The organism is Microbacterium sp. CnD16-F (genome assembly GCF_024124465.1).
Lineage (GTDB): Bacteria > Actinomycetota > Actinomycetes > Actinomycetales > Microbacteriaceae > Microbacterium > Microbacterium gawkjiense.
In genome coordinates, this window is record NZ_JAMXSA010000005.1 from 1 (window position 1) to 57,671 (window position 57,671).

Consider the following 57,671-nt stretch of genomic DNA (forward strand, 5'->3'; position numbering starts at 1 on the left):
CCCAACGCGCGTGGGAGGCGGCGCACCGCGCAGGCCGCTGGGCGGGCGACGCGGCGGGCTTCGGCACGTCGGCGGCCATCCTCCTGGGCGACCTCCTGGTGGCGTGGAGCGACGACCTCCTCGAAGAGGGCCTGCTGGCCGCCGAACCGAGCGCCGCCGCCCGCGCGCGCGCCGAGTTCGCCCGCATGCGCCGGGAGGTCACCGTCGGTCAGTTCCTCGACATCGCCGAGGAGTCGGTTCACGTCGTCGCGCCCGTCGACACGCACCCCGACCGCGCCCTGCGCGTGGCGTCGCTGAAGTCCGCGCGCTACAGCGTGCAGCATCCTCTCCAGCTCGGCGCGGTGCTCGCAGGCGCGGACGACGACCAGTACGCCGCCCTCGCCGCGTTCGGTCACCCCGTCGGCCTCGCCTTCCAGTTGCGGGACGACGTTCTCGGCGTCTTCGGCGACACGACCGTCACGGGCAAGCCCGTGGGAGACGACCTGCGCGAAGGCAAACGGACGCTCCTCGTCGCCTACACCCGGGCCGCGCTGGCACCAGGGGCCCTCGCCGTCTTCGACGAGCTGATCGGCGACCGGGACCTGACGCCCGAACAGGTGTCGCACCTGCAGCAGACGATCGTCGACACCGGTGCGCTCGCGCGCGTCGAGGATCGGATCGCGGAATGGGCGGCCGAGGCCGACCGCGCCCTCCGCGGCGCACGCCTGGGTCACGCAGCCGTCAGCGAACTCCGCGACCTGGCGCGCGCGGCGACCGTTCGCACCGCCTGAGCGACGACCGCCCCGGCGTCGGACCCCGCGGGGTCAGGCCAAGGACTGCGCGACGCGACGGACTTCGCTCTTGCGGCCCTGTCGGAGGGCATCGATCGGAGCGACGCCGATCGAGTCCTCGGGCGCCAGCAGCCAGTCGATCGCCTCGTCGTCCGAGAACCCCGCATCCTGCAGGACGATGATCGTCCCCCGGAGTGCGGAGATCGGAGATCCGTCCACGAGGAAGACGGAGGGGACCCGGGGCGCCCCGAATCGCCGCGACGCGATCAGCTGGTGCTCGTCGAGCATCCGGCGCACGCGTCCGAGGGGTTCGCCGGTCAGCTCGACCAGCTCGGGAAGACTCAGCCAATCAGTGGACACGGTCGCGTCAGAACTCACCCCTCCACTATCGCATCCGCGCCGACGCGGCGTTCATCACACCAGTCACACGCACCTCATCCATTGACACCAGCAACACGGCCGTGACACGGTTCTGCGGGGGGATCGACGAGCTGGGACCGAACGAAGGAACACCTGTGCGCCGTAACGACCTCCTGTCCACCGCCCTGCGCGACAAGCGCAGCCCTGCCGTCATCGGCTCGATAGCACTCTCGATGTCGCTCCTGCCGATGGACGCGGCACAGGCCGAGGAGCACCGGCGGAACACCCCGGAACCCGTCGCGGCCAGATCCGCGACCGAGTCCGCCACCGCGGCCACCGTCGTCGGCAGCCCGGCGGCGCGGAAGGCCGTGAAGACCCACGTCGTCGCCCGGGGCGACACGGTCAGCGCCATCGCCGCGGCGAACGGCGTGCGCACCGCCGACGTCCTGGCCTGGAACGGCCTGGGCTGGCGGTCGATCATCCGACCCGGTGACGTCCTCCGTCTCGGTCCGAAGAGCTCGGGGCGGGATGCCGGGCGCACACCGGCAGCGGCGGCTCCGGCATCCACCTACACGGTGAAGCGGGGCGACACCCTCTGGTCCATCGCCACCCGCCACGGCATGGGCGTCGCCGCCCTCGCTCGGGCCAACGGACTGGGATCGTCGACGATGATCCACCCGGGGCAGAAGCTGACGATCAGGTCGGTGGCCGCCACTCCTGCCGCCGCCTCCCGCCCCAGCGCACCCCGACCCGAGAAGGCCGGCCCCGTGCACGAGGTGTCCGCGGGCGAGACGCTCTGGGCGATCGCGCAGCGCAGCGGTGTCAGCCTCGGGCGCCTGCTCGCCGCCAACGGCCTGGACGAGGGCTCGATCATCTATCCGGGACAGAAGCTCCGCATCCCGACCGCCGCGGCGCCCTCCCCCGCCTCGAGTGGCGCGGCTTCCGTCGCCCTGGACGCCGAGCAGATCGCCAACGTCAAGACGATCATCGCGGTCGGACGCGAGCGCGGCGTCTCGCGCGACGGCATCGCGATCGCCCTGGCCACGGCGATGGTGGAGTCCTGGATCCGCAACCTCGACGGCGGCGACCGCGACTCGGTCGGCCTCTTCCAGCAGCGCCCGAGCGCGGGCTGGGGCTCGGTGGCCGAGATCCGCGACCCGCGACGGTCCGCGGCGGCGTTCTACGGCGGCTCCGCGGACCCCAACGGCGACCGGACCCGCGGCCTGCTCGACATCGAGGGGTGGGAGGACATGGCCTTCGGCGACGCGGCCCAGGCCGTGCAGATCTCCGCCTACCCCGAACGGTACGGACCCTGGGAGGCGCAGGCGTACCGCTGGCTCGAGACGTACGGGTGATTTCGTCGGCCGACCGGCTCCGGGGGTGAGGCGTTACCCGGGCTCGCAGGGTCCGCTCCGTAGACTTCTGACGTGAACGCCACCCCGCAGACCGACCCGCTGATCGGCCGCCTGGTCGACAGCCGGTACCGGGTCCGCGGGCGCATCGCCCGAGGCGGCATGGCCACCGTGTACGTCGCGACGGACCTGAGGCTCGAGCGGCGCGTCGCGCTCAAGGTGATGCACGGCCACCTCTCCGACGACACCGTCTTCCAGAACCGCTTCATCCAGGAAGCACGGTCGGCCGCGCGGCTCGCCGACCCCCACGTCGTCAACGTCTTCGATCAGGGCCAGGACGGCGAGATGGCCTATCTCGTCATGGAGTACCTCCCCGGGATCACGCTGCGCGAGCTGCTGCGCGAGCAGAGGCGCCTCACGCTTCCTCAGACGATCACGATCATGGATGCGATCCTGTCGGGTCTCTCGGCGGCGCACCGCGCGGGGATCGTGCACCGCGACGTGAAACCCGAGAACGTCCTGCTCGCCGAGGACGGCCGGATCAAGATCGGCGATTTCGGCCTTGCCCGCGCGTCGAGTGCGAACACCGCCACCGGACAGATGCTGCTCGGGACGATCGCCTACTTGGCGCCCGAGCTGGTGACGCGGGGGACGGCGGACGCCCGCAGCGACATCTACGCGCTCGGCATCATGCTTTACGAGATGCTCGCGGGCGAACAGCCCTACAAGGGCGAGCAGCCGATGCAGATCGCCTACCAGCACGCGACCCACTCGGTTCCGCGCCCGAGCGTGAAGAACCCCGCCGTGCCGGAGCAGCTCGATGAGCTCGTGCTGTGGGCCACCGAGCGCTCGCCCGAGGACCGTCCGAACGACGCGCGCGAGATGCTCGACCGCCTGCGCGAGATCGAGAAGCAGCTGGGCGTGTTCCCGCAGGTGGTGCGCTCCACCCCCACCGGGACGAAGGTCGTCGTCGACGACTCGCTCGACTCCGACGAGGTGACCCGCGTCATGCCCGGCACGTTCACGGCACCGAGCGTCACGACGGAGGTCGACAACGCCACCCGCCTGCGGCGACGCACGCACCGCAACGCGGTCAAGGGCGGTTGGCTGCTCGCCGTGGTCCTCGTGCTGGCCGCCGGTGCCGGCCTGGCCGGATGGTGGTTCGGCAGCGGTCCCGGTTCACTCGTCGCCGTCCCGACGGTGGTCGGGATGAGTTTCGACGACGCCGAGGACCTGCTGGCCGAGAACACCCTCGTCGCCCGCCGCAGTGACGTCCACAGCCTGGAGGTCCCCGCCGGGGAGGCGATCGGGACGGACCCCGGCACCGGCGAGTTCGTCGACCGCGACTCCCCGGTGACGGTGCAGATCTCCGCCGGTCCCGCCACCGCCGAGTTGCCGGCCCTGCAGGATCGGGCGCGCGCCGAGGCCGAGTCGCTCCTGGCGGAGAACAACATCACGGTCGCCGAGACCAAGAACTACTTCACGAGCTTCGCCGCGGACCGGGTCGTTCGCGTCTACGTCACTCAGGCGGGAACGCCGGATCCGGTCGAATGCACCGAGGGCTGCTCGGTCCTTCAGGGCTCGACGGCGGAACTCCGCGTCTCGCTCGGCCCGCTCCCCGACGTCGCCGGAACGCCGGCGGACGAGGCCGCGAAGACCCTCCGAGACGTGGGGATGGAGGTCGAGGAGACCCGCGAGTACAGCAACGACGTCGCCGACGACCTCGTCATCCGCGTCGCCGATCGACCCGGCGGCGGCTCCTGGCAGCAGGGCGAGAAGCTGACGCTGGTCGTCTCCGACGGCCCGCGCCCCGTCGAGGTGCCCAACGTCGTCGGCGAGACGGTGCGCACCGCCGTCGACCGGTTGCAGTCGGCCGGATTCGAGGTCAACCCGAACATCGAGGACCTCGAGCTCCCGCTCGGCGGACGCTACTGGGACGTCTACCGGGTGCAGGCCATGACGCCGGACGGCGGGACGCTGCAGCGCCCCGGGACGACCGTCAGCCTCACACCGCAATTCCAGCCCTTCGGCTGATCCCCGGCATCCGTTCTTCGCCAACGACGAGGGCCCGGCGGTCGATCACCGCCGGCCCCTCGTGTCGCCTCGTCAGCGGTTGCCGAGCTCCTCGGCGACGAGGAAGGCGAGCTCGAGCGACTGCATGTGGTTCAGGCGCGGGTCGCACAGCGACTCGTAACGCGTCGCGAGGGTCGCCTCGTCGATCATCTCGGAACCGCCCAGGCACTCGGTCACGTCGTCGCCCGTGAGCTCGACGTGGATGCCGCCCGGGAACGTACCGACCGCGCGATGCGCCTCGAAGAAGCCGCGGACCTCGTCGACGACGTCGTCGAAGCGACGCGTCTTGTAGCCGGTCGGCGTCGTGATCCCGTTGCCGTGCATCGGGTCGGTCACCCAGAGCGGCGTGGCACCGGCATCCTTCACCGCCTCCAGCAGCGGCGGGAGGGCGTCGCGGATCTTGCCGGCGCCCATCCGCGTGATGAAGGTGAGCCGCCCCGGCTCGCGCTCGGGGTCGAGCTTGTCGATGAGGGCCAAGGCGGTCTCGGGCGACGTGCTCGGTCCGAGCTTGACGCCGATGGGGTTGCGGATCTTCGAGAAGTAGTCGACGTGGGCGCCGTCGAGGTCGCGGGTGCGCTCCCCGATCCACAGGAAGTGCGCCGACGTGTTGTACGGCGTGTCCGTGCGCGAGTCGATGCGCGTCATCGGGTGCTCGTAGTCCATCAGCAGACCCTCGTGACCGGTGTAGAACTCCACGCCGCGCAGCTCGTCGAAGTTCGCCCCCGCGGCCTCCATGAACTTGATGGCCCGGTCGATCTCGCCCGCGAGACGCTCGTAACGCTGGTTCGCGGGGTTCTTCGCGAAGCCCTGATTCCAGCTGTGCACCTCGCGGAGGTCCGCGAACCCGCCCTGCGTGAAGGCGCGGATGAGATTCAGCGTCGACGCCGCGGTGTGGTACCCCTTCAGGAGCCGCTGCGGGTCGGCGGTGCGCGAGGCCTCGGTGAAGTCGTAGCCGTTGACGATGTCGCCGCGGTATGCGGGCAGGGTGACGTCGCCGCGCGTCTCGGTGTCGCTCGAGCGCGGCTTGGCGAACTGACCCGCCATGCGCCCCATCTTCACGACCGGCATCGATGCGCCGTAGGTGAGGACGACCGCCATCTGCAGGACCGTCTTGATGCGGTTGCGGATCTGCTGTGCCGTGGCACCCGCGAAGGTCTCGGCGCAGTCGCCGCCCTGCAGCAGGAAAGCCTGGCCCGCGGCGGCGTTCGCCAGGCGGGCGCGGAGGTTGTCGACCTCGCCGGCGAAGACGAGGGGCGGAAGGGTCGCGATCTCGGCGGAGACGGCGGCGACCGCATCCGCGTCGGGCCACAACGGCTGCTGCTTGATCGGGAGCGAGCGCCAGTGGTCGAGAGGAGTGGGCATCCGCCAATTCTAGCGGCGGCGGACGGCGCCCCCGGCCGTGTGACGGGGGGCCGCGACGGCGCAGCGAGAGCTCAGGAAGCGGATGCCGGGCGCCGGTGCTTCACCGTGGAGGCGTAGACGTCCTCGTACTCCTGCTCCCCCATGCGCTGGAGGGCCACCATGATCTCGTCAGTCACCGAGCGCAGGACGAAGCGGTCGGACTCCATGCCGTGGAAGCGGCTGAAGTCGAGGGGCTCGCCGATGACCATGCCCACCCGGCCGACCCGCGGGATCGACCGGCCGATCGGCATGACGTCGTCGGTGCCGATCATGACGACCGGGATCACCGGGACGCGCGCCGTCAGCGCCATCCGCGCGAGGCCCGTGCGACCGCGGTACAGCTTGCCGTCGGGGCTGCGGGTGCCCTCGGGGTAGATCCCGAGCAGGTCGCCGCGACCGAGCACCTGAAGTCCGGTGTTCAGGGATGCCTCGGAGGCCTTGCCGCCCGTGCGGTCAATCGGGATCTGGCCGGTCCCCTGCATGAACACTCGCGTGGCCCAGCCCTTCAGCCCCTTGCCCGTGAAGTAGTCGCTCTTGGCGAGGAAGGACATCGGCCTGTCGATCATCAGCGGCAGGAAGATCGAGTCGCTGACCGACAGGTGGTTGCTGGCGATGATGGCGGCCCCGGTCGCCGGGATGTTGCTCCGACCCACGATCCACGGACGGAAGATCGCCTTCACGATCGGTCCGATGATGAGGTACTTCAGGACCCAGTAGACCATCTCAGACCCGGCCTCCCGCGAGGTCGGCGACGCCGATCAGGCCGGCGTCGTTGCCGAGGGTGGCGATGGCGAAGGATGCGACCGGCCGCTCGCCGTAGCCCGGCAGCGCCGTCGCGTAAGCCTCGCGCACCGGGTGGAGGAGCCGCTCCCCCAGGTCGGCGACACCGCCGCCGATGACGAACAGGGCCGGGTCGAGGACGGCCTGGAAGCCGCCGCACGCCTCACCGAGGGCCGTCGCGACGCGGTGAACCGCCTCGAGGGCGCCGGCGTCGCCGTCCGCGATGAGGCGCTCCATGGCCGCTGCCGGCACGATCCCGTCGGCGGTCCGCGCGGCGGCGAGGCCCGCGCCGAGGGCGCCGGATGCCGCGATGTCCGCCGCTTCGCGCTGCAGGGCGCGCCCCGAGGCGTACTGCTCGAGGCATCCGCTCTGACCGCAGCCGCAGGGGCGGCCGCCGCGCTCGAAGCGGATGTGGCCGAGCTCGCCGCCGATGCCGTTGCCACCGACGAGCAGCTCGCCGTCGATGATCGCGGCGCCGCCCACTCCCGTGCCCAGGGTGATCATCACCATGTCGCGGACGTCCCGACCGGCACCGAAGCGGAACTCGCCCCACCCGGCCGCGTTGGCGTCGTTCTCGAGGGTGACGGGACGTCCGATGCGTCGCTCCAGCTCGTCGCGGAGCGGCTCGTCGGTCCAGTCGATGTTGGGGGCGTGCAGGATGACGGACCGGCTCGCATCGATGAAGCCGGCCGCGGCCACGCCCACGGCGTGCACCACCCGGTCGGTGACGAGGTCGTCCACCATGGCGGCGACGGCGTCCGCCAGCGCGTGGGGATCGGCCGGGGTGGGGACACGGCGCCGGTCGACGATCGTGCCCTCCGGGTCGACGATGCCTCCGGCGATCTTGGTCCCACCGATGTCGATGCCGACGTTGAGCACACCACTCCCCTCCGCGCGTGCGGGCGCACGGCATCCGTGAGTCTAACGGGGCGCGACGGGCCGCCGCGGCCGTGGGATCGAGGATCACGATGGCCTAGACTCGGTCGCACCTGCCGCCACCCGGTACCGAAGGAGTTGCCGCCCATGAGCGCCGTACAATTCGACGTCCCCGCCGTTGTGCCCGCCGACCCGACCTCGAACACCTCGGACATCCTCGTCGAGCGGGTGAAGGCGACGCCGTCGCTGGCCCTGTTCGCGGTCCCGGACGGGGACGGATGGCGAGACGTCACCGCAGCGGAGTTCCACCGCGAAGTGATCGCGCTCGCGAAGGGATTCGCGGCCAGCGGCATCCAGCCCGGCGACAAGGTCGCCTTCCTCGCACGGACGACCTACGACTGGACCCTCGTCGACTTCGCGCTCTTCTTCGCAGGAGCCGTCATGGTGCCGGTCTACGAGACCAGCTCCGCGTCGCAGATCAACTGGATCCTCACCGACTCGGGCGCCGTCGCGATGGTGGTCGAGAACGCGACCCACGCCGAGCGTGTCGCCGAGATCCGCTCGGAGGTCCCGCTCGTGCGCGAGGTGTGGACGATGGGCACCGGGGACCTCGACAGCCTGCGCGCACGGGGCACCGAGATCACCGACGACGAGATCGAGCGCCGCCGCTCACTGGCCAACGCCGACGACATCGCGACCCTCATCTACACGTCGGGGTCGACCGGCCGACCCAAGGGCTGCGTCCTCACCCACAAGAACTTCGTCGAGCTCTCCCGCAACTCCGCCAAGGCGCTCCACGAGGTCGTCGAGCAGCCCGGGGCCGCGACCCTCCTCTTCCTCCCCCTCGCGCACGTGTTCGCACGGTTCATCTCGATCCTCAACATCCACGCCGGGGTGAAGACGGGCCACGAGCCCGACACGACGAAGCTGCTCGCCGGACTCGGCTCGTTCAAGCCGACGTATCTGCTCGCGGTGCCACGCGTGTTCGAGAAGGTCTACAACTCGGCCGAGCAGAAGGCGGAGGCCGGCGGCAAGGGCAAGATCTTCCGGGCCGCGGCCGCCGTCGCCGTCGAGCACTCCCGCCGCCTGCAGGACGGCGAGAAGATCCCGCTCGGGATGAAGATCAAGTTCGCGCTCTTCGACCGCCTCGTCTACAGCAAGCTGCGCACCGCGATGGGCGGGCGTGTGACGCACGCCGTCTCGGGATCGGCGCCGCTCGGGCCGCGTCTCGGTCACTTCTTCCACAGCCTCGGCGTGCAGATCCTCGAAGGCTACGGGCTCACCGAGACCACCGCGCCGGCGACCGTGAACCTCGCCACGAAGTCCAAGATCGGCACGGTGGGCCCCGCGCTACCCGGCGTCGGCGTCCGGCTGGGCGAGGACGGCGAGATCGAGGTCCGCGGCATCAACGTCTTCAAGGAGTACTGGCGCAACCCCGAGGCGACCGCGGAGGCCTTCCACGACGGCTGGTTCCGCACGGGCGACATCGGGACCTTCGACTCCGAGGGCTACCTCACCATCACGGGACGCAAGAAGGAGATCATCGTGACGGCCGGCGGTAAGAACGTCGCCCCCGCCGTCCTCGAGGACCCCATCCGCGCGAACCCCATCGTCGGGCAGGTGGTCGTCGTGGGCGACCAGAAGCCGTTCATCGGCGCCCTCGTCACGCTCGACCGCGAGATGCTGCCGACCTGGATGTCCAACAACGGACTCGCCGCCGACATGCCCATGTCGCAGGTGATCACGCATCCGAAGGTGCTCGCCGAGGTGCAGTCCGCGGTGGACCGCGCCAACAAGGCGGTCTCGCGCGCGGAGTCGATCCGCAAGTTCGTGATCCTCGACACCGAGTGGACCGAGGCATCCGGTCACCTGACGCCGAAGATGAGCATCAAGCGGAACGTGATCCTCGCGGACTTCGCCGGCGACATCGAGGAGCTGTATCAGGCGAACGTGTCCACCACGAACATCTCCCTCGGGAACTGACCCGCACCCCCTCACATGACGAAGGGCCCCGGCGATCCGGGGCCCTTCGTCATGTGCGCGTCAGAACCAGTCGGACTCGCGCACTTCGCGCATCGCCTGGCGCCGGACGTCCTTCGGCAGGCGGTCGAGGTACAGCATCCCGTCGAGGTGGTCACATTCGTGCTGCAGCGCCTGTGCGAGCAGCCCCTCCCCCTCGATGACGAGCTCGTCACCGTGCAGGTCGATGCCGGTGACTCGCGCCCAGGGGTGGCGGAGGGCGTCGTGCCAGAGACCGGGGACCGAGAGGCATCCCTCCCCCGTCGGCACCGGATCGCCCGCGACCTCGAGGGTGGGGTTCAGGATGTACCCGATGACGCCGTCGACGTTGTAGCTGAAGGCGCGGACGCCGACGCCGATCTGCGGCGCCGCGACGCCGGCACGACCCGGTTCGGCGACGGAGTCGACCAAGTCCGACACCAGGCTGACGACGCCCTCGTCGATGTCCTCGATGGGGGCGCACACCGACCGCAGGACGGGGTCGCCGAACAGGCGGATGGGACGGACCGCCATCAGCGCACCGTTCCCGCCGCGCGCAGCCCCTCGACGACGACGGCCGCCAGCTCGCGGGCGGCGAGGCGCGTCGCGCCGGCCAGCTCGCGGAACGAGATCGGACCGCCGGTCGCGATGTGCGCGTCGTACGGAATGGTCACGACCGCGCGCACGCGGCTGCGGAAGTGGGATTCGAGCTCGCTCGGCTTGATGAGGCTCGCCCCCGGCCGGGAGGTGTTGAGCACGACCACCGCGTTGCGGGCGAGCTCGCCGTACCCGTTCGTCTCGAGCCACGACAGCGTCTCGGAGGCCAGCTTGGCCTCGTCGACGCTGCGTCCGGCGACGATGAGGATCTGGTCGGCGAGCTCGAGGGTCGCGTCCATGACGGAGTGCACGATGCCGGTGCCGCTGTCGGTGAGGACGATCGAGTAGTAGTGGGCGGCGATGGCGGCGACGTCGTGGTAATCGCGGTCGCTGAACGCCTCGGACAGGTGCGGGTCGGCATCGGAGGCCAGGATGTCGAGGCGCGTCTCGTCCCGCGCGACGATCCCGGAGAGGTCGTTGAACCCGGTCACGTCGGCGCGCGCACGGACGAGGTCGCGCACGGTCTTGCCGCTCGTGCGCTCGATCCGCTCGGCGAGGGTGCCGCGGTCGGGGTTCGCGTCGACGGCGATGATGCGGTCCTCGCGCGCGTCGGCGAGGGCCATCCCGAGCAGAGTGGTGACACTCGTCTTCCCGACGCCGCCCTTGCGCGAGAGCACGGGCACGAACTTCGCTCCGCCGGTGAGCGGCGCGGTGATGCGGCGGTCGAGCTCCTTGCGTGCGCGGACCTTCGGGCTCTCCGCGAGGAGGACCCGACGGAAGCTCGCGGCGTAGACGAGACGCTGCCAGGCGCCTTCGGGCTCGGGCGCGGCGACGCGGGACCGGTCGATGAGCCGATCGGCGGTGAGCAGGTCCGGGCTCTCGCGGTCGGCCGAGAGCTGGTCGAGACGGCGGGACTGCAGGGGTTCCTCGTCGACGCGGACCCCGCGCACACGCTCGAGGGCGTGCTTGTCGGCTCCCGCGGGATGGTGGATCGCACGCCGGGTCACCCCCGTCACCGGCGGGACCGTCGCCGGGACGACCTCCGCGTCGACGATGTCGCCCTGAGTGTCGGCTGTCGGCGCAGGAGTCTCGCCCTCGCTCCGGGATGCGGAGACGACGGATGCCTCGTCGTGGCCGTCGTCCGAGGTCCGCTCGGCCTCGTCATTCCCGACCGGGGCGATGTCGTCGTCGTCGACGTAGTCGTCGTCATCGTCCGCGAGCGCCGGGAGCGTCAGGTCGATCTGGGCCGTCGTCCCGTCGACGATGCCGATGCCGGTCGTCTCGAGGTTGTCGGTGCGCTCGAGCACACCGTTGTCGACGTCCTCGGACATCTCGTTGTCGCGCTCACGCATCACGGGGGTCACTCCTGGTGGATCTGGGGCCTCGGAAAGCCCGACGCACCAGGTTAGTCCGCGGGACGGACCACGAGCAAAAGGTCACCCGCCTCCACCTGCGCGGTGGGGGCGATGACGATGCGCTCGACGACGCCGTCGACGGGGGCGGTGATGGCCGCCTCCATCTTCATCGCCTCGATGGATGCCACGGGCTCCCCCGCGCGCACCTTCGCACCCTCGTCGGCCTTCACGGTGACGACACCCGAGAACGGTGCGGCGACCTGACCCGGCTTCGACGTGTCGGCCTTCTCGGCCTGGCGGGCCTCGACGGCGACCGAGCGATCGCGGACGGTGACCGGCCGCAGCTGACCGTTCAGGGTCGCCATGACCGTCCGCATCCCCTTGTCATCGACTTCGCCGATCGCCTCGAGACCGACGTAGAGCTGCACGCCCCGCTCGATCTCGACCACGTGCTCCTGGCCCGGCTTCATCCCGTACAGGTAGTCGATGGTGTCGAGGACGCTGAGGTCGCCGAACGTGTCACGGACCTCGTGGAACGCCTTCGTCGGAGCGGGGAAGAGCAGCCGGTTGAGCTTCTCGCGTCGCGTCGCCGAGTCCGCGTCGAGAGCCGCGGCATCCTCTGCGGAGATGTCGGTCACGCCCACCTTCACGGAGCGTCCCGCGAGCACCTTCGACCGGAAGGGCTCCGGCCAGCCGCCGGGCAGGTCGCCGAGCTCGCCGGCCATGAAGCCGACGACCGAGTCCGGCACGTCGTACTTCTCCGGGTTCGCTTCGAAGTCAGCCGGGTCGGCCTTCACGGCCGCGAGGTGCAGGGCGAGGTCGCCCACGACCTTCGACGAGGGCGTGACCTTCGGGACCCGGCCGAGGATCCGGTTGGCCGCGGCGTACATGTCCTCGATGAGCTCGAAGTCCTCCGACAGCCCGAGGGCGATCGCCTGCTGACGCAGGTTCGAGAGCTGGCCGCCGGGGATCTCGTGATGGTAGACGCGCCCGGTGGGGCCGGGCAGACCCGACTCGAACGGTGCGTAGAGGTTGCGGACCGCCTCCCAGTACGGCTCGAGGTCCGAGACCGCCTGCAGGTCGAGTCCGGTGTCGCGCTCCGTGTCCGCCAGCGCGGCGACCAGCGCCGACAGCGAGGGCTGGCTCGTCGTGCCCGACATCGGCGCGGCGGCCGCGTCGACGGCATCCGCTCCGGCCGCACTGGCCGCGAGGAGGGTCGCCAGCTGACCGCCGGCCGTGTCGTGGGTGTGCACGTGGACCGGCAGGTCGAAGCGCTCCCGGAGGGCCGACACGAGCCGCGCCGCGGCAGCCGGACGCAGCAGCCCCGCCATGTCCTTGATCGCGAGGATGTGGGCGCCGGCATCTACGACCTGCTCCGCGAGGCGCAGGTAGTAGTCGAGCGTGTACAGGTCCTCGGCGGGGTCGAGGAGGTTGCCGGTGTAGCAGATCGCCGCCTCGGCGACGGCGGTGTCGGTGGCGAGGACCGCCTCGATCGCGGGCCGCATCTGACTGACGTCGTTGAGCGCGTCGAAGATGCGGAAGATGTCGACACCGGATGCCGCGGCCTCCGCGACGAACGCATCCGTGACCTTCGTCGGGTACGGCGTGTAGCCGACCGTGTTGCGACCGCGCAGCAGCATCTGGATCGCGACGTTCGGCAGGGCGGAGCGGAGGGCGTCGAGACGCTCCCACGGGTCCTCGCCGAGGAAGCGGAGGGCGACGTCGTAGGTCGCACCTCCCCACGCCTCGACCGACAGCAGCTGCGGGGTGAGCCGGGCGACGTGCGGGGCGACGCGGACGAGGTCCTTCGTGCGCACGCGGGTCGCGAGCAGGGACTGGTGTGCGTCGCGGAAGGTCGTCTCCGTGACGGCGAGTCCGTCCTGCGCGCGGAGCGCCTCGGCGAAGCCCTTCGGGCCGAGCTCGCGCAGACGCTGCCGCGACCCGGGGGCAGGCGCTGCATTCAGGTCGACGGCCGGCAGCTTCGCGGCGGGGTCGGTGTGGACCGGGCTGTCGCCGTTCGGGCGGTTGACCGTGACGTCCGCGAGCCAGGACACGATCTTCGAGCCGCGGTCCTTCGACTCACGCCCCTGCACGAGCTCGGGCCGCTCGTCGATGAACGCCGTGCTCAGGTCGCCGGCGGCGAAGGCCGGGTCGTCGAGCACCCGCTGCAGGAACGGGATGTTCGTCGACACACCGCGGATGCGGAACTCCGCCAGCGCGCGACGGGAGCGGACGACCGCGGCCTCGAAGTCGCGCCCCCGGCACGTCAGTTTGGCCAGCATGGAGTCGAAGTGCGGGCTGATCTGCGAGCCGGCCGCGGTCGTCCCGCCGTCCAGACGGATGCCGGCACCGCCCGGCGAGCGGTAGGTCGTGATCTTGCCGGTGTCGGGGCGGAAGCCGTGCGCGGGATCCTCCGTCGTGATGCGGCACTGCAGGGCAGCGCCGCGCAGGTGGATCTGCTCCTGGCGCAGGCCCAGGTCCTCGAGGGTCGCGCCCGCGGCGATGCGCATCTGCGACTGCACGAGGTCGACGTCGGTGACCTCTTCGGTGACGGTGTGCTCGACCTGGATGCGGGGGTTCATCTCGATGAACACGACCTCGCCCGCACGGGAACCGGCGGTCTCCAGGAGGAACTCGACGGTTCCCGCGTTCACGTACGAGATGGACTTCGCGAACGCGACGGCGTACGCGTAGAGGTCGCGGCGGATCTCGTCCGAGAGGCCCGGCGCGGGTGCGATCTCGACCACCTTCTGGTGGCGACGCTGCACCGAGCAGTCGCGCTCGAACAGGTGGACCGTGTTCCCCGCCGCATCCGCGAGGATCTGCACCTCGACGTGACGCGGCCGCTGCACGGCCTGCTCGAGGAAGACACGCGGATCCCCGAACGCGCTCCCCGCCTCGCGCATCGCCTCCGACAGCGCGGGCGGGAGGGCGTCGGGGTGCTCGACCCGCCGCATCCCGCGACCGCCGCCGCCGGCGACGGCCTTCACGAAGATCGGGAAGCCGATATCGGATGCCTGCGCGACCAAGGCGTCGATGTCGTCCGACGCCTCCGTCGAACGCAGCACCGGCACACCCGCGGCGATCGCATGCTGCTTGGCGGTGACCTTGTTGCCGGCCATCTCGAGCACCGTCGAGGACGGACCGATGAAGGCGATCCCATGGTCGGCGGCCTTCGCGGACAGCTCGGGATTCTCCGACAGGAATCCGTAGCCCGGGTAGATCGCATCGGCGCCGCTCTCGAGCGCAACGCGGATGATCTCGTCGACGTCGAGGTACGCGCGGACGGGGTGGCCCACCTCGCCGATCTGGTACGCCTCGTCGGCTTTCAGCCGGTGCAGCGAGTAGCGGTCTTCATACGGGAAGACGGCGACCGTCCGCGCCCCGAGCTCATACGCGGCGCGGAATGCGCGGATGGCGATCTCTCCGCGATTGGCGACCAGAATCTTGCGAAACATGCTCTTCACCTCACTGGGTGCGGGGCCACTCCGTCGGGGCCGCCGAGGTACGGGCTGAGTACCCTCACAGCCTAGGGGACGGTAACGTGGTCGCTTGTGCACGTACTCTCCGTCAGCTCCCTCAAAGGTGGCGTCGGCAAGACGACCGTGACCCTGGGCCTCGCCTCCGCGGCGTTCGCGCGCGGGGTGCGGACCCTTGTCGTCGACCTGGACCCGCAGTCCGACGTGTCGACGGGCATGGACATCCAGGTGGCGGGTCGGCTCAACGTCGCCGACGTCCTCGCCAACCCCAAGGAGAAGGTGGTCCGTCAGGCCATCACCTCGAGCGGCTGGGCGAAAGTGCACCCCGGCACGATCGACGTCATGATCGGCAGCCCCTCCGCGATCAACTTCGACGGTCCGCACCCGAGCGTCCGCGACGTGTGGAAGCTCGAGGAGGCCCTCGCGACCATCGAGGCCGACTACGACCTGGTGCTCATCGACTGCGCGCCATCGCTGAACGCCCTCACGCGCACCGCGTGGGCGGCATCCGACCGCGTCGTCGTCGTGACCGAGCCGGGCCTCTTCTCCGTCGCGGCAGCGGACCGTGCGCTCCGCGCGATCGAGGAGATCCGCCGCGGCCTGTCCCCCCGCCTGCAGCCCCTCGGCATCGTCGTCAACCGCGTCCGCCCGCAGTCCATCGAGCACCAGTTCCGCATCAAGGAACTGCGCGACATGTTCGGGCCGCTCGTGCTGACCCCCCAGCTCCCCGAGCGCACCTCCCTGCAGCAGGCGCAGGGTGCGGCGAAGCCGCTGCACATCTGGCCCGGCGACTCCGCGCAGGAACTCGCCGCCGACTTCGACTCGCTGCTCGACCGGATCGTCCGCACGGGTCGCATCCCCGTCTCGGGCGCCGCCTCCCCCGCCTGACCGTCCGGCACCCGGACGCGCGAGAGCATCCTCCGCGCGTGCGGGAATGCGGCGTGCGTCAGGCGGAGCGCGCGGCCCGACGAGCAGCCAGCTCGTCGACCTGTTCCGGCTGCTGGGCCTCGAAGTCGACCAGGGTGGTCTCGACCTCGCGGAGGACCTTGCCGACGGCGATGCCGAAGACGCCCTGCCCGCGGCTGACGAGGTCGATGACCTCGTCGTTGGAGGTGCAGAGGTACACCGACGCACCGTCGCTCATGAGGGTCGTCCCCGCAAGATCGCGGATACCCGCCGCGCGCAGCTGATCGACGGCGATGCGGATCTGCTGGAGCGAGATCCCCGTGTCGAGGAGCCGCTTCACGAGCTTCAGAACGAGGATGTCGCGGAACCCGTAGAGCCGCTGCGATCCCGAACCGTTCGCGCCGCGGACCGTGGGCTCGACGAGCTCGGTACGGGCCCAGTAGTCGAGCTGCCGGTAGGTGATGCCGGCAGCGCGTGCCGCCTGGGCTCCGCGGTAACCGACTTCGTCGTCCATCTCGGGGAGGCCGTCAGTGAACAGGAGTTCGGTCGAGAACTTCTGCTCGCCCAGCGCATCGTGCGCGGTCATCGGGGCCTCCTGCGGGTGATCGGTGATTCCACGCTAGAGGACCGAGGTGCCTCCGGCAACGACATCCGACTCGTCGCGTCCGGCGTGTCGCGGACGGTCACGGGGTCAGACGATCGAGCGCTGCGGCGACGAACACCTGTCGGATCTCTTCCAGCCGACGGGCCAGTTCGGGTGCGATCTCGTTGGCCTTCGCTCGGGAACCGGCATCCGCGCGGCGCAGCAGCGGGGCGATGGCGCTCTCGATCAGCGACACCTCGCGCTCGGCGCTCTGCCGGATGGTGCGGATGTGGCGGGGCTGGATCCCGTGCGCGTCGAGCGCGACGAGGGAACGGAGCACGCCGAGCGCACGCTCGTCGAACGAGTCGGAGGGCGCGATGAGACCGGCGGACACCGCTTCGTTCAGCAGCGTCGCCGAGGCGCCGGCGGTGCTGAGGAGCTCGTCACGACGGTAGCGACGCGAGGTCTGGACGATGGATGCCGGCGGGACGGGCGCCACATCGTCGCCGTGCTCCTCGAGGTACTCGCGGATCCGGGCCAACGGGATGCCGAAATCACGCTGCATGCTCAGGGCCGTGCGCAGCCGCTCCACGTCGGCGGCGGAGAACTTGCGGTACCCGGACTCGGTGCGGACGGGCGTGACGATCCCCTGCACCTCGAGGAAGCGGAGCTTGCTCGCGGTGAGGGCGGGGAACTCCGGGCTCAAACGGGCGAGGACCTGGCCGATGCTCAAGGACCCCGAGGACGCAGCTCGTCCCCGGGTGGCGGCGGCCGGGCTCACGCGCCGATCGCCCGCTCTGCCGGAGCGACGAAGAAGTTGAGGCGGAACTTGCCGACGCGCACCTCGGCCCCGTCGGTGAGGGTCGCGCGGTCGACACGCTCGCCGTTGACGTAGGTGCCGTTGAGCGAGCGCTGGTCGATCAACTCGAACGTGGCGCCCGTGCGGGTGATTTCCGCGTGACGCCGGGAGACGGTCACATCGTCGAAGAAGATGTCGGCCTCGGGGTGGCGGCCCACGGTCGTCACATCGGTGTCGAGCAGGTACCGCGCACCCGCCGTCGGCCCGGACCGGACGATGAGGAGCGCGGCACGCGCCGGGAGGGCGTTGATCGCCTCGACCTCGGCGGCCGTCAACTCGGTGCCGAAGGGCACGAAGGAGAGGTCCGAGTCGTGCCCGAACGTCTGCGTCGAATCCACAAGACGCGGGTGCGCCGACGTCTCGGCACCCCGATGGATGTCGCCGCCCGGTCGCTGATTCTCGTCCACGATGTCCTCCTTCTCCCACAGTAACCGATCGCTCCCGCTCACGGTGGCCGGGTCCACGCCGAGGCGACATGGTAGCGGGCCCGTGGCGCAGACGACAGGGCCGGGGAGCGGCGGCATGCGTTCGATTAGCGTCGCCACCATGTCGACGTCCACGAACCCCCGCATGCGCCGTCGCGGTGGCGCGATCGCCGCCGCAGCGGTCGCCGCCGCGCTGCTGCTCGCTCCCGCCTCCCCCGCCGCGGCCCACGACGAGTTGCTCAGCTCCGATCCGGCCGCCGACGCCGTCCTCGGAACCACCCCGGAGGAGATCTCGCTGACGTTCAGTGCGACGCCCTCGACGGAGTCGGGTGCGACGGTCGTGGCGGTCTACGACGAATCGTGCCGTTCGCTGGCCGCCGGGGATCCCGAGGTCGCGGACAACGTCGTCACCCAGGCGGTCGACGGACCGGTCGAGGGGGCGGTCCTCGTCCAGTGGCGGATCGTCTCGAGCGACGGGCATCCTCTCTCGGATCAGTTCACGTTCTCGGTGGGTGAGGACGGGAAGGTCGCGGCGGTCGAGGAGTGCGGCGAATCGGCCGGCGAGCAGGCGGAAGGGTCGTCGGAAGGGTTCAACGCGGTCCCCTACGCGGTGGGCGGAGGCATCATCTTCCTCGCCGTCGGCGTCGTGATCGCGGTCGCGATCGTCCGCGGTCGACGGGGCGAGACGAAGGAGTTAGGCCACCGGCAGCGGACTAGGCTGGACGCATGCCTCACTACGACGTCGTCATCCTCGGTGCCGGCCCCGGCGGCTATGTCGCGGCCGTCCGCTCCGCACAGCTCGGACTGTCCACCGCCATCATCGAAGAGAAGTACTGGGGCGGTGTCTGCCTCAACGTCGGGTGCATCCCCTCCAAGGCGCTCCTGAAGAACGCGGACCTCGCGCACACCTTCACCCACAAGGCCGACCTCTTCGGCATCAGCGGTGACGTGAACTTCGACTTCGGCACCGCATGGGACCGCAGCCGCAAGGTCGCCGAGACCCACGTCAAGGGCATCCACTTCCTCATGAAGAAGAACAAGGTGACCGAGTACCAGGGTCGCGGCTCGTTCATCGACGCGAAGTCCATCGAGGTCACGAAGGAGGACGGCTCGAAGGAGACCGTCACGGCCGACAACGTGATCATCTCGACCGGCTCGACCGTGCGTCTGCTGCCAGGTGTCACCCTCAGCGAGAACGTCGTCACCTACGAAGAGCAGATCCTCACGCGCGACCTGCCGAACTCGATCGTCATCGTCGGTGCCGGCGCGATCGGCATGGAGTTCGCCTTCGTGATGAGCAACTACGGCGTCAAGGTCACCATCATCGAGTTCCTCGACCGCGCTCTCCCCAACGAGGACGTCGAGGTCTCGAAGGAGATCCAGCGGCAGTACAAGAAGTACGGCATCGAGATCCTCACCTCGACCAAGGTCGAGTCCGTCGTCGACTCGGGCGACAAGGTCACCGTGTCGTACTCCGCGAACTCCGACGGCGCGAAGGGGCAGATCGAGGCGGACAAGGTCCTCATGTCGATCGGGTTCGCCCCGCGCGTCGAGGGCTTCGGACTCGAGAACACCGGTGTCAAGCTCACCGACCGCGGTGCCATCGAGATCGACGACTACATGCGCACGAACGTCGACGGCGTCTACGCCATCGGCGACGTGACCGCCAAGCTGCAGCTCGCGCACGTCGCCGAGGCGCAGGGCGTCGTCGCCGCCGAGACGATCGGCAAGGCGGAGACGCAGACGCTCGGGGACTACCGCAACATGCCGCGTGCGACGTTCTGCTCGCCGCAGGTGGCCTCATTCGGCCTCACGGAGCAGCAGGCGCGCGACGCCGGCTACGACGTCAAGGTCGCGAAGTTCCCCTTCTCGGCCAACGGCAAGGCCAACGGCCTGGGCGAGCCGGTCGGGTTCGTGAAGCTGATCGCGGATGCCGAGCACCTCGAACTGCTCGGCGGCCACCTCATCGGCCCCGACGTGTCGGAGCTCCTGCCCGAGCTGACGCTCGCGCAGAAGTGGGACCTCACCGCCCTCGAGGCCGCGCGGAACGTGCACACGCACCCGACGCTGTCGGAGGGCCTGCAGGAGGCCTTCCACGGCCTCGCCGGCCACATGATCAACCTCTGATCAGGCAGGGAAGACCTATCGGAACGAATGGGTCTTCAGTAACCTGACGATCACGACTGACGCCGCCCCGAACGAAGCCGGGGGCGGCGTCAGCGCGTTGTGGCCTGGGGGTCAGAGACCGAGGGCGCGCTCGAGCTTGGAGCCCGACCCCGACACCTCTCCCCCGACGGCGCGGACGAGCTCGTCCGCCGCGGCGAAGAGCGCATCGCGGGCCGCGGCATCCGTCGGCGCGGCCGGACCGAGCTCGAGCTCCCACTCGCGCCAGGACGTCTCGACACCCCGGCGGACGTCGGTGGCCGTGACCCTGTCGTCGACGAACTCCGCGAGGAGATTCCCCTCCGCATCGAGGAGCGCATACGCGGTGCGGGCGTTGCGGATGCGCGCGAGCGGCGCGAACGGGGGCGATGCGACAGGGGCGAGGACATCCTCGATCGCCGCGGGCACCACGATGGCATCGGAGCCCGCGGCATCCAGCGGCCAGCGCGACTCCGCCTTGCCTTCCGGCGTCACGCGCTTGATGTGCCAGCCCTCGTCGGGTCCGCCGCTGCGGCGCCGGAGCGCGACGCGCGCCCGTCCCAGCGCGCCGTCGGCCGTGTCGAGGTAGTGCGCGTCGAGCTCTCGCGGTTCGGGTGCGCCGACACCGGCGACGCCGGGAAGCCGAGCCCAATCGGGCAGCGGCGTCCCGGCGTCGACGTCGTACGTGCGCTCGATCTCGAGCGAGTGCTCCGGCTCAGTCGTCAAGGGTCGAACGGTCGTCGCGCTCGTCGGCGGACGGATCGATGTCGTCCTGCGCGGCGACGAAGCGGAAGTCGGCGGACGTGGGTCCGTCTCCCTCCCCGGTGTTCTCGTCGGCACCCGCGCGCTCGTAGGTGATCTGCGTTTCGCTGTAGGGCAGGATCAGCCGATCCGTGTCCTCCTCGAGCGGGATGACCTGGCCGTCGAGCGGGCCGCCGTGAAGTCGTGCGATTGCCATGATGTACCTCCGACACCGACTCTAACCCGGCGCCCCGACGGCTCCGCCGCGACTTGTCAGCCGGTCACCGCGGTGCTATCCGCGGCCGTCAGACGAGGGGCGGCGTGTGCCAGATGCGGTCGATGTAGTCGCGCATCGACCGGTCGGAGGAGAAGAACCCGCAGCGCGCCACGTTGAGGATCGCGGCGCGGGTCCAGGCATCCTGATCGGCGTAGAGCGCATCGACGCGCTTCTGCGCCGCGATGTAGTCCGTGTAGTCCGCGAGCGCCATGAACGGGTCGTGGTGGATCAGGTTCGACACCACCGGCTCGAACACCGATCCGTCTCCGCCCGAGAACGCGCCCGAGGAGACGAGGTCCAGCGCCCGCGAGAGGTTCTCGTCGGCGCGCACGAAGTCGATGGGGTGGTATCCGCGCGTCTGCAGGTCGGCGACCTCGGGCTCGGACATCCCGAACAGGAAGAAGTTCTCGTCGCCCACGAGCTCGCGGATCTCGACGTTCGCGCCGTCGTCGGTGCCGATGGTCAGCGCACCGTTGAGGGCGAACTTCATGTTGCCCGTGCCGGAGGCCTCCTTGCCGGCGAGCGAGATCTGCTCGGAGAGGTCCGCCGCCGGGACGACCCGCTCGGCGAGGGTGACGTTGTAGTTGGGCGGGACCAGGACCGCGAGGCGCCCCTCGACCCGCGGGTCGGAGTTGACGACGCTGCCGACGGCGTTGATGAGGTGGATGATGCGCTTGGCCATCGCGTAGCCGGGAGCGGCCTTGGCGCCGAACACGAAGGTGCGGGGGGTGACCTGGTCGGGTGTGACGCGGCCCGAGGCGATGGCGTCGTACTCCGTGATGATGTGGAGGAGCTTGAGCGTCTGGCGCTTGTACTCGTGCAGGCGCTTCACCATGACGTCGAGCAGATGGTCGTCGGCCACGGCGAACCCGTCGCGGTCGGCGAGGGTGCGGGCGAGCGCGCGCTTGTTGGACGCCTTCACCGCGCGGAACGCGGCGTGGAAGGCGGTGTCGTCGGCGTAGTCCTCGAGCTCGCGCAGCCGGTCGAGGTCGGTGAGCCAGCCCGGTCCGATCGTGTCGGTGATGAGGCGCGACAGTCCGGGGTTGGCGAGACGGATGAACCGGCGCGGCGTGACCCCGTTCGTGACGTTCGTGAACTTGCCGGGGAAGAACTCGTCGAAGTCCGGCAGCACCTTCTCGCGCAGCAGCTGCGAGTGCAGCTCGGCGACACCGTTGACCTTGGAGCCGGCGACAGTGGCGAGGTAGGCCATCCGCACCGCACCGTCGGGCGAGATGATCGACATCCGCCGGATCCGTTCCTCGTCGTCGCCGAAGCGCTCGCGGACCTCGTCGAGGAACTCGTCGTTGATCCGGTAGATGATCTCGAGGTGGCGCGGCAGGAGCCTGCCGAGCAGGTCTGCGGGCCACACCTCGAGCGCCTCGGGCAGCAGGGTGTGGCAGGTGTAGGCGAAGCACTGCCGGGTGATCTGCCAGGCGGCATCCCATTCGAGCTTCTTCTCGTCAACGAGGACGCGCATCAACTCGGGGACACCGATGACGGGGTGGGTGTCGTTGAGCTGGAAGATGACCCGGTCCGGCAGCTTCGCGAGATCGAAGTCGCTCGGCAGGATGAGGTTCACGAAATCGCTGATGGATGCCGCGACGAAGAAGTACTGCTGCTGCAGGCGCAGCTCCTTGCCCTGCGGGGTGGAGTCCTCGGGGTAGAGCACCTTCGAGATGTTCTCGGCGTAGGTCTGCGCGCGCACGGCCTCCTGGTAGTCGCCGGCGTTGAAGACGCGCAGGTCGAAACCCTGGGTGGCCTGTGCGCTCCACAGGCGCAGCGTGTTGACGCGGCCGTTGTGGTAGCCCGGGACCATGTAGTTGTACGGCACGGCGAGGACGTTCCACGACGGCACCCAACGCGTGCGCGTGACGCCCTCGTCGTCGTACTGCTCGGTGTGGCCGCCGAACGAGATGGTCTGCGCCGCTTCGGGGTGGGGGAACTCCCACGGCGAGCCCAGCGCGAGCCACGAGTCGGCCTGCTCGACCTGCTGTCCGTCGACGAACGTCTGACGGAAGATGCCGTACTCGTACCGGATGCCGTAACCGATGCTCGGCACGCCGAGCGTCGCGAGCGAGTCGATGAAGCAGGCCGCGAGGCGGCCGAGGCCGCCGTTGCCGAGACCCGGCTCGACCTCGAGCGCGCGGACGTCCTCCAGGTCGAGACCGCACGCGACGAGGGCCTCGGCGGCGATGTCGGTGAGTCCCGTCGCCAGGAGGTTGTTGTCGAGCTGCCGACCGAGCAGGTATTCCGCCGAGAGGTAGGCGACGCCCTTGGCCTGGGTCGACCGCTGCCGACGCACGTCCTCGAGCCACCGCGCCATGAGGTAGTCGCGCACGGTGGCGGCGAGCGCGAAGTAGCGATCGTTGGCCGTCGAGGTCGACAGGGCCACGCCGCGGCCGTTGTTGAGATTGCGCAGGTACTGCGTCACGAACCCGTCGACGGTGGGCTCGGGCGACTGCACGGGCGCGAGGGCGATCGGGTGGGTCGGCTGAAGTCGCGGGTTCTTCACGGTACGACGGTACACACCCGGACGGTGCGCATCGAGTGGATGCGCCAGAGTTCACACAGCGGTGACGAAGGAGCGGGGGTGTCAGTCCTTCGCCCGTTCGGCGGCGAGGGCGTCCCGGGCCGCCTGCAGCTCGTCAGCGGCCGCCTTCACCTGGTCCTCGGCGGTCTGCACGCGGCGCTCGATCAGCGTCGTGGCGCCGTGCACGCGGCGGACGCGGTCCCCGCTCTCGAGCGTGGCCGCCACGATGTACGCCGAGGCGATGAGGATGACCTGGCACGACAGGTTGATCCACAGCAGCAGCGCGATGAGCGAGGCGAAGGTGGCGAGCAGCGGGTTGGAGCCGGCGCCCCCGACGAACAGGCTCGACAGCTGCTGCAGCACGGTCAGGCCGAAACCGCCCAGCAGAGCCCCGGTCCAGAGCGCCCGCGCGGGCGCGCGCACACCCGAGAGCGTGCGGAACAGGAGCGCGACGACCGCCGTGTCGAGGACGAAGGTGACGAGGATGCCGACCGCGGCACTCAAGCCGACCGTCACCGGGCTGTCGGCGGAGACACCCAGGACATCGGCGACCAGACCGACGCCCGCCGTCCCAAGGACGGTCGCGACCGCCGCGGCTGCGAGCCCGACCCCGATGACGACGGCCAGGACGAGGTTGCGGCCGAGGACGATGATGAACAGGGTGTCGTCGTGGACCTTGTCGGCGATCACCCGCAGCGAGGTGCGCAGCGACCCGATCGCGCCGATCGCCGCGAGGACGAGACCCACGAGGGAGAACACGCCGGTGAGCGAGAACGCGATCGGTTGACCGAGCTTCTCGGGGTCGATGACGCCGCCCTCGCCCACGAGACCGGGGATCACTCCGTCGACCGCGTCGATGAGACTCTGCCAGGCCTGCGGGTTGCCCGACAGCCAGAGCGCGGCGACGGAGAAGCCGAGCAGAACGCCCGCGAACACGCTGAACAGTGTGCGATAGGTCACGCTGTCGGCCAGGAGGGGGCCGCGCCGCTCGCTGTAGCGGAGGTAGGCCCGCACGAGCCGCCATGACAGCGCGCGGGCGATCAGGCGCGGGACGAGCGGGGTCTTCGTGCGATCGGCCATGTCCTCACGGTAGCGAGGCGGACGCACCGACCCCGCTCCCCTTGCGTCGTCGAGGCGGATCTGGCACGCACCGCCCGCGACGTCACAGGCTGAGACGGTCCGCCACGTCGCCGCCGAGGAGGATCCCGGTCCAGGCGCCCAGCAGCATCCACGGTCCGAAGGCGACCGCGGTGCGCCGGGAGGCGCGTCGGGTCGCGAGCAGCAGCGCGCCGTACACGCCGCCGAAGACGAACCCGGCCACAGCGCCGACGGCGAGCGCGGACCACCCCACCCACCCGAGCGCCATACCGAGGACGCCGGCGAGTTTCACGTCTCCCCCGCCCATCCCGCCTCCTGCCGCGCGCAGCAGGAGGTAGAAGACGAACAGCGCGGCGCCTCCGACGGCGGCGCGCAGGAGGGACGACCACGGGGCTCCCGCGAGGCACGCGACGAGCAGCAGCCCGCCGAGCACGGGGTAGCCGGGGAGCACCCACGCGTTGGGCAACCGGTGCGTGCGGACGTCGATGACCGCGAGGACGACCGAGGCGACGGCCAGCCAGACGTAGGCGAGGACGACCGCGGCGATCGCGACGGGATCCGTGAGTGCGGCCCAGGGCACGGACACGGCTCAGCCGTCCTGGACGTCGAGACGGACGGAGACCGTGTCCCCCTCGGAGATCCCCTCGCGCTCGCGGACCGAGCGCTTCAGCGGCAGGACGTACACCCCACGCGCCGCGTCGGGGAAGATCGAGGTGCGCCAGGACGACGACCCGACCGTCGCGCCCACCGGGACGGATCCGAATCCCCGCCCGGGTCGCGGTACCTCGCGGATGTCCGCACTCACCTCCGCCGGGAGGGGGACGAAGTACCAGTCGTCCCTCCGCGACTCCCAGCGGAACAGCACCCCGGAGGCCTCGACGATCATGCCCTCACGGTAGCGATGTCGCGCGCACGGCGGCGCGCGGCATCCCCACCCCGATCACCACTGCGGGTGGATGTCCGCGCGAAGCCGGCGGTCGTACACGTCGACGACGGCGGCCGCGAACGTGTCGAGGACGGCGGGGTCGATCGCGCCGGCGTCGGCGTTGCTTCTCGCCTGCGCCGTCGTGCGCGCGCCCGGGATGACGGAGGTGACGCCTGGACGGGACGCGATCCAGGCGAGGGATGCCGCCGGCAGCGACACGCCGTCGGGCAGCGCCGCGCTGAGCTCGTCCACCGCGACGAGACCCGTCTCGAAGTCGACGCCCGAGAACGTCTCACCGCGGTCGAACGCCTCGCCGTGCCGGTTGAAGGTGCGGTGGTCGCTCGCCGCGAACGAGGTCGATGCGGTGTAGCGTCCGCTGAGGAGGCCGGAGGCGAGCGGCACCCGGGCGAAGATCGCGACGCCGGCGGCCTCGGCGGCCGGCAGCACTTCGTCGAGCGGCTTCAGCCGGAACGGGTTGAAGATGATCTGCACGTTGGTCACCCCGGGCCGCGAGATCGCGGAGAGGGCCTGCGCGCAGGTCTCGACCGAGACGCCGTACGCGGCGATCGCACCGCTGTCGACGAGGGCGTCGAGGGCGTCGTAGGTCTCGTCGGCGTCGATCACCGCCGACGGCGGGCAGTGCAGCTGCACGAGATCGAGCGTGTCGACGCCGAGGTTGCGCCGTGACCGGTCGGTCCACGCGCGGAAGTTCTCGGGGGTGTAGTTCTCGGGTTCCTGCGCGAGGCGCCGCCCCATCTTGGTCGCCACGGTCACGCCGTGGCCCGGGTGCGACGCCAGGAAGCGGCCGATGAGGGTCTCGCTGCGACCGTCGCCGTAGACGTCGGCGGTGTCGAACAGGGTGACGCCGGCCTCGACGGAGACGGCGAGGACGTCGAGCGCATCGGCTTCGGAGACGTCCCCCCAGTCGGCACCGAGCTGCCACGTGCCGAGGCCGATGGCGGAGACGGAACGGCCGGTGGAGGCGAGAGGTCGCTGCTGCATGGGGCTCACCCTACTTCGCCGCGGGGACCTCCGGGCCGGGTGCCGTCATGTCGCCGACCGCGGCGGCGAGGTGCGACAGCACGGTCGCGACGGCCGGGACGCCCGCCGCCCCGCGCGCCGAGACGGCGTGGAGCTCGCGCCGGTCCCTCGACGCCAGCGGGCGGGTGATCACGCCGGCGACGAGGGGGAAGGACGCCACCGCGAGCCGCGGCAGCGTCGCGACGCCCACACCCTGCGCGACCAGCTGCTCGACGGCGGCGACGTTGTCGGTCTCGAAACGGATGCGGGGCGCGAATCCCGCGCGTTCGCAGGAGTCCAGCAGGTGGCTGCGGCACCGCGGGCATCCCGCGATCCAATCGTCGTCGGCGAGCGCCCTGAGGTCGACGACGTCCTCGGTGCTGCGGGCGTGCCCGTCGGGCAGCACGAGGAGGAGGTCGTCGGCGCCGATGCGGCGGGCGTCGAGCCCCCGGATGCTGTCGCCGTGCGCGTCGGTGCCGTCGCCCGGGTGGCTGAAGGTCAACGCGATGTCGGCCCGGTCGGCGCGGACGGCGGCGACCGCCTCGGGCGGTTCCGCCTCGACGTACGTCAGCGAGAGACCCGGGTCGGATGCGGCGAGCCGGCGCATGAGGCGCGGGAGGATCGTCGGCGAAGCGGAGGGGAACCCGACGAGCCGCACCGTGCCGATCCGGCCGCCGCCGAGGTCGGCGAGCTCACCGGCCACCGCGCCGAGCGCCGTCGTGATCGACGTGGCGTGGCGGGCGAGGATGCGCCCGGCCTCGGTGAGCCGCATCCGCCGTCCCACCCGCTCCACGACCGCCATCCCCAGCCGCGTCTCGAGGCGGCGGATCTGCTGACTCACGGCGGGCTGGCTGTACCCGAGCGCCGTCGCGGCGGCCGTCACGGACCCCCTGTCCCCCACCGCCTTGACGATGCGGAGCTCGGCGACGGAGAGGTCGGGAACGGGTTGCGGCATCCAGACATATAACGCCATGTCATGCACTCGATGCAATACCTGCCATGGTGCACTCGATCGCGGATCGGGACGATGGAGTCATGGCCCTCTCCCCCGCCGACGTCCGCGACGCGTTCCCCGACGCGCGAGGATACGTCGCGGCCTGCACCGCCGGCATCCCGCCCCTCGCCAGCCGCGACGCGGTCCGGGACGACCTCGACGCGTGGCCCGACCCGATCCGGTACGCCGCGAGCGCCGAGCGGTGCCGCGCATCGTTCGCGCGACTGGTCGGGGTGGACCCCGCCGCCGTCGCGCTCGGCGCGCAGACCTCGGCGATGGTGAGCCTCCTCGCGGCCTCCCTGCCCGAGGGCGCCGTCGTCCTGTGCCCCGAGGGCGAGTTCTCGTCGCTCGTCCTCCCGTTCGTCCACGCCGGTCGGGGCATCACCGTGCGGACGGCGCCGCTCGACGCGCTCGCCGACGCGGTCGACGCGGCGACGACCCTCGTGGCGTTCTCGATCGTGCAGTCCGCGACGGGTGCCGTCGCCGACGCCGACGCGATCGTCGCGGCGGCGCGGCGCCACCGTGCGCGCACGCTCTGCGACGCGACGCAGGCCGTCGGCTGGATGCCGGTGGCCGCCGGCGCCTTCGATGCGCTGGTCTGCCACGCCTACAAGTGGCTGTGCGCGCCCCGCGGCGTCGCGTTCCTCGCGCTCCGCGAGGACTTCGCCGCGACGATCGGTCCGCGCCAGGCGGGCTGGTACGCGGGCGCGGACCCGTGGGCGTCGTGCTACGGCACGGACGCGACCCTGGCGGCATCCGCTCGACGGTTCGACGTCTCGCCCGCGTGGCAGGCGTTCACGGGGGCCGAGCCGGCACTCGCCCTCTTCGCAGGAGCGGACCCGCGGGCGCTGAGCGACGAGGTCACGGGCCTCGCGGCCGCGCTGCGGGAGCGGCTCGACCTGCCGGCTCCGGCGCGGGCGACGCCGATCGTGACCTGGCGGGACGAGAGCGGTGCGGACATCGGCCGGCTGCGCGCCGCGGGGATCGTCGCGTCGAGCCGCGCCGGCAACGCGCGCGTCGCGCTGCATGTCTTCAACGACGAGCGCGACGTCGAGGACATCGCCCGCGCGCTGGATCGCTGACGGACCTCACTCGCGGCCGGTGCGCAACTCGATCGCGATCTGGGCGGCGTCGATCACCGCGAGTTCGTGCGCGAGCACGTCCGCATCGAAGGTGCCGGTGTCGCGCGCGTCGAGCAGCGCGCGGCGCTGGACGTCGATCTCGGCGAGGCGGTAGTCGCTCTCGACCTGGAACGCCCGGGCACGGTCGAGGTCGGCCGAGCGGTCCGGAGCGGGGACGTCGGCCGCGCGCTCGCGGAGGAGCTCGAGGATGTGCCGCCGCTCCTCCTTCTCGCGCTCGCGCGACTCGTCGGCCGAACCAGCGGGGGTGAGCGCGTCGACGAGCGGCGCGACCGAGGCGCCCTGCCCGACGAGGGAGACGACGGCGACGGCGAAGGCGATGAGGACGAGCACGGAGCGCAGCGGGGTGTCCTCGGGGAGCGTCTGCGCCGCAGCGAGCGTGATGGCGCCCCGCATCCCCGCCCAGACGACGAGGGTGCCCTCGCGCCATCCGAGCGGCGCCTTCTGGAAGTAGCGGATGTCGGCGAGTCCGCGCGTCACGCGCGGACCGAAGCGGCGCACGGTTCCCCGCGAGACGCGCCGGCCGCGGCGGGCGAACGCATCGACGAGCTGCGCCTCGCCCTCCTCGGTCTCGAGGCGCTGCGCGATCGTCTCGAGGCGGGGCTGGAGGCGGCGGACGCGACGCGCGCTCATCGACAGCAGCGCGAGCAACGGTGCCACGTACGCGGCCCGCACGATCACCGTCAGGAGCCACGCGCCGGCCGCGATGAGGAGAGCGGGCGCGATGCCCTCGTGCGCCTCCTCGACGTCGGTGAGGATCGAGGTCAGCTGCAGACCCATGAAGAGGAACACGAACCCCTCGAGGATCAGCTCGACTGTGCGCCAGTTCTGCGCGTCGGACAGCCGATTGCGCGCCGAGAAGACGCGCGGACCGCCCACTCCGGTGATGATGCCGGCGACGACGGCGGCGACGAGGCCCGAGGCGCCGAGGAGTTCCGCCGGGACGGCCGCGAGGAACGGCACGGTGAACGAGAGGACCGTGTTGACGGTCGGGTCGGTCGCGCGCTTGCGCACCGTCAGGTTGAGCCAGCCGAGCACCGCACCGATCAGGACCGCGACGACGACGGCGTAGGCGAAGGTGCCGACGGCACCCCAGAAGGAGAAGGATGCCGCGGCCGCGGCGACCGCGGTGCGCAGCAGCACGAGCGCCGTCGCGTCGTTGAGCAGGCTCTCTCCCTCGAGGATCGCGACGACCCGCTTCGACACGGGCGTGCGTTTGATGATCGAGGTCGCGACGGCGTCGGTGGGGCTCACAATGGCGCCGAGGGCGACTCCCCACGCGAAACCGAGATCGGGGATCGCGATCATGAAGAAGAGGCCCAGGGCGAGGGCGGTGCCGATGACGAGGAAGACCGACAGCCCGGCGATGGCGCCGAACTCGCGCCGGAAGTGCATCGCCGGCATCGAGACCGCTGCCGAGTACAGCAGCGGGGGCAGGATGCCGAGCAGGATCCACTCCGGGTCGAGGACGAAGTCGTCGAACATCGGGAGGAAGCTGCCGCCGACGCCCACGGCGACCATCAGGATCGGCGCGGCGATACCCGCCCGCCGGCCGATCACCGTCGTCGACGCGACGACCAGGAGCGCGACCACCAGGCCGAGAAGAGTCTCGATCACAGGGAAAGCCTGTCAGAGGACCTCAGTGGACGGTGATCAGTACGCCGTGGGTCCGCCCACCGGAGCGAAGGAGCGCATCGCTTCCGCCGTCGGGAGGTCGACCCGCAGCCGCGTCGTCCCCGGACGGGGGCCGGCGCCGTTCACGATCGCGGCACCGCCGAGGCGCAGCAGCGGCTCGGCGAGCTTCGCCGCGGAGGCGTCGGGGAGGAAGCCGACGACGCGCCCGTTCGAGTGGACGGCGACGTCGACGCCGCGACGGCCGCGCTGCCCGATGCGGAGGATGTAGAGGCGGTCGTCGCGGGTGCGCCGCTCGGGGTCGTCAACGAGGTAGTGGGTGCGGGCGAGGTCCACGCGGGACGCGGGGAGCACGCGGAGATCGGGGAGATCGTCGTGCGATCGCGTCCGGCCGATGAGAGCGTGACAGAGGTGTTCGAGCCAGGTGGGCACGAGGCCCCCTTCCTGCAGGCGACACGAAACTCGTGCCGCCCCTCGAGCCTCGCACACGGCGCCTGGCAAACGGCCGGTGTCGGAATGCGCGGGGGTCACGAGGGGTTGCGCCCGGTATGAAGGCGATCGTCTACGGCTCCCCGGGCGCATCCGACGTCCTGTCCCTCGTCGACCGCGAGGTCGCCGACCCCGGGCCCGGTGAGGTGCGGGTCCGCGTCGCGGTCTCGGGAGTGAACCCGACCGACTGGAAGTCCCGCTCCGGCGGCACCCAGCGAGCCTCCTTCGCCGAGACCGTCCCGAACCAGGACGGCGCCGGCGTCGTCGACGCCCTCGGCGAGGGAGTCGACGACCTCGCGGTCGGCGACCGCGTGTGGGTGCACCTCGCGCAGCACCAGCGCCCCACGGGCACCGCGCAGGAGTACACGGTCGTCCCGGCATCCCGCGCCGTCCGCCTTCCGGAGGGCGTCGACTTCGCCACCGCGGCCAGTCTCGGCGTGCCGGCCGTGACCGCGCACCGCGCACTGACGGTGCACGAGGACGGACCCGCTCGGCTGTCGCCCGGCGCGCTCGCCGGACGCACCGTTCTCGTGCAGGGCGGCGCCGGCGCCGTCGCCCACGCCGCGATCCAGCTCGCCCGCTGGGCGGGTGCGACCGTCCTCACCACGGTGAGCTCCGATGCGAAGGCGCAGCTCGCGCGCGCGGCCGGCGCGCATCACGTCATCGACTACACGCGGGAGGACGTGGCGGCGCGGGTGCGGGACATCGCCCCCGAGGGCGTCGACCAGATCGTCGAGGTGTCGCTGGCGACCAACGCCGCTCTCGACGCCGAGATCGCCGCCGGGCACGCCGTCATCGCGTTCTACGCCGACGACAACGGCGACACGTTCAGCATGCCGATCCGGCCCACCTTCGCGAAGAACATCCGGGTCCAGGGCGTCCTGCTCTACACGGTCGGCGAACCCGCGCTCGATGCCGCCGTCGCCGACATCACGCGCGCCCTCGAGGACGGCGCCCTGCCCGTCGGCGAGGAGGCGGGCCTGCCGCTGACGTGGTTCCCGCTGGCGGAGACCGCAGCCGCCCACGACGCGGTCGAAGCCGCGACCGTGGGCAAGGTCCTGATCCGCGTCGCCGACCTGTGATCGACCGGATGCCGCGGGTCGCCCAGCGCCTCAGCCCGCGGCATCCGTCCCGTCATCGACGCGCGCCGCAGCGAGGTGGCTGATGGGGCGCCAGACGAGCACCAGGGTCACCGCCGCACCCGCGAAGGCGAACCACCACGGCGCCGTCAGCCTCCAGAACTGGGCGATCACCCCGCCGATCGCCTGACCGATGACGAGCCCGCCGAAGACGCCCACAATGTTGACCGACGCGATCCGGCCCTGGAGCTCGTGCGGGACGAGTCGTTGGCGGACCGTCGTGGAGATCGTCCCCCAGACGAAGGCGTACGCGCCGAAGGCGATCATGATGACGAAGGCGACGGCGCCCGACGTCGTCAGGGCGAAGGCGAGGTGCATCGCGACCTCGGCGCTGAGACAGACGCGCATGAGGGTCGCGAACGAGAACCGGCGCTCGAGCCAGCCGAAGCTGACGGTGGACAGCAGGCCCCCGATGGCCGACGCGGTCGTGAGCGCACCGTATCCGACCGGCCCCATCTGAAGATGCTCGGTCGCGTACAGCACGAGCACGCCCCAAGGGGCTGCCCACGTGATGTTGAACGTGAGGATGATGATGACGAGGGTGCGCACCGGAGGGTTCCGCCACAACCACCGGATCCCCTCGACGATGTCGGTGTGGACGGCGGTGCGCCCTCCGTCGCTCTCACGGGCGGGGACTCGGGTGCGGGCGATGCGCGAGATGAGCACGACGGCGAGCGCAACGCAGATCGCCTGCACGGCGAACGGCCAGAACGAGCCGAGCGCGAAGAGGAAGGCGCCCAGCGGCGGTCCGCCGAACTGGTTCGCGACCAGGAAGCCGGCCTGGAGCCGTGCGTTGCCGATGCCCAGATCCTTCTTCTTGACCATCATCGGCAGGAGCGTGCTGCTCGTGGTGTCGACGAACACCTCGGCGCACCCGTAGACGAAGGCCACCGCGAGCACAATCCAGATGCTCGCCGTGCCCGTGATCAAGAACGCACACAGCGCCACGAGGACGAGAGCCCGGACGCCGTTGGCGCACATGATCAGCACGCGACGGTCGACCCGGTCGGCGATCGCTCCCGCGTGGAGGCCGAAGAGCAGCCACGGAAGGAACTGCATGACGGCGCCGGATGCCACGAGCACCGGCGAATCCGTCATCGAGGCGATCAGCAGAGGGGATGCCGCGAGCGCGATCCCATCGCCGATGTTGCTCGTCCACGACGACGCCAGGAGCCAGCGGAAGTCACGTCCCAGGCGCCGGGGCGCGACCCACTCTCCGATTCCCACCGAAAGAGCTTACGTGGGGCGACGCGCGGCGGATGATGCGACATCTCCTCGATGGAGCGGACCGACCCGATGACCATGGCAGAGTCATCGTGCGCTTGAAACTTCTCGAAGCCGTCGGCTGTCCGGCTCGCCTTCACAACGATCACGTCGGTCGATTCCGATCATGCTTGGGCCACGATGTCGGGGTTCGACTCGATGAGCTCGGCCTGCTCGGTCCACGACAGGCCCACGATGCTGAGCACGACTCGCGCGATGGCTGACGGACCACTCTCCGCGTCCAGGCGAGTCTGGCGCAGAGTGGCTCGGGCTGTCTCTTCGATGAGGATGGCGAGGACTTCGGGCGAGACGTCTCTTCGGAAGGCCCCCGCTGCCGTGCCGGTATCTGTGAGCTCGCGGATACGTCGTCGAAGGGGCGCGAGCGAACGGACTGTCTCTGCGACATGGGCTTCACTAAGGGCGATATTGGCGGCGGCGCGCACTGCTGAAGCTTCGCGCCAAAGGCGCACGGCGAGGCGGGCCAGAGCGACGCGTGGGTCGGTGTCGTCGATGACGTCGGCGATCGCATTGAACCGCTCAGCGCCGAGCGCGATGACCTCTTTCAGCAGGGTCTCCCGGTCGGGGAAGTGGCCGTAGAGAGCCCGTCGCGACAGGCCGGCTGCTTGCGCGATGGTGTCGAGGGATGCCTGTGGATTCTCTGCGAGCACGGCCTGCGCAGCGTGCAGAAGTGCGTTGTGGTTGGTTGTGGCGTCACTTCTGCGCTCGCGGGTAGGAACCGAGTCCGGCCGGGCGGGAGACTCTTGCGTGGACATGATCACCTCTCGCGGACACTCACATGAGCTTGGTTGATTCAAGCGCCTCCGACATGCCCCGGTTGTATGCGATCAGGGGCCGCCGCAGCACCAGGCCGAGCAGCAAGGCCGGGACGATGAAGAGGGCGAGGAGGAGAAGCGAGATCCAGAAGTCCGCCGCGTAGACGCCGGCAATCGCCGACCGCATGGCCTGGATCGCATAGGTGGCTGGCAAGAACGGGCTGATGCTCTGGAACCAATCCGGCAGCAGCTGGAGAGGGTACGCGCCGCCGGATCCGGAGATCTGGATGACGAGGAGGAGCACGCACAGCGCCTTTCCGGCATTGCCGAACGTGACGACCGCGGTGTAGACGATGAGGGTGAAGACGAGGGAAGTCAGCCATCCGGCGAGGACCATGAGCAGTGGGTGTGCTGGCTCGATGCGGACGAACAGGATGAGCCCGAGGGTGAGGAGTGTGCTCTGGGCGAGGCCGACGAGTCCGAAGATGCCATATCGTCCGAGGTACTTCTGGGTCGTCGTGAGTGCTGGGGCGCCAGGAAGCGTGTTGTGGTTGACGTCGACCCGGATGGTGACTGTCATCAGCAACGCTCCGACCCAGAGCGCGAGGATGGTGTAGAGGGGCGCCATGGCAGCGCCGAAGCCGGCGACGGGGAATACCGCCGTGCGGTCGACCCGGACGGGTTCTGCCAGTGAGGCGGCGAGAACGCCGGGGTCGCCTCCGATGATGTCGCGGAGCTCGCTGAGATCACCGGTGTCAGCTGCGGTTCCGAGCGCCCGATCGAGGTCGCCGAATCGGTCGGCCAGTTCGTCCAGTGAGGTGGATATCCCGCTGGCGACGGTCTTGCCGCGATCGATGGCCGTCAGCACGGAGTCCGCTGAACCGGACAAGCTGGCGGATACGCCGGCGAGGTCACTACGCACGACTGAGACGTCCGAGTCGAGGCGCGAGAGCGTCGACGACAGGAGATCCAGTTGCGGCTTCAGATCGTCGGTGTACGCGCTCTGCGCTTTCTGTACAGCAGTCTTCGCTTCGGCGATCGCGACGAGGATCTCCTGGTGGGAGTCCTGAGCGGAAGCGTTGTCCCCCTGAACGTCCGTTGCAGCTTCCGCGAGGCGATCGTGGACGGCCTGCTGTCGGGCGATCGCGTCATCGAGAACGGCGATGACGGTGTCGAGGGCGCCTTCCGCGGCTGCGGGGAGCGTGGGCCGGACCTCAGTGTCGAGGGTGTCGCGGATGGTGTTGTATCGGTCGATCTGATCTTGGACTCGCGCCGCGATGTCGGTGAGCACCGTCACGCGGTCGCCATTGAGACGATCGATGTCCGCGTAGAGGTCGTCGATGCGATCGCCCACCGCGGTGTAGCTCTTGGTGGTCGCAGACAGTGCGTCGGAGACTCCCCCCGTGGCGTTACGCAGGGCGGAGGCGACGGAGTCGACCGCATCGCGCCCGCTGCCGGCAGCGCCGGCGGCGTCGTTGAACGCACCTCCTGCGGCGTCGACGAGTTGGGAGGCGCTGTTCACCAGGGGGATGCTGGAGTCGAAGAGGGCGGAGAACATGTCGGCGGTCTGCGCACCGGCACGCAGTTGCGTCGACAGACCGGACACACGCGCCTGGAGCCGGGCGAGCGCAGCCTGGGTGTCGTCGTCGGTGAGGTAGTCGGAGAGGGAGGAGAGCAGCCCGAGCGCGATCTCGCTGAGGGTTTGGGTGAACGTCTCGGAGATCTGCGCAGACACGCCGTCGGCGCCCTGGCCGGTGATCTTCGGAGCGAGGGCGTTCTTCTTCTCGTTGGTATAGAGCGCGATGTCGGTGTGCTCCGCACCGTCGACGTAGAAGGTCATCATGTCGCTACTGAAGGACGGCGGAAGCACGATCGCGGCGTAGTAGGCACCCGACTTGGTGCCGTCGATTGCGTCGTCTTCCGTCGTGACGACCCAGTCGAGGTCATCGTTGGCGCGCAGCGCGGACAAGACCTGTTCGCCGACGTCGATCCGGAGGGGAACCAGATCGCTTTCGTAGCCGGTGTCGGTGCTGGCGATGGCGACCTTCAAGTTCCTGGTGTTCGCGAAAGGATCCCAGCTGGCGATCACGTTGAACCAGGTGAACAGTGACGGGATGACGACGAGGCCGAAGATGACGATGCACGCCATCACATTCCGTGTCGCGTGACGCACGTCTCGCGCGACCAGCCGCAGGATGACCCTCACGACTGCTCCCCCTTCCCCGCAGCGCGGTCGTCCTCCTGCTGAGCTACGCCTTCGCTCTCCTCCGCTTCGGCGGGCTCGACCCGGCTCGCCGCCTTCTTCGTCGTCTCGGGCGTGTCGACGTCCCGCTGGGCGGAGTCGTCAGCCTCGAGCGACGCGTCGGCTTCGGGCGCATCCTGGAACCACTTCGCCACGACATCATCCGCGTCGTCACTGATGTGCTCATCCGCATCACCAGTGGCAGCGACGTCAGCGGAGTGACTCTCGTCGAGACAATCACCGGAGCTGAGGTCCTCCGCGAGCAAATGCTGTGCGCCGGGAACGGACTGGCGTGCCGTGCGCGACTCCGTGGAGGCGACGGCGGCGTGCGCATCCGCGCCCCCGGCGAGGACCGCCTGACGCAGGTCGGCGTCATCAAGCCCGGCGATCTCTCCGGCTTGCGCGAAGCTCCATCTGATGTACTCGATGGCGACAAGGAATCCGATGATCAGAAGGCACCAGAGGGTTCCGATACCCAGCAGCAGCGCCTTGGCGTCCGCGAATGTCAGAGCTACCGCGGAGACCAGTGCAAGTCCCGCCAGTCCGACGATCAGCGTCGCCCGCAGCAGCACGGGGTAACGGTGAGTGAACGGGTGCGCTCGGCGGGTGAGCTCGACCCGGTATGCACCGCGATTCGAGAGCGCGCGGATGATCTCTCTCAGCCGGTAGCCCGAACCGGCGACCTGGACGTTCTCACCGATCAGCAGGTCGGTCGCGGCCACCTCGCGGTTGAACAGAATGTGGAAGCTGGCGAGCCTGCGCCGCAGGACCAGTCCGAAGAGGAATGCGATGGCGACGAAGACGGCGAGTGTCCCGAGGAACCGCCAGTAGTGGCCGCCGTAGAACCCCGCGATCGTCTCCCGCATTGCGTCGATGCCGTAAGAGAACGGCAGCAGCGGATAGATCGCGCGGAAGAAGTCGGGCATCAGCTCGATCGGGTACAACCCCGACGCGCCCGGGATCTGCATGACTACGAGCAGGATGCACAGACCTCTCCCGACGTGCCCGAAACCGACACAGAGCGCGTAGATGATGCTCACGTACGCCAAGGCGATCAGCACAGCGGTCCCCACGAAGGCGACGGCGCTCACGGTCTGCACGCCGATGATGAGGTTGCCGATCGACACCACCAGCGCCTGCCCGACGGCGAGCAGCGCGAACAGGCCGAAGCGTCCCAGGTAGGCCTCTCGGACCGTGACTCCCTCGACGCCTTCCGTATCGACCTCGATCTTGAAGATCACCATCAGCACGAACGCGCCGATCCAGAGGGACAGGTTCGTGAACAGCGCCGCCATCGCAGACCCGTAGGAGGACACCGGGAACATCGTCTGCTCCTCGACAGCGACCGGCGATGCGATGAAACGGGCGATGTCGTCCGGGTTCAGTCCGGTGATCGTGCCGAGGGCACCCCACTCCGCCGCGGCGGCGACCGCTTCGATATCGGTACGAGCCGCCTGCAGATTCGACTCGATGCTCGTGATGTCGGCATCGAAACTGTCGAGCGCCGTCGAGGTGGATGCCAGCTGCGAATCCGCGCTGCGCAGCACATCCCCGACCTGAGTGAGGACCTGTCTCTGCGAGGCAACCGCGGCCGAAAATTCTCCCGCACTCGAGGACAGCCGCGCCATCGCACTGTTCAGCGCCGGAAGGTTCTCGGTCAGCACCGTCCGCAGATCAGATGCCGCAGTCTGTGTACCCTGGGCCGCCTCGTCGAGGGCATCCGAAGCCGCCTGCAGCCCCTCGACGGCGTCTGAAGTGCCGGTGCTCAACTGCGACAGGTCCGCGACGAGTTGCTGATCTGCAGCGTTCCGCTCCTGCAGTGCCTCGATCACCCCGGACAGACGCTGCGCCGTGTCAGGATCCAGGTCGGCGTCATCGAGCAAAGCCTGCACCTGTGCGATCGCGGCCTCGTTCGCCTCGAGGACGGTCTCGACGTCGCCGATCGCCGTGTCCACCCGTTGCCGTGCAGAAGTCAGAGCTTCCGTCACCTGACTGACCGAGGAGTTCGCGGAGGCAGAGGCCTCCGCGAACAGCGACGTGCCTGTGAGGTACGCGGCCGTCGCGGCATCGGCGAACTCGATCACCTGGTCCTGTGCTTCGGCGATGATCGACTGTGCTTCCCCGGCGGCCTTCTGAACGTCCGCCAGCGTCGAATCGACATCCGTGAGCGTGTCGCGGGCATCGGACAGCGTCACTCGGGAAGCGGCGATCCGATTCTGGAGGTCAGTGATGCTGTCCCGCGCCGATGCCAGCGACTGCGAAGTGCTGTCGAAGGCGTTCAGCGCGTTGTCTTTCGCCGTCAGCAACTGCGACTCCACGTCGTCCCCCGCGTCCCGCACCGCGTCTGTCGCGGCCTCGGCGACTTGTTCGGTGAAGGCAGCCGTGATCTGCCGATCGAGCTGGGACGCGCCGACGTCAGTGATCTTCGGCGCGATCGCGCTGGCCTTCTCGTTGACGTAGTACTGCAGCGCCGGCTGGGTGAACTCTCCGCTGGTGATGCTGAGGAGATCCTCACTGAAGTCTGCAGGGATGACGATGGCCGCGTACACGTCGCCGCGCTTGACCTCCTCCATGGCCTCCTGCTCGCCCATGAAGACCCAGCCGAGCTGATCATTCTCCTCAAGCTGCTTGCGGACCTGATCACCCACGTTCAGCGAGCCGGTGAGGTCCGAGGATGCACCCTCATCGAGATTGGCCACCGCGACGTCGATGTTCTCGGTGTTCGCGTACGGGTCCCAGAACGCGTTGATGTTGAACCACGCGTACAACGCCGGAGTGATCAGCACGCCGATCACGATGATCCATGTCTTCCGGACACGGATCAGTCGGGTGACGTCCCTCCTGAAAATCCGCCAGCTCATGCGCACCTCGCAAGCATACGCAATTTGCACAGCTCTGTGCACGTTAACGACGAAACGTCTCGCCGACCATCTGCGCGGGGCCTCCTTGCCGTCTGCAAAAAACTGAGTACGCTCATTCATGTGAACGGGTTGTGCCAGCCTTCAGAGCTTGGACGAGCTTCGGGCGTCGGGGAGATGGAACCCCGCCGCGAGCAGAACATGCGACTCAAGCGGGAGCGGATCTTTGGCGTCGCGTCTGATTTCTTGCGCGCGCGGGGATTCTCCGCGGTGACGACGCAGGAGGTGTCCGCGGCGGCCGGAGTCGCGGCGGGCACACTCTTCCGCTACGCCGCGACGAAGAGTGAGTTGCTGCTCATGGTCTACAACGAGGCACTCCGGTCGTCGATAGCTGACGGCGCCGCGCGTGCGGCGTTGATGGCGGATCCTGCCGATGCGGTATTCACTCGCCTGCGCCCGCTCGTCGCCGCCGCTGCCCGAGAGCCGGAGAACAGTGCTGCGTACCAGCGCGAGCTGCTGTTCGGCCCTCATGAGGCGAAGTTCCGGGCCGAGGGCATGGCTTTGATCCTCGCGCTCGAGGCATCGCTGTCTGACACGTTGCGCCGTGCCGCGCCGACCCTCAGCGACGGGGAGGCACGGGTCGCAGGGTCGGCGCTGTTCGCCGTCACTCACCTCGCGATCGCCCGGATGACGGCTTCCGGCATCCCCGAGGCTGACGCGATCGACGACCTCAGACGTCAGGTCACCCACATCGTGACCGGCGCGCTGCAACACACCCCGGCGGCCCAATCGGCCGCGCGAGAAGAAATGAAGGAGACAGAACAATGAGCAACATCACACATGTGACCGTCCTGGGGACAGGGGTCCTCGGTAGCCAGATCGCATTTCAGACCGCCTTCAGCGGCTTCCAGGTCGTCGCGTATGACATCAGCGACGACGTGATCGCGGCAGCCAAGGCGCGTTTCGATGCTCTCGTCACCGCCTACAAGGAGGACGGAGTCGCAGGAGCGTCCGAGGGAAAGGCCGACGAGGCGCTGAGCCGCGTCCGCTTCTCCTCCGACCTCGCCGAGGCGGTCGCGGACGCGGATCTGGTCATCGAGGCGATCCCCGAGGTGCTGTCCATCAAGCAGGACACCTACCGCAAGCTCGGCGAGCTCGCACCTGAGAAGACCATCTTCGCGACCAACTCGTCGACACTCCTGCCCAGCGACCTCAAAGACTCCACCGGACGCCCCGCCAAGTTCCTCGCGCTGCACTTCGCGAACCGGATCTGGAAGTTCAATACCGCCGAGGTGATGGGCACCGCCGACACCGATCCGGCCGTCTTCGACGAGGTCGTGGCCTTCGCAGGCGACATCGGCATGGTTCCGATTCCCGTGCACAAGGAGAAGTCCGGCTATGTGCTCAACTCGCTGCTGGTGCCGTTCCTCAACGCCGGGTTCACACTCGCCGCGGGCGGATACGCCGAACCAAAGGACATCGACAACGTGTGGCGGATCGGCACGGGAGCGCCGATGGGCCCCTTCCAGATCACCGACATCATCGGCCTGACTACGCCGTACAACATCCTCGCCCACGGCGGAGAGAAGGATCAGACGCTCGCGGCCTGGCTCAAGAGCGAGTACATCGACCACGGCAAGCTCGGCGTCGCCACCGGCGAGGGCTTCTATACCTACAACTGACCCCCCAGCCGCAGCAGAACGAGCACTCCACGAGAGGACGTCGGAGCCCGACCCATCACCTCACCCTTGGTGTCCGGCACACCGGGTCAGACTCCGGTCGATGTCGTCACCTCCGTGGCGGTACCCGTGCACTGCGCGAGCCGGTCGGGTGAGGGTTTGCCCCATTCCGCACCGACGACCGCGTCCGCATCCGCGGACAGCAACGCGTTGATCATCGTCTGCAACAGGGAGCGCATCAGATCAGGCGACGCGTCGGTCAAGGCTTCAGCGAGCACGCTCGCAGGGTCGACAATATGAGGAGCGGTCATCGTGATGATGCCTTTCGAGTGGAGGTAGGAGACTTCTCGAAGGATCACACGGTGACCGCGCCTACGTCGCGAACGACGAGCCGGGCACGCCACGCCACGCCACGCCACGCCACGCCACGCCACGCCACGCCACGCCACGAGGCACTATTACCTCATCGCGGTGGGGTAACTTCGCACGATCGAGAGAATCCTGACCCATCGCAACGATGCGGCGCACGGGTGGTTCGAACGAGTGTCGCGTGAGGACGCCACCTGGACTCTGCACGAGGCGCGGAGGTTGGCTCGAGACCTCGTGAGAGCAACGTAGTATCCGCTACGGCCGCTTCGGCCCGCACCCACGGCCCCCACTTGCCGGCACTGCGCGTCTAGGGATCCAGGTTCACGACGAGGCACCGCTGCCGGGCAGTACCCGGAACGGGATGCACAGTCGAACGCCGCGCGGGGGCGAGGCCGATAGTCCTGCTATCCCTCTTGAGTATCTCTAGGTGGTCTCGCGTACGACGAGGTGCGCGTCGGTCTCTGGGCCGGCGTGCGGCGGAGCGGATCCGGTCGCGGCGCTCAGAGCAAGTTCGGCGAGGAATCGGCCGAGGCCCGCATTGTCGACGCGCACTGTCGATAGTGCGGGGACGAGGAGACGCGCGAGCGGGGTGTCGTCGTGGACGACGATCGCCAGCTGTTCGGGAACGGCGATGTCTGACCGGAGCGCGGCGCCCAGGAGGAGTGCAGCAATGTCGTCGTTGTAGGCCACCACGCCGTCGACGCCTTGGTCTATCCATTCGCGCAGCAGTTCCAGCGCGTTCATCTCGCTGAAGGTGGCATCAGCAACGAACCCGGAGCCGGTCTGGTTCGACAGTATCTTCCGCGCGAGTTCGCGCCGCTGTGCGACGAGGTCCGCGACGCGGGGATCAGGGGACGCTGCGAAGGCGAGCTGTCGACACCCTCGCTCGAGGAGGTGGTTGACCTGCAGGCGTGGCCCGTCCGCGGATCCGAGATCCCCGACGGCGCCATCCTCGCCTGCGGGTACTGGCGGAATGATCTGCTGCACACCGCTGCCACGGATCTCGGCGAGCTGTTCTCGAGTGAATGGCGCCATGCCCATCACGACGTCCGGACGGAGGGTCTCCCACAGCGGCCGGGCCTGCCCGCCCGGGTGCGGCGTCGTGGTGACGAGCGAGTAGCCGGCCTCATCCAGCGCGAGAGACGCCTCGTCGAGGTGAGAGCGCATGCTGTAGTCCGTTCTCGCCTGGACCTGTGCCGGTGAGATGTGCCCTGGGCGCCAAGCGTTGCACAGGACACCCCGATCGGGCGAGAGCGGTCAGAGCTGGTCCAGGATGAACTGCACCCGCTCCTCGGCGCTGAGGACCGGAACCCGCACGACCGCGAAGGGCAGCGCTTCGTACACCTGGGTCAGCAGTTCGTGGATGCGCTGCTGGGCGGCGGTGTCCTCGGTGCGGGCGTAGTCCGCGGCCAGGGGCAGCAGGTCGAGGATGAACGTCTTGCGGTAGTCGACGTGCTCGAGCGCGGTGAGCAGAGCGGGGTCGGGCTCGAGATCGAGGAAGCGGTAGTAGGCGAGGGAGTCGGGGACGGCCCGGTCGAGGAACACGGTGGCGTCCGGGTCGAGGGCAGCTTCCTCCGCGAGCTGCATGTCCAGGACGCCGCGCTGGAACTGCCGCTGCTTCGCCCGGACCTCCTCGACGGTGCGGCCGGCGATGCGCTGCAGGTCGAGATAGTGCCGGGCATGCTCGATGGTGGTGGTGTAGCCGCGGTCCCGCAGCAGGTTCACGGTGGTGGTCTTGCCCGAGCTGGGCCCGCCGGTGATGACGTACCAGTTGGTCACGTTCGCCCTTTCGCTCTGCCCGCTCCGGGAATATCCTCTTCACGAAGTACCTTATACCGCTAGAGGGTATACGATCGACGTCGGAGGTGGCTGAGATGGCACACGGATACGTGGATGACAAGCAGGCGCTGCTGGCGCGGTTGCGTCGGGCGGAGGGGCAGGTGCGCGGGATCGCGCGGATGGTCGACGAGGACGCGTACTGCATCGACATCCTGACCCAGGTCTCGGCGGCGACGAAGGCGCTGGAGTCGGTCGCGCTGACGCTGCTGGAGGACCATCTCGGGCATTGCGTCGCGCAGGCGACCGCGCAGGGCGGCTCGGTCGCGGAGGAGAAGCTCCGCGAGGCGAACGCCGCGATCGCGCGGCTGGTCCGCTCCTAGAACGTTCACACCACACGCATCGACACGCTCACGAAAGGAGCACAACATGACCGGACAAGGATTCCAGGACCTCGGCCTGCAGGCGACGAACGGCGGTGGCTGCGCCTGTTGCGCCCCCACCTCCCACGCCGCCACGGCCAGCACCACCGCCTCCGCGACGGCGCAACCGGCATCGGGCGAGGTGTCGGCGCAATTCCTGGTGGAGGGGATGACGTGCTCGCACTGCGTGCGCAGTGTCACCGAGGAGGTCTCCGCGATCGACGGGGTCTCCGGCGTCGAGGTCGACCTGCACGCCGGCGGCGTGTCCACGGTGACCGTGTCCAGCACCGCCCCGGTGGACGCGGAGCGAGTGCGGGAGGCGGTCGAGGAGGCCGGGTACAGCCTCGCCGCAGCATCATGAGCACGCTGGACGTCGATCTCGACATCACCGGGATGACCTGCGCGTCGTGCGCGACGCGGGTCGAGCGGAAGCTGAACAAGCTGCCCGGGGTGGAGGCGACGGTCAACTTCGCCACCGAGAAGGCCCGCGTGCACTCGGAGGCCCCGGTGCCGGTGGAGGAGCTGATCGCGGCGGTCGAGCAGGCGGGGTACGGAGCGAGCCTCCCAGCCCCGCCTGTGCCCGACACGGCTGAGCAGACCATCCCGCGGGACGATGAGCTGGCGTCGCTGCGGCAGCGGCTGATCGTCTCGGCGGTGCTGGCGGTGCCGGTCGCGGTGCTGTCGATGATCCCCGCCCTGCAGTTCACCTACTGGCAGTGGCTCACGCTCACCCTGGCCGCGCCGGTGGTGGTGTGGGGGGCGTGGCCGTTCCACCGCGCCGCGGCGATCAACGCCCGGCACGGGGCGGCGACGATGGACACCCTGATCAGCGTCGGGGTGCTGGCCGCGTTCGGCTGGTCGCTGTACGCGCTGTTCTTCGGCGGCGCCGGGATGCCGGGAATGCGGATGAGCGTCACCTTCTTCGGCACCCCGCAGTCCGGCGGTCATGAGGTGTACCTGGAGGTCGCCGCGCTGGTGACCGTGTTCATCCTCCTCGGCCGCTACCTCGAGGTTCGTGCCAAGCGGCAGTCCGGCGAGGCCCTGCGCGCCCTGCTGGAGCTCGGCGCCAAGGACGCAGTGATCCTCCGCGAAGGCACTGAGCAGCGCGTCCCCGTCGCACAGCTCGTTCCGGGTGATGTCGTGGTGGTGCGGCCGGGTGAGAAGATCCCCGCCGACGGCCTCGTCACCGAGGGAATGTCCGCGGTGGACGAGTCGATGCTGACCGGCGAGTCCGTGCCGGTCGAAGTCGCCCCCGGCTCCCGCGTGATCGGCGCGACTGTGAACACCGGCGGGCGCCTGCTCGTGCAGATCACCCGCGTCGGCGCCGACACCGAGCTGGCCCGGATGGCGCGGCTGGTCGAGGAGGCGCAGACCGGCAAGGCCCAGGTGCAGCGCCTCGCCGACCGGGTGTCGGCCGTCTTCGTCCCCATCGTCATTGTCCTCGCCCTGGCCGCGTTCGCCGGGTGGCTGATCGCGGGGGCGCCCTTGGAGGTCGCCTTCACCGCCGCGGTGACCACCCTGATCATCGCCTGCCCGTGCGCGCTGGGGCTGGCGACGCCGACCGCTCTGCTGGTCGGCACCGGCCGCGGCGCCCAGCTGGGCATCCTCATCCGCGGACCCCAGGTGCTGGAGCAGACCCGCCGCATCGACACCGTCGTCCTCGACAAGACCGGCACCATCACGGCCGGCACCATGACCGTCACCGGCGTCCACCCCGCACCCGGCGCCGACCGAGCCGAGCTGATCCGGGTCGCCGCGGCGCTCGAGCACGGCTCTGAGCACCCCATCGGCCGCGCGATCACCGCCGCCGCGGATGGCCCGGTGGATGCGGTGGAGTCGTTCGCCGCCGAGTCAGGGCAGGGCGTGCAGGGCATCGTCGACGGCCGCATGGTCGCCGCCGGCCGCGCCACCTGGATCACCGGGCAATGGGCGATCGCGATCCCCGACGATCTCGCCGGGACGATCGCGGCCGACGAGGCCGCGGGCGCGACCGTGACCGTGGTGGCGTGGGACGGGCAGGCGCGCGGCGCGATCAGCGTCGCCGACACCATCAAGCCCACCAGCAGTGAGGCGATCGCCCGGCTGCGGCAGCTCGGGCTGACCCCGATCCTGCTCACCGGCGACAACCCCGGCGCCGCCCGCACCATCGCCGACGACGCCGGCATCGACGACGTCCGCGCCGGAGTCACCCCGCAGGGCAAGCTCGACACAATCCGGGAGCTGCAGGCATCCGGCCGGGTGGTCGCGATGGTGGGCGACGGCGTGAACGACGCCGCCGCCCTCGCCCAAGCGGACCTCGGCATCGCGATGGGCACCGGCACCGACGCGGCCATCACCGCCGCGGACCTGACCATCGTCTCTGGCGACCTGCTCCTGGTCCCGGACGCGATCCGGCTCGCCCGCCGCACCCTGGGCACCATCAAGGGCAACCTGTTCTGGGCGTTCGCGTACAACGTCGCCGCGATCCCGGTCGCGATGCTCGCCCTGCTCAACCCCATCCTCGCCGCCGCCGCGATGGCGTTCAGCAGCGTGTTCGTGGTCACCAACAGCCTCCGACTGCGCCGCTTCCGCCACCTGCCCGCCCCGACGCCCACCGTCCCGACGCCCCGCCGCGACACCACCCCCGTCCACGCCTGACACCCACGCAAGGAGACCGCCATGACGCACGACCGCGACCACACCGGCCACGACGCCGCCGCGCACGATCACGGGTCCCACGAGCATCATCACCACGAGCCCCCGGCCGGAGCGACCAACCTCGTCACCTGCCCGGTCATGCCCGGCAACCAGGTCGACCCGGCATGGGCCGAGAAGCGCGGCCTGTTCCGCGACTACGAAGGCACCCGGTACTGGTTCTGCTGCCCCGAGTGCGGGCCGCTGTTTGACGCCGACCCCGCCCGCTACGCCAACGCCGCCTGACCCACGACGGCAGGGAAAGGGGGCGCGGGATGGATACAGCGGTCGGGCTGGTGCAGGCCTACCTGCGGGTGAACGGGTACTTCACCGTCGCCGAGTACCCGGTGCTGGACGCGACCGGTCCGGACGGGCCGCGCACCGTCACCGACCTGGACATCCTCGCGATCCGACTGCACCACATCCGCGGCGACGACCCCGACCCGGCCCTCGGCGCCCGCCCCGGGGCGCCGGACATGATCGTCGGCGAGGTCAAGGAGGGCGCCCCGAAGCTGAACCCCGCGATGCGCGACCCCGCGGTGCTGGAGGCCGCGTTCGCCCGGTTCGGCTGCTGCACCCCCGCCGACGCGCCCACGCTCGTCCAGGAGCTGCTGACGGCCGGGCAGGTCCTCGCCCCGGAGGGCCACCTGATCCGCACGGTCGCGTTCGGCAACACCGCCCGCCCCAATCTGTCCCGCTCCTGGCACACCGTCCCCCTCGAGCACATCCTCGACTACCTCCGCGATCACCTCGCCCGCAACTGGGCCGTCGTCGGTCGCACCCAGATCAAGGACGACACCCTCGGGCTGCTGGCTCTGATGGAGAAGGCCCACCGCGCCGGAACGGGCCGCCGATGAGCCGGCTGCCGCGCACCGGTCCCCATCCGGGACCATCGCCCCTGGCCAGGCATCGGTCGGGCGACCAGCCTGGGCAGGACCGCCGTGCGCCCGATCGGCGCCGGTGGGGATCCAGGCACACCAGGGTACGCTGGACGCGGGAAGGAGGTCGGCGGTGAACCACATCCGAACCCTGGTGCACGCCCCATCCGGGCTGCACCGGCTGCTGCTGACCTTCGCGACCGCGCTCCTGCTGATCGCCGGCCTGCTGGCCATGCACACCCCCACCGGCACGCTCACCAGCGGGCACGCCGACACCCCCGCAGCGGCCTCCGAAGCCGCCCATGCCGCGCCTGCCTCTGACCTGGGCGGCACCGTCGCGACCGGGAGCATGCTCGAGGACACCATCGGGACAGGCCCCGAGGCTTCGGGCGGGCACTGTGAGGGCGACTGCGACGGCTCGGGCGGAATGCCGGACCATTCGATGCTGATGATGGCGTGCGTGCTGGCGCTGTTGGCCGCCACCATCGTGCTGCTCGCCCCGGCGCTGCTGGCCCGCCTGCGCACCGCCCTCGGCCTGCTGCGCCTGCACGGGCGGAATGTGCTCACCGCGTTACCGCACCCCCGACCACCTTCCCTCATCGTCCTGTCGATCAGTCGAACCTGATCCCCCGCCCTCCCGTCACCGCTGTGCCGGGAGATGCTGCGCCGTGCCCGCATACGGCACGGGAATCGACTCACCATTCGACCGACTAGACAAGGACACCCACCCGTGCGCATCCGCATTCTCGCGCTGAGCACCGGCGCGCTCGCCGCTGCGCTCGTGCTCGTCGGCTGCGCCCCCACCGACGGATCCATGCCCGGGATGGACCACGGCCCCGGCGGCATGACCAGCAGCACCCCCGCCCCCTCCGGGCAGGCATCGTTCAACTCCGCTGACGAGATGTTCGTCACGATGATGATCCCGCACCACGAACAGGCCATCGAGATGGCCGATCAGATTCTGGCCGAGGACGGCATCGACGAGCGGGTCGTGACCCTCGCCGAGCAGATCAAAGCCGCCCAAGGCCCCGAGATCCAGACCATGAAGGGCTGGCTCGAGGACTGGGGAATCCCCTACGACGACTCCATGTCCGACATGGGCGGCATGGACCACGGCGACGGGATGATGTCCGACGACGACATGGCCGCCCTGGACGCCGCCACCGGGGTCGAGGCGACCCGGCTGTTCCTCGAGGGCATGATCGGCCACCACCAGGGCGCCGTCACGATGGCCCAGATGGTGCTGGACAACGGGGAGAACCCGGACGTGGCCGCGCTCGCCCAGCAGATCATCGACGGACAGACCGCCGAGATCACCACCATGCAGGACATCCTCGCCACCCTCTGACCCGAACCCCTCGGGCGGGGCCGACCACCCCTGACCTGGCCCCGCCCGAGGCCCGGCGATCCGCCCGGCGCATCCGTCCTGACCGACAGCGTCGACCCGTCGAAAGGCCCGTCATGACTTCCCGGACTCTGGCCGCGTGCTTCGTGGGCATCATCCTCGCCCTGATCATCCTGTCCGCGGCGACCATTCTCTTCATCCAGGCGATCGCATGAGCAGCAACGCCACCACGATCACGGCCGCTGCCGTCGCCGCTGCTGCGGGCCTGCTGCTGACCGGCTGCACCTCCACGCCGACCGCCACCTCGGCACCCGCCCCGGATACCGGTCTCGGTCATGTGCACGGCATCGTCGACCTCGGCGGGAGCACCGTGCTGCTGGGCGCCCACGCAGGCCTCTACACCCTCACCGACACCGGCGACCTCTCCGGCCCCCTGGGAGGCGCGGACTTCGACGCGATGGGCCTGACCGCCGACGGCGACGTCCTCTACGCCTCCGGGCACCCGGGACCGAACACCCCGGCGGAGCTCGGCGAGCACAACCTGGGACTCATCCGAAGCACCGACGCCGGGACCACCTGGGAGCCGGTCGCGTTCACCGGGCAGGAGGACTTCCACGTCCTCACCGCCGGAGACGGTGCGATCCACGGGATCGGGTCCAGCTCGATCACCATCCGCACCAGTACCGACGGCGGGACCACCTGGATCGACGGCGCCGAGCTCCCCGCCGCCGACCTGACCGTCACCACCGACGGCACCCTCTACGCCGCGACGCGGCAGGGCCTGCAGGAGAGCCGGGATGCGGGCGCCACCTTCGACCTCGTCGCGGATGCGCCGCCGCTCTACCTGGTGGAGGCGGACTCCACGGGCGGGCTGGTCGGCGTCGACACCGACGGCACCCTCTGGCGACTCACCGGCACCGGATCCTGGGACAGCGTCGGTGCCGCCACGGGCACCGTCCAGGCGCTCGGGAACGCAGATGGGGCGGTCGTGCTCGTCGACGACCGCGGCATCGTCTGGATCCACGGCACCGAGACCACCGTCGTCCTCCCGGCGGGGACCGCACAATGACCACTATCGTCATGACCACATTCGGCGGTCTCGGCCGCGAACCTCGAGGAGACCGACCATGAGCACCGCACCGGCCCGCTGGGCATACCGCACCACCGCCGTCACCCCGGAACGACTGGAGGAGGTGGATGCGTGGTGGCGGGCGGCGAACTACCTGAGCATCGGGCAGATCTACCTGCTCGACAACCCGCTGCTGCGCGACCCGCTCACCGCGGAGCACATCAAGCCTCGACTACTGGGGCACTGGGGCACCACCCCGGGCCTGAACTTCCTGTACGCCCACCTCAACCGGGCGATCACCGACCGGGATCTGAACACCCTGTACGTGACCGGGCCGGGGCACGGCGGGCCGGGCATGGTCGCCAACGCCTACCTGGACGGCACCTACACGGAGCTGTACCCGCGGATCGACCGCACCGAGGAGGGGCTCAAGGCGCTGTTCCGGCAGTTCTCCTTCCCCGGCGGCATCCCCTCGCACGCGTCCCCGGACACGCCCGGGTCGATCAACGAGGGCGGCGAGCTCGGCTATTCCCTCGTCCACGCCTACGGCGCCGCGTTCGACAACCCGGACCTGCTGGTCGCGTGCGTGATCGGCGACGGGGAGGCCGAGACCGGGCCGCTGGCGACCGCGTGGCACGGCAACAAGTTCCTCAACCCAGCCGCGGACGGGGTGGTGCTACCGATCCTGCACCTGAACGGGTACAAGATCGCCAACCCGACGGTGCTGTCCCGCATCCCCGAGGACGAGCTGGTCGCGCTGCTGCGCGGCTACGGCCACGAGCCGTTCGTGGTCACCGTCGGCTTCGACGGCGAGGACCCGCGGGAGTCCCACGCCCGGTTCGCCGGCGTGCTGGACGAGGTGCTGGACCGGATCGCGGACATCAAGACCGCCGCGGCGGCCGGCACGCTGGAAGGCCGGCCGGCGTGGCCAGCGATCGTGCTGCGCAGCCCGAAAGGCTGGACCTGCCCGCCGGTGATCGACGGGCTCCCCGTGGAGGGCACCTGGCGGTCCCACCAGGTGCCGCTCGCCGAGGTCCGCGACACCCCCGAGCACCTGCAGCTCCTCCAGGACTGGCTGGCCTCCTACCGGCCCGACGAGCTCTTCGACGCCGACGGCGCCCCGTTCCCCGCCACGGTCGCCGCCGCCCCGGCCGGAGCGCGGCGGATGAGCGCTAACCCGGTCGCGAACGGCGGGCAGCTGACCGTCCCGCTGCGCCTGGGCGACTTCCGCGACCACGCCCACCCGGTCGACCCCGAGGCGCGAGGCACGGGAACGGCGGAGGCGACCCGGATGCTCGGCGAATGGCTCGCCGACGTGATCCGGCACAACCCGGACAACTTCCGCATCTTCGGCCCCGACGAGACCGCCTCCAACCGGCTCGCCCCGCCCGTGTTCGAGGCCACCGGCAAGCAGTGGAACGCGACCGTGCTGCCGGTGGACGAGCATCTGGCGCCGACCGGGCGGGTGATGGAGGTGCTCAGCGAGCACCAGTGCCAGGGCTGGCTCGAAGGGTACGTCCTCACCGGCCGGCACGGCCTGTTCAACTGCTACGAGGCGTTCACGCACATCGTCGACTCGATGTTCAACCAGCACGCCAAATGGCTCGAAGCCGCCAGCGAGGTGCCCTGGCGGGAACCGGTGCCGAGCTTCAACTACCTGCTCTCCAGCCACGTCTGGCGGCAGGACCACAACGGGTTCAGCCACCAGGACCCCGGGTTCATCGACCTCGCCCTGAACAAGAGCCCCGACATCGTCCGCGTCTACCTCCCGTTCGACGCGAACACGCTGCTGTCCACCTACGACCACTGCCTGCGCTCCACCGGCTACATCAACGTCGTCGTCGCCGGAAAGCAGCCCGCCCCGCAGTGGCTCACCATGGACGAGGCGATCGAGCACTGCACCCGGGGCCTGGGCATCCTGCCCTGGGCCGGCACCGAGACCGAGGGCGCCGAGCCGGACGTGGTGCTCGCCGCCGCCGGCGACGTGCCCACCCTCGAGGTGCTCGCCGCGGCCGCGTTGCTGCGCGAGCACATCCCTGACCTGTCCGTGCGGGTCGTGAACGTGGTCGACCTGACCCGTCTGCAATCCGAGGACCAGCACCCGCACGGCCTGCCGGACCGGGAGTTCGACGCGATCTTCACCCCCGACAAGCCGGTGATCTTCGCCTACCACGGCTACCCGTGGCTGATCCACCGTCTCACCTACAAGCGCGCCGGGCACCAGAACCTGCACGTCCACGGCTTCGTGGAGAAGGGCACCACCACGACCCCGTTCGACATGGTCATGCTCAACGACCTCGACCGATACCGGCTCGCGATCGACGTCCTCGACCACGTCCCGGGCCTTGCCGCGACCCACGCGCAGCTGCGGCAGGAACTCGTCGACGCCCGCCTGCGCGCCCGCGCCCACACCCGCGAGCACGGCACCGACATCCCCGCCGTCGCCGACTGGCGCTGGCCCCACCCCGACACCGACCCGAACCGCCCCTCCACCGCGAAGGAAATCCGATGACCGACACCAAGACCGTGACCCTGCAGGTCAGCGGCATGATCCGCGCGACCTCCAAGAACGTCACCGAAGCCCACCTCGCCCGCCAGCCGGGCGTCCTGTCCGTCGACGCGAACCCGGTCTCCCAGACCGCGACCGTCACCTACGACCCGCAGACCACCTCGGTCGCGCACCTGCAGCAGTGGGTGATCGAATGCGGCTACCACTGCGCCGGGCAGTCCGTCCCGGACCACATCTGCGACCCCGCCCACGAACCCCACGAGCACGCCGACCACCACGACCACGCCGAGCACGATGCCCACGCCGAGCATGACGCGCACGACGGCTATCAGGAGCACGCCGAGCACGAGGGACGCGCGGTCTCCACCGGTCATGACATACCGGCGGGGCACGAGCACCCGCACCCGGCAGCGGACCACGCTGACCACTCCGCAGTGGACGCCGGTGAGCATGCCGGTCACGCTCCGGCCACCGAGGGTGGGCACGATCACGGGGCTCAGCCGGCCGGCCGCAGCGCGCAGGATGTGATGGGCCACGGCGGGCATCACGGCGGCATGTCGATGGACGCGATGATCCGGGACATGCGCAACCGGTTCCTGGTCGCGTTGATCCTGTCGATCCCGATCACCTTGTGGTCCCCGATCGGCCGGGAGGTGCTCGGCTTCGAGGTGCCGGCCCCGTTCGGGCTGCGCGACGACGTGTTCATGCTGATCGTGTCGCTGCCGGTGATCTTCTACTCGGCCTGGATCTTCTTCGACGGCGCCTACCGAGCCCTGCGGGCCCGCACCCTCGACATGATGGTGCTGGTCGCGGTCGGCGTCGGCGCCGGCTGGATCTACAGCCTGATCATCACCCTCACCGGCGGCGGCGAGGTCTTCTACGAGGCGGCGACCGTGCTGGCCACCTTCGTGCTCCTCGGCCACTGGGTCGAGATGCGCGCCAGGGGCGGCGCGAACGACGCCATCCGACGGCTGCTGGAGCTCGCTCCCGCCCGCGCGGTCGTCCTCCGCGACGGCGAGGAGGTCGAAATCCCCACCTCCGAGGTCGTCCCCGGGGACCTCATGCTCATCCGCCCCGGCGCGAAGGTCCCCACCGACGGCGTCGTCGAGGACGGCGAGTCCGAGATCGACGAGTCGATGGTCACTGGCGAGTCCATGCCGGTCGAGAAGGCGCCCGGCTCGGAGGTGATCGGCGCGACCGTGAATACCGTCGGCACCCTCCGGGTGCGCGCCACGAAGGTTGGCGCCGACACGGCGCTGGCGCAGATCGTGAAGCTGGTGCAGGAGGCGCAGAACTCCAAGGCCCCTGGGCAGCGTCTCGCCGACCGGGCCGCGTTCTGGCTCGTCCTGCTCGCCCTCGTCGGAGGCACTCTGACCTTCCTGGTGTGGTTCCTCGCCGGGGCGGATGTGCCGATGGCGATCCTGTTCGCGATCACCGTCGTCGTCATCACCTGCCCCGACGCCCTCGGGCTCGCCACCCCGACCGCGATCATGGTCGGCACCGGCCTGGGCGCCAAGCGTGGTGTCCTGTTCAAGAACGCCACCGGCATCGAGACCGCCGCGCACATCGACACCGTCGTGCTGGACAAGACCGGCACTCTCACCAAGGGCGAGCCCGAGGTCACCGACTACATCCCCATCGGCATGGACGACCTCGAGCTACTCGCCCTCGCCGCCGCGCTCGAGCGGGAGTCGGAGCACCCGCTGGCCAAGGCGATCGTCACATACGCCGAGAGCCGGAACATCCCGCGTCGCACCGCGTCCGCGTTCCGCAACGTCACCGGGCAGGGCGCGATCGCCACCGTCGACGGAAGGCAGGTGGTGCTCGGCAACGCCCGGCTGATGGCAGCGCAGGGCATCGACACCGGCCCGGTCGTCTCGCAGCAGCAGGCCCTCGCAGACGGCGGCCGCACCGCGATCATGTTCGCCGTCGACGGGCAGATCGCCGGCGTGATCGCCCTCGCCGACGCCCCCCGCGACACCGCGAAAGCCGCGATCGACGCACTCCACGAGCAGGGCATCGAGGTGGCGATGCTCACCGGCGACAACAAGCCCACCGCCGAGCGCATCGCCTCGCTGCTGGGCATCGACACCGTGATCGCCGACGTGCTCCCCGAGGACAAGTCCGCCAAGATCGCCGAGCTCCAGGCATCCGGCAAGAAGGTCGCGATGGTCGGCGACGGCGTCAACGACGCCCCCGCCCTCGCCCAGGCGGACCTCGGCATCGCGATCGGCGCCGGCACCGACGTCGCCATCGAGACCGCAGACGTCGTCCTGATGCGCTCCGACCCGCTCGATGTCGCGATCGCGCTGAAGATCGGGAAGGGCACGCTGCGGAAGATGCGGCAGAACCTCGGCTGGGCCATCGGCTACAACGCCGCCGCCCTCCCCATCGCCGCCGGCGTGTTCTACCCCGCGTTCGGGATCATGCTCACCCCCGAGATCGCCGCCATCAGCATGTCCGGCTCCAGCGTGATCGTCGCCGTCAACGCGCTCCTGCTCAAGCGGCTCCGGCTGCCCGCCCAGCAGGCCCCCGCGGCCCCGGCAGAGGCGAGAAGCCTCGCCCCGGCGTCGACGCCCGGCGGCGCCTCATGACCGGACGCGAGGCGCCGCGATGACTCCGCGGTCGGCAGAGCACGGGACTCACCACCTCGATGCCGTCTACGACGCGGTGCTGTTCGACATGGACGGCGTGGTCACGAACACCGCCGCGATCCATGCCGCCGCGTGGAAGCAGCTGTTCGACGAGGTGCTGCGAGACCCGCGTGTGCAGGTGGACGACCCCGAGACGACCTTCGACCCGGCCGCCGACTACCGCCGCTATGTGGACGGGCGAACCCGCGAGGACGGCGTATCGGCGTACCTGACGACCCGTGGGATCGCCCTGGACGCCGGAGATCCCGACGACCCACCAACGGCGTGGACGATCGCGGGGCTCGCGGCGCGCAAGAACGAGCTGTTCCTGGCGGAGCTGGGCACCCGTGGGCTGCGCGTCTATCCGGGCACCGCGGCGCTGCTGCATCGCCTGCGGGACGCGGCCGTGCCGGTCGGGCTGGTCACCGCGAGCCGGAACGCGCAGCAGATGCTCGCCGCCGCAGGACTGGCCGGCTGCTTCGACACCGTGGTGGACGGCCGGATCGCGCTCACGCATCACCTGAAAGGCAAGCCGGATCCCGCCATGTTCGTCGAGGCGGCCCGGCGACTGGGTGTCGCCGCGGCCCGCACCGCGGTCGTCGAGGACTCGGTCGCCGGCGTAGCGGCCGCGAGGCGCGGAGGCTTCGGCTTCGTCGTCGGCATCGACCGCGCCGGAGCGCGGGAGCAGCTCGAGGCCGCGGGCGCCGACCTCGTCCTGGCCGATGTCGCCGAGCTCGACCTGGGCGTCTCCACCACGGATCCGTGGCAGCTGGTCTACGACGGCTTCGACCCCGCGCACGAAGGGCACCGGGAGGCGCTCACCGCGCTGGGGAACGGCTACCTGGCCACCCGTGGCGCCCGGCCCGAGCACCACGACGACGGCATCCACTATCCCGGCACCTACCTCGCCGGCGTGTACAACCGACTGGCGAGCACCATCCACGGGCGCGAGCTCGAGGAGGAGCATCTCGTCAACACGCCCAACTGGCTTCCGGTGGACCTCCGCATCGGAGACGGGCCGTGGCTGTCCACCGGCCAGGTCGTGACGCACAGCGAACGACGCGAGCTCGACCTGCGCCGCGGCCTGGTCGTCCGCCGCGCGGTCCTCACCGCTCCGAACGGGGATCGACTCGACTTCGTGCAGACGACGTTCACCTCCCTGGACGAACCTCACCTTGCCGTGCTGGAAACCACGCTCACCGCCCCCGACTGGAGCGGCACGGTCACCCTTCGCGCCGGGATCGACGCCGGCGTGCGCAACAGCAACGTGGCCGCGTACCTCGGATCGGACGCCACCCACCTCACGCAGCCGACGTTCCGCCACGTCGGCGACACCACCCTCTGCGAGGTGCGGACCCGACAGAGCCGGGTCCACATCGCCACCGCCGTCCGCACGACCCTCACCGGAACCGACAGCGCGACCGATCACCGCATCGACACGCCATCGCAGCCCACCCGGGAGCTGCGCATCCCTCTGGAGCAGGGTCGACCGGTCACCCTCACCAAGACGGCCGCGATCTACACCTCCCACGATCGGGCCATCAGCGAGCCGGGTGGTGCCGCCCTGACCCTGCTCACCGAACGCGGTGGCGACGTCGAGGCGCTGCGGGAACGCCACGCGGGTGCGTGGCGGCGACTCTGGGAACGCTTCGCGGTCACCCTGGACGCCGACACGCACAGCCGACTCATCCTGAACCTGCACGTCTTCCACCTGCTCCAGACCCTCTCGCCGCACACCGTCGAGCTCGACGCCGGGGTGCCCGCCCGCGGCCTGCACGGCGAGGGGTATCGGGGGCACGTCTTCTGGGACGAGGTGTTCGTCCTGCCCGTGATCGCTCTGCGCACGCCCGAGATCAGCCGGGCGCTGATCGACTACCGCTGGCGGCGACTGGACGCCGCCCGCGCCGCGGCGACCGCCGCCGGACTCCGCGGAGCCCTCTTCCCCTGGCAGAGCGGCAGCGACGGTCGTGAGGAGACGCCCGAGGCGCTCTACAACCCGCGCTCCGGTCGGTGGATGCCGGACAACTCCCACCGTCAACGCCACGTCGGCCTCGCCATCGCCTACAACGCCTGGCAGCACTACCAGGCCACCGGCGACCTCGACTGGCTCGCCGAACGCGGCGGCGAGCTCATCATCGAGGTCACCCGCCTGTTCGCCTCGCTCGCCGAGCACGACACTGCCACCGACCGCTTCCACATCGCCGGGGTGATGGGACCCGACGAGTTCCACGACGGCGCCCCGGACGCTCCCGGCAGCGGCCTGCGCGACAACACGTACACCAACGTCCTCGCCTCGTGGGTCGCCACGCGAGCGGCCCGGACACTCGCCCTGCTCCACGGGCACCGCGGCGAGGGCCTCCGCGACCGGCTCCGCGTCACCGACGAGGAGATCGCGGGATGGGCCCGGCTCAGCACACGACTGGCGGTGGGGTTCCACCGCGACGGCATCCTCACCCAGTTCGACGGCTACGAGAGCCTGCAGGAGCTGGACTGGGACCACTACCGCGAGGAGTACGGGAACATCGGCCGGCTCGATCTCATCCTCGAGTCCGAGAACGACAGCACCAACCGGTACAAGCTCGCCAAGCAGCCCGACGCCGTCATGCTGGTCTACCTGCTCGGTCACGACGGGCTCCGGGCGCAACTCGCCACGCTCGGCTACCCGTTCTCCGAGCAGGACCTGACCCGCACGGTCGAGTACTACCTCGCCCGCACCGCCAACGGGTCGACGCTCAGCCGAGTCGTGAACGCCTCCGTCCTAGCCGGCATCGACCCGTCCCGCTCCTGGATCGCGTTCCGCGAGGCGCTGATCGCCGATCTCGACGACTCCCAGGGCGGCACCACCCGCGAAGGGATCCACCTCGGCGCGATGGCCGGCACCATCGACCTGCCCGTCCGCTCCTTCGCCGGCATGGCCCTCGGTGACGACGAGCTCGTCTTCGCCCCCCGACTGCCGCCGAACCTCACCCGGGTCGGGTTCCAGATCCGATACCGCGGCCACCTCGTCGACGTGATGCTCCGTGACCGCAGCCTGGAGCTTCGCGTGCACGCCGGCTCAGCACCCGCGATCCACGTGCGCGTCGGCGCGGTCGCCGTGCCGCTCTCGGCCGGACAGACCAAGACGTTCGCGATCGGCCCGGGCACCTCGGCCCGCGACGCGACCAACCGCGAAGGAGGCCTCGACTGATGAGCACGCATCGGAGCCGGTATCGGCGCATCGCCACCATCCTCGAGCACCACGG

Annotated in this window: 48 protein-coding genes and 2 pseudogenes (1 of these 50 running past the window's edge); 23 read left to right on the forward strand and 27 right to left on the reverse strand. The window is 70.1% G+C overall.

The annotated features are described in order from the left end of the window. A partial coding sequence (locus tag NH287_RS02345; RefSeq protein WP_253034328.1) for a polyprenyl synthetase family protein occupies positions 1 to 770 on the forward strand: 770 nt, incomplete at its 5' end. Between the two features lie 33 nt (positions 771 to 803). Here the strand turns inward: NH287_RS02345 and NH287_RS02350 are convergent. Next, positions 804 to 1,130: an Rv2175c family DNA-binding protein gene (locus NH287_RS02350; protein WP_253034397.1), complete on the reverse strand. Its 327-nt coding sequence runs from the start codon at positions 1,128 to 1,130 to the stop codon at positions 804 to 806. Between the two features lie 155 nt (positions 1,131 to 1,285). Here NH287_RS02350 and NH287_RS02355 point away from each other — a divergent pair, with 155 nt between their 5' ends. Together NH287_RS02355 and pknB are read left to right on the forward strand one after the other, a co-directional pair. Next, positions 1,286 to 2,485, forward strand: a complete 1,200-nt coding sequence (locus NH287_RS02355) for a LysM peptidoglycan-binding domain-containing protein (protein ID WP_253034329.1) — start codon at positions 1,286 to 1,288, stop codon at positions 2,483 to 2,485. Between the two features lie 72 nt (positions 2,486 to 2,557). Beyond that, the gene (pknB, locus tag NH287_RS02360) at positions 2,558 to 4,516 is read left to right on the forward strand and encodes a Stk1 family PASTA domain-containing Ser/Thr kinase (protein ID WP_253034330.1); all 1,959 of its coding nucleotides are present in this window, start codon (positions 2,558 to 2,560) and stop codon (positions 4,514 to 4,516) included. Between the two features lie 72 nt (positions 4,517 to 4,588). Here the strand turns inward: pknB and NH287_RS02365 are convergent, their stop codons facing one another. From NH287_RS02365 to NH287_RS02375, 3 genes are all read right to left on the reverse strand, one after another. Further along, positions 4,589 to 5,917, reverse strand: a complete 1,329-nt coding sequence (locus NH287_RS02365; protein WP_064002353.1) for a class II 3-deoxy-7-phosphoheptulonate synthase — start codon at positions 5,915 to 5,917, stop codon at positions 4,589 to 4,591. 71 nt (positions 5,918 to 5,988) lie between these two features. Further along, positions 5,989 to 6,678: a 1-acyl-sn-glycerol-3-phosphate acyltransferase gene (locus NH287_RS02370; RefSeq protein ID WP_064002354.1), complete on the reverse strand. Its 690-nt coding sequence runs from the start codon at positions 6,676 to 6,678 to the stop codon at positions 5,989 to 5,991. Between the two features lies 1 nt (position 6,679). Then, positions 6,680 to 7,615: an ROK family glucokinase gene (locus tag NH287_RS02375; protein ID WP_253034331.1), complete on the reverse strand. Its 936-nt coding sequence runs from the start codon at positions 7,613 to 7,615 to the stop codon at positions 6,680 to 6,682. Positions 7,616 to 7,759: 144 nt separating this feature from the next. Between NH287_RS02375 and NH287_RS02380 the strand changes: the two genes are divergently transcribed. After that, complete coding sequence (locus tag NH287_RS02380) at positions 7,760 to 9,595, forward strand: long-chain fatty acid--CoA ligase (RefSeq protein ID WP_253034332.1); 1,836 nt, start codon at positions 7,760 to 7,762, stop codon at positions 9,593 to 9,595. A gap of 60 nt (positions 9,596 to 9,655) precedes the next feature. On the opposite strand, the gene NH287_RS02385 is transcribed toward NH287_RS02380, so the two are convergent. The 3 genes from NH287_RS02385 to NH287_RS02395 are packed head-to-tail and all read right to left on the reverse strand — an operon-like array spanning position 9,656 to position 15,020. Next, a complete protein-coding gene (locus NH287_RS02385) occupies positions 9,656 to 10,144 on the reverse strand; it encodes a peptide deformylase (protein ID WP_253034333.1) in 489 nt (162 codons plus the stop codon). Continuing rightward, the gene (locus NH287_RS02390) at positions 10,144 to 11,559 is read right to left on the reverse strand and encodes a MinD/ParA family protein (RefSeq protein WP_253034398.1); all 1,416 of its coding nucleotides are present in this window, start codon (positions 11,557 to 11,559) and stop codon (positions 10,144 to 10,146) included. Before NH287_RS02390 ends, NH287_RS02385 begins: the two co-directional genes overlap by 1 nt. Positions 11,560 to 11,612: 53 nt before the next feature. Then, the gene (locus NH287_RS02395) at positions 11,613 to 15,020 is read right to left on the reverse strand and encodes a pyruvate carboxylase (protein WP_253034334.1); all 3,408 of its coding nucleotides are present in this window, start codon (positions 15,018 to 15,020) and stop codon (positions 11,613 to 11,615) included. 96 nt (positions 15,021 to 15,116) lie between these two features. On the opposite strand from NH287_RS02395, the gene NH287_RS02400 reads away from it, so the two are divergent. Further along, complete coding sequence (locus tag NH287_RS02400) at positions 15,117 to 15,929, forward strand: ParA family protein (protein WP_064002359.1); 813 nt, start codon at positions 15,117 to 15,119, stop codon at positions 15,927 to 15,929. Positions 15,930 to 15,987: 58 nt separating this feature from the next. Here the strand turns inward: NH287_RS02400 and NH287_RS02405 are convergent, their stop codons facing one another. From NH287_RS02405 to NH287_RS02415, 3 genes are all read right to left on the reverse strand, one after another. Further along, on the reverse strand, positions 15,988 to 16,533 hold the full coding sequence (locus NH287_RS02405) for a MerR family transcriptional regulator (RefSeq protein ID WP_253034335.1): 546 nt from the start codon (positions 16,531 to 16,533) through the stop codon (positions 15,988 to 15,990). 97 nt (positions 16,534 to 16,630) lie between these two features. Beyond that, positions 16,631 to 17,263 (reverse strand): MerR family transcriptional regulator, encoded by a 633-nt coding sequence (locus tag NH287_RS02410; RefSeq protein WP_064002361.1) that lies wholly within the window; start codon positions 17,261 to 17,263, stop codon positions 16,631 to 16,633. A gap of 44 nt (positions 17,264 to 17,307) precedes the next feature. Further along, positions 17,308 to 17,796 (reverse strand): FHA domain-containing protein, encoded by a 489-nt coding sequence (locus NH287_RS02415; RefSeq protein WP_253034336.1) that lies wholly within the window; start codon positions 17,794 to 17,796, stop codon positions 17,308 to 17,310. Positions 17,797 to 17,959: 163 nt separating this feature from the next. On the opposite strand from NH287_RS02415, the pseudogene NH287_RS02420 reads away from it, so the two are divergent. Beyond that, positions 17,960 to 18,313: pseudogene (locus tag NH287_RS02420) on the forward strand (copper resistance CopC family protein); the annotation flags it as partial. Between the two features lie 227 nt (positions 18,314 to 18,540). After that, entirely contained in the window at positions 18,541 to 19,941 is a 1,401-nt protein-coding gene (gene lpdA, locus NH287_RS02425; protein WP_253034337.1) for a dihydrolipoyl dehydrogenase, read from the forward strand. A 111-nt stretch (positions 19,942 to 20,052) separates the two neighbouring features. On the opposite strand, the gene NH287_RS02430 is transcribed toward lpdA, so the two are convergent. The 8 genes from NH287_RS02430 to NH287_RS02465 form a co-directional block, all read right to left on the reverse strand. After that, positions 20,053 to 20,682, reverse strand: coding sequence for a CYTH domain-containing protein (locus tag NH287_RS02430; RefSeq protein ID WP_253034338.1), 630 nt, complete (start codon positions 20,680 to 20,682; stop codon positions 20,053 to 20,055). Continuing rightward, entirely contained in the window at positions 20,672 to 20,914 is a 243-nt protein-coding gene (locus NH287_RS02435) for a response regulator (protein ID WP_253034339.1), read from the reverse strand. Before NH287_RS02435 ends, NH287_RS02430 begins: the two co-directional genes overlap by 11 nt. An 88-nt stretch (positions 20,915 to 21,002) precedes the next feature. Next, positions 21,003 to 23,486, reverse strand: coding sequence for a glycogen/starch/alpha-glucan phosphorylase (locus NH287_RS02440; RefSeq protein WP_253034340.1), 2,484 nt, complete (start codon positions 23,484 to 23,486; stop codon positions 21,003 to 21,005). A gap of 81 nt (positions 23,487 to 23,567) precedes the next feature. Further along, a complete protein-coding gene (locus NH287_RS02445; RefSeq protein WP_253034341.1) occupies positions 23,568 to 24,584 on the reverse strand; it encodes a YihY/virulence factor BrkB family protein in 1,017 nt (338 codons plus the stop codon). An 82-nt stretch (positions 24,585 to 24,666) separates the two neighbouring features. Beyond that, the gene (locus NH287_RS02450) at positions 24,667 to 25,182 is read right to left on the reverse strand and encodes an A24 family peptidase (RefSeq protein ID WP_253034342.1); all 516 of its coding nucleotides are present in this window, start codon (positions 25,180 to 25,182) and stop codon (positions 24,667 to 24,669) included. 9 nt (positions 25,183 to 25,191) lie between these two features. Next, entirely contained in the window at positions 25,192 to 25,488 is a 297-nt protein-coding gene (locus tag NH287_RS02455) for a DUF1905 domain-containing protein (protein ID WP_064002369.1), read from the reverse strand. A gap of 54 nt (positions 25,489 to 25,542) precedes the next feature. Continuing rightward, positions 25,543 to 26,529, reverse strand: a complete 987-nt coding sequence (locus tag NH287_RS02460; RefSeq protein ID WP_253034343.1) for an aldo/keto reductase — start codon at positions 26,527 to 26,529, stop codon at positions 25,543 to 25,545. Positions 26,530 to 26,539: 10 nt separating this feature from the next. Continuing rightward, entirely contained in the window at positions 26,540 to 27,502 is a 963-nt protein-coding gene (locus NH287_RS02465; RefSeq protein ID WP_374209357.1) for a LysR family transcriptional regulator, read from the reverse strand. Positions 27,503 to 27,582: 80 nt separating this feature from the next. Here NH287_RS02465 and NH287_RS02470 point away from each other — a divergent pair, with 80 nt between their 5' ends. Further along, complete coding sequence (locus NH287_RS02470; RefSeq protein WP_253034345.1) at positions 27,583 to 28,623, forward strand: aminotransferase class V-fold PLP-dependent enzyme; 1,041 nt, start codon at positions 27,583 to 27,585, stop codon at positions 28,621 to 28,623. A 6-nt stretch (positions 28,624 to 28,629) separates the two neighbouring features. Here the strand turns inward: NH287_RS02470 and NH287_RS02475 are convergent, their stop codons facing one another. Together NH287_RS02475 and NH287_RS02480 are read right to left on the reverse strand one after the other, a co-directional pair. Then, entirely contained in the window at positions 28,630 to 30,297 is a 1,668-nt protein-coding gene (locus tag NH287_RS02475) for a sodium:proton antiporter (RefSeq protein ID WP_253034346.1), read from the reverse strand. A gap of 36 nt (positions 30,298 to 30,333) precedes the next feature. After that, positions 30,334 to 30,744, reverse strand: coding sequence for a hypothetical protein (locus NH287_RS02480; RefSeq protein WP_253034347.1), 411 nt, complete (start codon positions 30,742 to 30,744; stop codon positions 30,334 to 30,336). A gap of 116 nt (positions 30,745 to 30,860) precedes the next feature. Between NH287_RS02480 and NH287_RS02485 the strand changes: the two genes are divergently transcribed. Beyond that, a complete protein-coding gene (locus NH287_RS02485; protein WP_253034348.1) occupies positions 30,861 to 31,883 on the forward strand; it encodes an NADPH:quinone reductase in 1,023 nt (340 codons plus the stop codon). Between the two features lie 30 nt (positions 31,884 to 31,913). On the opposite strand, the gene NH287_RS02490 is transcribed toward NH287_RS02485, so the two are convergent. From NH287_RS02490 to NH287_RS02505, 4 genes are all read right to left on the reverse strand, one after another. After that, positions 31,914 to 33,167: an MFS transporter gene (locus NH287_RS02490; RefSeq protein ID WP_253034349.1), complete on the reverse strand. Its 1,254-nt coding sequence runs from the start codon at positions 33,165 to 33,167 to the stop codon at positions 31,914 to 31,916. 161 nt (positions 33,168 to 33,328) lie between these two features. Further along, positions 33,329 to 33,976, reverse strand: coding sequence for a TetR/AcrR family transcriptional regulator (locus NH287_RS02495; RefSeq protein ID WP_253034350.1), 648 nt, complete (start codon positions 33,974 to 33,976; stop codon positions 33,329 to 33,331). 19 nt (positions 33,977 to 33,995) lie between these two features. Then, complete coding sequence (locus tag NH287_RS02500) at positions 33,996 to 36,182, reverse strand: YhgE/Pip domain-containing protein (RefSeq protein WP_253034351.1); 2,187 nt, start codon at positions 36,180 to 36,182, stop codon at positions 33,996 to 33,998. After that, complete coding sequence (locus tag NH287_RS02505; RefSeq protein WP_253034352.1) at positions 36,179 to 39,199, reverse strand: YhgE/Pip family protein; 3,021 nt, start codon at positions 39,197 to 39,199, stop codon at positions 36,179 to 36,181. The genes NH287_RS02500 and NH287_RS02505 overlap by 4 nt, the downstream gene beginning before the upstream one ends. 54 nt (positions 39,200 to 39,253) lie before the next feature. Here NH287_RS02505 and NH287_RS02510 point away from each other — a divergent pair, with 54 nt between their 5' ends. After that, positions 39,254 to 39,904: a TetR family transcriptional regulator gene (locus NH287_RS02510; RefSeq protein WP_253034353.1), complete on the forward strand. Its 651-nt coding sequence runs from the start codon at positions 39,254 to 39,256 to the stop codon at positions 39,902 to 39,904. After that, positions 39,901 to 40,758: a 3-hydroxyacyl-CoA dehydrogenase gene (locus NH287_RS02515; RefSeq protein ID WP_253034354.1), complete on the forward strand. Its 858-nt coding sequence runs from the start codon at positions 39,901 to 39,903 to the stop codon at positions 40,756 to 40,758. Before NH287_RS02510 ends, NH287_RS02515 begins: the two co-directional genes overlap by 4 nt. Positions 40,759 to 40,872: 114 nt before the next feature. On the opposite strand, the pseudogene NH287_RS02520 reads toward NH287_RS02515, so the two are convergent. From NH287_RS02520 to NH287_RS02530, 3 genes and pseudogenes are all read right to left on the reverse strand, one after another. Then, positions 40,873 to 41,066, reverse strand: a pseudogene (locus NH287_RS02520) (transposase); the annotation flags it as partial. A 481-nt stretch (positions 41,067 to 41,547) separates the two neighbouring features. Next, positions 41,548 to 42,291, reverse strand: a complete 744-nt coding sequence (locus NH287_RS02525; RefSeq protein ID WP_253034355.1) for a substrate-binding domain-containing protein — start codon at positions 42,289 to 42,291, stop codon at positions 41,548 to 41,550. A gap of 90 nt (positions 42,292 to 42,381) precedes the next feature. Then, entirely contained in the window at positions 42,382 to 42,903 is a 522-nt protein-coding gene (locus NH287_RS02530) for an ATP-binding protein (RefSeq protein ID WP_253034356.1), read from the reverse strand. Positions 42,904 to 42,998: 95 nt separating this feature from the next. On the opposite strand from NH287_RS02530, the gene NH287_RS02535 reads away from it, so the two are divergent. The 12 genes from NH287_RS02535 to NH287_RS02590 form a co-directional block, all read left to right on the forward strand. Next, on the forward strand, positions 42,999 to 43,283 hold the full coding sequence (locus tag NH287_RS02535; RefSeq protein WP_253034357.1) for a metal-sensitive transcriptional regulator: 285 nt from the start codon (positions 42,999 to 43,001) through the stop codon (positions 43,281 to 43,283). 46 nt (positions 43,284 to 43,329) lie between these two features. After that, positions 43,330 to 43,683: a heavy-metal-associated domain-containing protein gene (locus tag NH287_RS02540; protein WP_253034358.1), complete on the forward strand. Its 354-nt coding sequence runs from the start codon at positions 43,330 to 43,332 to the stop codon at positions 43,681 to 43,683. Next, positions 43,680 to 45,959 carry a cation-translocating P-type ATPase gene (locus tag NH287_RS02545; protein WP_253034359.1) on the forward strand — a complete coding sequence of 760 codons (2,280 nt, stop codon included), beginning with the start codon at positions 43,680 to 43,682 and terminating at the stop codon, positions 45,957 to 45,959. The genes NH287_RS02540 and NH287_RS02545 overlap by 4 nt, the downstream gene beginning before the upstream one ends. A 21-nt stretch (positions 45,960 to 45,980) precedes the next feature. Further along, entirely contained in the window at positions 45,981 to 46,241 is a 261-nt protein-coding gene (locus tag NH287_RS02550) for a YHS domain-containing protein (RefSeq protein ID WP_042378564.1), read from the forward strand. A 29-nt stretch (positions 46,242 to 46,270) separates the two neighbouring features. After that, positions 46,271 to 46,852: a hypothetical protein gene (locus tag NH287_RS02555; protein ID WP_253034360.1), complete on the forward strand. Its 582-nt coding sequence runs from the start codon at positions 46,271 to 46,273 to the stop codon at positions 46,850 to 46,852. 154 nt (positions 46,853 to 47,006) lie between these two features. After that, a complete protein-coding gene (locus NH287_RS02560) occupies positions 47,007 to 47,498 on the forward strand; it encodes a DUF6153 family protein (RefSeq protein WP_253034361.1) in 492 nt (163 codons plus the stop codon). A 105-nt stretch (positions 47,499 to 47,603) separates the two neighbouring features. After that, on the forward strand, positions 47,604 to 48,221 hold the full coding sequence (locus tag NH287_RS02565) for a DUF305 domain-containing protein (RefSeq protein ID WP_253034362.1): 618 nt from the start codon (positions 47,604 to 47,606) through the stop codon (positions 48,219 to 48,221). 208 nt (positions 48,222 to 48,429) lie between these two features. Further along, on the forward strand, positions 48,430 to 49,287 hold the full coding sequence (locus tag NH287_RS02570) for a F510_1955 family glycosylhydrolase (RefSeq protein ID WP_253034363.1): 858 nt from the start codon (positions 48,430 to 48,432) through the stop codon (positions 49,285 to 49,287). Positions 49,288 to 49,345: 58 nt separating this feature from the next. Further along, on the forward strand, positions 49,346 to 51,799 hold the full coding sequence (locus tag NH287_RS02575; RefSeq protein WP_042378557.1) for a phosphoketolase: 2,454 nt from the start codon (positions 49,346 to 49,348) through the stop codon (positions 51,797 to 51,799). After that, on the forward strand, positions 51,796 to 54,390 hold the full coding sequence (locus NH287_RS02580) for a cation-translocating P-type ATPase (protein WP_253034364.1): 2,595 nt from the start codon (positions 51,796 to 51,798) through the stop codon (positions 54,388 to 54,390). Before NH287_RS02575 ends, NH287_RS02580 begins: the two co-directional genes overlap by 4 nt. 19 nt (positions 54,391 to 54,409) lie before the next feature. After that, entirely contained in the window at positions 54,410 to 57,616 is a 3,207-nt protein-coding gene (locus tag NH287_RS02585) for an HAD-IA family hydrolase (RefSeq protein WP_253034365.1), read from the forward strand. Further along, positions 57,616 to 57,671, forward strand: partial view of an AarF/ABC1/UbiB kinase family protein gene (locus tag NH287_RS02590; protein WP_253034366.1) — the beginning only. It continues 1,591 nt past the right edge of the window; the window shows 56 of its 1,647 coding nt (coding positions 1-56); its start codon is at positions 57,616 to 57,618; its stop codon lies beyond the right edge, outside the window. The genes NH287_RS02585 and NH287_RS02590 overlap by 1 nt, the downstream gene beginning before the upstream one ends.

Excerpts from the sequence above, each read along its gene's own strand:
- NH287_RS02365 (WP_064002353.1), bottom strand. The coding sequence starts at position 5,917 with ATGCCCACTCCTCTCGACCACTGGCGCTCGCTCCCGATCAAGCAGCAG.
- NH287_RS02370 (WP_064002354.1), bottom strand. The coding sequence starts at position 6,678 with ATGGTCTACTGGGTCCTGAAGTACCTCATCATCGGACCGATCGTGAAG.
- NH287_RS02380 (WP_253034332.1), top strand. The coding sequence starts at position 7,760 with ATGAGCGCCGTACAATTCGACGTCCCCGCCGTTGTGCCCGCCGACCCG.
- NH287_RS02385 (WP_253034333.1), bottom strand. The coding sequence starts at position 10,144 with ATGGCGGTCCGTCCCATCCGCCTGTTCGGCGACCCCGTCCTGCGGTCG.
- NH287_RS02390 (WP_253034398.1), bottom strand. The coding sequence starts at position 11,559 with ATGCGTGAGCGCGACAACGAGATGTCCGAGGACGTCGACAACGGTGTG.
- NH287_RS02395 (WP_253034334.1), bottom strand. The coding sequence starts at position 15,020 with ATGTTTCGCAAGATTCTGGTCGCCAATCGCGGAGAGATCGCCATCCGC.
- NH287_RS02405 (WP_253034335.1), bottom strand. The coding sequence starts at position 16,533 with ATGACCGCGCACGATGCGCTGGGCGAGCAGAAGTTCTCGACCGAACTC.
- lpdA (WP_253034337.1), top strand. The coding sequence starts at position 18,541 with ATGCCTCACTACGACGTCGTCATCCTCGGTGCCGGCCCCGGCGGCTAT.
- NH287_RS02435 (WP_253034339.1), bottom strand. The coding sequence starts at position 20,914 with ATGGCAATCGCACGACTTCACGGCGGCCCGCTCGACGGCCAGGTCATC.
- NH287_RS02445 (WP_253034341.1), bottom strand. The coding sequence starts at position 24,584 with ATGGCCGATCGCACGAAGACCCCGCTCGTCCCGCGCCTGATCGCCCGC.
- NH287_RS02455 (WP_064002369.1), bottom strand. The coding sequence starts at position 25,488 with ATGATCGTCGAGGCCTCCGGGGTGCTGTTCCGCTGGGAGTCGCGGAGG.
- NH287_RS02460 (WP_253034343.1), bottom strand. The coding sequence starts at position 26,529 with ATGCAGCAGCGACCTCTCGCCTCCACCGGCCGTTCCGTCTCCGCCATC.
- NH287_RS02465 (WP_374209357.1), bottom strand. The coding sequence starts at position 27,502 with ATGCCGCAACCCGTTCCCGACCTCTCCGTCGCCGAGCTCCGCATCGTC.
- NH287_RS02470 (WP_253034345.1), top strand. The coding sequence starts at position 27,583 with ATGGCCCTCTCCCCCGCCGACGTCCGCGACGCGTTCCCCGACGCGCGA.
- NH287_RS02485 (WP_253034348.1), top strand. The coding sequence starts at position 30,861 with ATGAAGGCGATCGTCTACGGCTCCCCGGGCGCATCCGACGTCCTGTCC.
- NH287_RS02495 (WP_253034350.1), bottom strand. The coding sequence starts at position 33,976 with ATGTCCACGCAAGAGTCTCCCGCCCGGCCGGACTCGGTTCCTACCCGC.
- NH287_RS02505 (WP_253034352.1), bottom strand. The coding sequence starts at position 39,199 with ATGAATGAGCGTACTCAGTTTTTTGCAGACGGCAAGGAGGCCCCGCGC.
- NH287_RS02510 (WP_253034353.1), top strand. The coding sequence starts at position 39,254 with ATGGAACCCCGCCGCGAGCAGAACATGCGACTCAAGCGGGAGCGGATC.
- NH287_RS02515 (WP_253034354.1), top strand. The coding sequence starts at position 39,901 with ATGAGCAACATCACACATGTGACCGTCCTGGGGACAGGGGTCCTCGGT.
- NH287_RS02525 (WP_253034355.1), bottom strand. The coding sequence starts at position 42,291 with ATGCGCTCTCACCTCGACGAGGCGTCTCTCGCGCTGGATGAGGCCGGC.
- NH287_RS02535 (WP_253034357.1), top strand. The coding sequence starts at position 42,999 with ATGGCACACGGATACGTGGATGACAAGCAGGCGCTGCTGGCGCGGTTG.
- NH287_RS02540 (WP_253034358.1), top strand. The coding sequence starts at position 43,330 with ATGACCGGACAAGGATTCCAGGACCTCGGCCTGCAGGCGACGAACGGC.
- NH287_RS02545 (WP_253034359.1), top strand. The coding sequence starts at position 43,680 with ATGAGCACGCTGGACGTCGATCTCGACATCACCGGGATGACCTGCGCG.
- NH287_RS02550 (WP_042378564.1), top strand. The coding sequence starts at position 45,981 with ATGACGCACGACCGCGACCACACCGGCCACGACGCCGCCGCGCACGAT.
- NH287_RS02555 (WP_253034360.1), top strand. The coding sequence starts at position 46,271 with ATGGATACAGCGGTCGGGCTGGTGCAGGCCTACCTGCGGGTGAACGGG.
- NH287_RS02570 (WP_253034363.1), top strand. The coding sequence starts at position 48,430 with ATGAGCAGCAACGCCACCACGATCACGGCCGCTGCCGTCGCCGCTGCT.
- NH287_RS02575 (WP_042378557.1), top strand. The coding sequence starts at position 49,346 with ATGAGCACCGCACCGGCCCGCTGGGCATACCGCACCACCGCCGTCACC.
- NH287_RS02580 (WP_253034364.1), top strand. The coding sequence starts at position 51,796 with ATGACCGACACCAAGACCGTGACCCTGCAGGTCAGCGGCATGATCCGC.
- NH287_RS02585 (WP_253034365.1), top strand. The coding sequence starts at position 54,410 with ATGACTCCGCGGTCGGCAGAGCACGGGACTCACCACCTCGATGCCGTC.